The organism is uncultured Microbacterium sp., from assembly GCF_937927635.1.
GTDB lineage: Bacteria > Actinomycetota > Actinomycetes > Actinomycetales > Microbacteriaceae > Microbacterium.
In genome coordinates, this window is the sequence record NZ_CALBRW010000019.1 from 1 (window position 1) to 42,955 (window position 42,955).

General features: G+C 67.1%; 46 protein-coding genes and 1 pseudogene. 24 read left to right on the forward strand and 23 right to left on the reverse strand.

Annotation, left to right across the window (positions count from 1 at the left end; all coding sequences use genetic code 11):
* The 5 genes from Q0568_RS10215 to Q0568_RS10235 form a co-directional block, all read left to right on the forward strand.
* On the forward strand, nucleotides 1-408 hold a 408-nt coding region (locus Q0568_RS10215; protein ID WP_298866049.1), incomplete at its 5' end, for a winged helix-turn-helix domain-containing protein.
* Between the two features lie 281 nt (nucleotides 409-689).
* Nucleotides 690-1,637, forward strand: coding sequence for a DNA-3-methyladenine glycosylase 2 family protein (locus Q0568_RS10220; protein ID WP_366941394.1), 948 nt, complete (start codon nucleotides 690-692; stop codon nucleotides 1,635-1,637).
* Between the two features lie 41 nt (nucleotides 1,638-1,678).
* A complete protein-coding gene (locus Q0568_RS10225; protein ID WP_298866051.1) occupies nucleotides 1,679-2,095 on the forward strand; it encodes a VOC family protein in 417 nt (138 codons plus the stop codon).
* Between the two features lie 81 nt (nucleotides 2,096-2,176).
* Complete coding sequence (locus Q0568_RS10230; RefSeq protein ID WP_298866054.1) at nucleotides 2,177-2,590, forward strand: VOC family protein; 414 nt, start codon at nucleotides 2,177-2,179, stop codon at nucleotides 2,588-2,590.
* A gap of 156 nt (nucleotides 2,591-2,746) precedes the next feature.
* Nucleotides 2,747-3,079 carry a hypothetical protein gene (locus tag Q0568_RS10235; protein WP_298866056.1) on the forward strand — a complete coding sequence of 111 codons (333 nt, stop codon included), beginning with the start codon at nucleotides 2,747-2,749 and terminating at the stop codon, nucleotides 3,077-3,079.
* A 3-nt stretch (nucleotides 3,080-3,082) separates the two neighbouring features.
* Here Q0568_RS10235 and Q0568_RS10240 read toward each other — a convergent pair whose 3' ends face one another.
* Nucleotides 3,083-3,304 (reverse strand): hypothetical protein, encoded by a 222-nt coding sequence (locus Q0568_RS10240; RefSeq protein WP_298866058.1) that lies wholly within the window; start codon nucleotides 3,302-3,304, stop codon nucleotides 3,083-3,085.
* Between the two features lie 32 nt (nucleotides 3,305-3,336).
* Between Q0568_RS10240 and Q0568_RS10245 the strand changes: the two genes are divergently transcribed.
* A complete protein-coding gene (locus Q0568_RS10245; RefSeq protein WP_298866060.1) occupies nucleotides 3,337-3,498 on the forward strand; it encodes a hypothetical protein in 162 nt (53 codons plus the stop codon).
* Between the two features lie 165 nt (nucleotides 3,499-3,663).
* On the opposite strand, the gene Q0568_RS10250 is transcribed toward Q0568_RS10245, so the two are convergent.
* From Q0568_RS10250 to thrC, 4 genes are all read right to left on the reverse strand, one after another.
* Nucleotides 3,664-5,106 (reverse strand): MFS transporter, encoded by a 1,443-nt coding sequence (locus Q0568_RS10250; RefSeq protein WP_298866062.1) that lies wholly within the window; start codon nucleotides 5,104-5,106, stop codon nucleotides 3,664-3,666.
* Between the two features lie 39 nt (nucleotides 5,107-5,145).
* Nucleotides 5,146-6,495, reverse strand: coding sequence for a M20/M25/M40 family metallo-hydrolase (locus Q0568_RS10255; protein ID WP_298866065.1), 1,350 nt, complete (start codon nucleotides 6,493-6,495; stop codon nucleotides 5,146-5,148).
* Entirely contained in the window at nucleotides 6,492-6,929 is a 438-nt protein-coding gene (locus tag Q0568_RS10260) for a hypothetical protein (protein WP_298866067.1), read from the reverse strand. Before Q0568_RS10260 ends, Q0568_RS10255 begins: the two co-directional genes overlap by 4 nt.
* Nucleotides 6,930-7,021: 92 nt before the next feature.
* The gene (thrC, locus tag Q0568_RS10265; RefSeq protein WP_298866141.1) at nucleotides 7,022-8,440 is read right to left on the reverse strand and encodes a threonine synthase; all 1,419 of its coding nucleotides are present in this window, start codon (nucleotides 8,438-8,440) and stop codon (nucleotides 7,022-7,024) included.
* 191 nt (nucleotides 8,441-8,631) lie between these two features.
* Here thrC and Q0568_RS10270 point away from each other — a divergent pair, with 191 nt between their 5' ends.
* Nucleotides 8,632-9,090: a carboxymuconolactone decarboxylase family protein gene (locus Q0568_RS10270; protein WP_298866069.1), complete on the forward strand. Its 459-nt coding sequence runs from the start codon at nucleotides 8,632-8,634 to the stop codon at nucleotides 9,088-9,090.
* 48 nt (nucleotides 9,091-9,138) lie between these two features.
* Complete coding sequence (locus Q0568_RS10275) at nucleotides 9,139-10,023, forward strand: sigma-70 family RNA polymerase sigma factor (RefSeq protein ID WP_298866071.1); 885 nt, start codon at nucleotides 9,139-9,141, stop codon at nucleotides 10,021-10,023.
* A gap of 32 nt (nucleotides 10,024-10,055) precedes the next feature.
* On the opposite strand, the gene Q0568_RS10280 is transcribed toward Q0568_RS10275, so the two are convergent.
* From Q0568_RS10280 to Q0568_RS10320, 9 genes are all read right to left on the reverse strand, one after another.
* Nucleotides 10,056-10,550: a methylated-DNA--[protein]-cysteine S-methyltransferase gene (locus Q0568_RS10280; protein ID WP_298866073.1), complete on the reverse strand. Its 495-nt coding sequence runs from the start codon at nucleotides 10,548-10,550 to the stop codon at nucleotides 10,056-10,058.
* Between the two features lie 125 nt (nucleotides 10,551-10,675).
* Nucleotides 10,676-11,425 carry a pyrimidine reductase family protein gene (locus tag Q0568_RS10285; protein WP_298866075.1) on the reverse strand — a complete coding sequence of 250 codons (750 nt, stop codon included), beginning with the start codon at nucleotides 11,423-11,425 and terminating at the stop codon, nucleotides 10,676-10,678.
* Between the two features lie 12 nt (nucleotides 11,426-11,437).
* Nucleotides 11,438-12,361, reverse strand: a complete 924-nt coding sequence (gene folP, locus Q0568_RS10290) for a dihydropteroate synthase (protein WP_298866077.1) — start codon at nucleotides 12,359-12,361, stop codon at nucleotides 11,438-11,440.
* Nucleotides 12,358-13,497, reverse strand: a complete 1,140-nt coding sequence (locus Q0568_RS10295) for an FAD-dependent oxidoreductase (RefSeq protein ID WP_298866079.1) — start codon at nucleotides 13,495-13,497, stop codon at nucleotides 12,358-12,360. The genes folP and Q0568_RS10295 overlap by 4 nt, the downstream gene beginning before the upstream one ends.
* A gap of 40 nt (nucleotides 13,498-13,537) precedes the next feature.
* Entirely contained in the window at nucleotides 13,538-14,191 is a 654-nt protein-coding gene (gene folE / locus Q0568_RS10300; RefSeq protein ID WP_298866081.1) for a GTP cyclohydrolase I FolE, read from the reverse strand.
* A gap of 81 nt (nucleotides 14,192-14,272) precedes the next feature.
* On the reverse strand, nucleotides 14,273-14,551 hold the full coding sequence (locus Q0568_RS10305) for a hypothetical protein (protein ID WP_298866082.1): 279 nt from the start codon (nucleotides 14,549-14,551) through the stop codon (nucleotides 14,273-14,275).
* Between the two features lie 58 nt (nucleotides 14,552-14,609).
* On the reverse strand, nucleotides 14,610-14,915 hold the full coding sequence (locus tag Q0568_RS10310) for a YciI family protein (protein ID WP_298866084.1): 306 nt from the start codon (nucleotides 14,913-14,915) through the stop codon (nucleotides 14,610-14,612).
* Between the two features lie 9 nt (nucleotides 14,916-14,924).
* A complete protein-coding gene (locus Q0568_RS10315; protein WP_298866087.1) occupies nucleotides 14,925-15,941 on the reverse strand; it encodes a cation diffusion facilitator family transporter in 1,017 nt (338 codons plus the stop codon).
* Nucleotides 15,938-16,303, reverse strand: coding sequence for a metalloregulator ArsR/SmtB family transcription factor (locus Q0568_RS10320; protein WP_298866088.1), 366 nt, complete (start codon nucleotides 16,301-16,303; stop codon nucleotides 15,938-15,940). The genes Q0568_RS10315 and Q0568_RS10320 overlap by 4 nt, the downstream gene beginning before the upstream one ends.
* A gap of 135 nt (nucleotides 16,304-16,438) precedes the next feature.
* On the opposite strand from Q0568_RS10320, the gene Q0568_RS10325 reads away from it, so the two are divergent.
* Nucleotides 16,439-18,319 (forward strand): 5'-nucleotidase C-terminal domain-containing protein, encoded by a 1,881-nt coding sequence (locus tag Q0568_RS10325; protein WP_298866090.1) that lies wholly within the window; start codon nucleotides 16,439-16,441, stop codon nucleotides 18,317-18,319.
* Nucleotides 18,320-18,429: 110 nt separating this feature from the next.
* Here Q0568_RS10325 and Q0568_RS10330 read toward each other — a convergent pair whose 3' ends face one another.
* Nucleotides 18,430-19,464, reverse strand: coding sequence for a tocopherol cyclase family protein (locus tag Q0568_RS10330; protein WP_298866092.1), 1,035 nt, complete (start codon nucleotides 19,462-19,464; stop codon nucleotides 18,430-18,432).
* 156 nt (nucleotides 19,465-19,620) lie between these two features.
* On the opposite strand from Q0568_RS10330, the gene Q0568_RS10335 reads away from it, so the two are divergent.
* On the forward strand, nucleotides 19,621-21,243 hold the full coding sequence (locus Q0568_RS10335; protein ID WP_366941396.1) for an acyl-CoA dehydrogenase family protein: 1,623 nt from the start codon (nucleotides 19,621-19,623) through the stop codon (nucleotides 21,241-21,243).
* 70 nt (nucleotides 21,244-21,313) lie between these two features.
* Here Q0568_RS10335 and Q0568_RS10340 read toward each other — a convergent pair whose 3' ends face one another.
* The gene (locus Q0568_RS10340; protein WP_298866096.1) at nucleotides 21,314-22,207 is read right to left on the reverse strand and encodes an aldo/keto reductase; all 894 of its coding nucleotides are present in this window, start codon (nucleotides 22,205-22,207) and stop codon (nucleotides 21,314-21,316) included.
* On the reverse strand, nucleotides 22,204-23,304 hold the full coding sequence (locus Q0568_RS10345) for an MFS transporter (RefSeq protein WP_298866098.1): 1,101 nt from the start codon (nucleotides 23,302-23,304) through the stop codon (nucleotides 22,204-22,206). The genes Q0568_RS10340 and Q0568_RS10345 overlap by 4 nt, the downstream gene beginning before the upstream one ends.
* A 124-nt stretch (nucleotides 23,305-23,428) precedes the next feature.
* Here Q0568_RS10345 and Q0568_RS10350 point away from each other — a divergent pair, with 124 nt between their 5' ends.
* The 5 genes from Q0568_RS10350 (at nucleotide 23,429) to Q0568_RS10370 (ending at nucleotide 29,295) form a co-directional block, all read left to right on the forward strand.
* The gene (locus tag Q0568_RS10350) at nucleotides 23,429-24,313 is read left to right on the forward strand and encodes a helix-turn-helix transcriptional regulator (RefSeq protein ID WP_298866100.1); all 885 of its coding nucleotides are present in this window, start codon (nucleotides 23,429-23,431) and stop codon (nucleotides 24,311-24,313) included.
* A gap of 311 nt (nucleotides 24,314-24,624) precedes the next feature.
* Entirely contained in the window at nucleotides 24,625-26,472 is a 1,848-nt protein-coding gene (locus Q0568_RS10355; RefSeq protein WP_298866102.1) for a P-loop NTPase fold protein, read from the forward strand.
* A 377-nt stretch (nucleotides 26,473-26,849) separates the two neighbouring features.
* A complete protein-coding gene (locus tag Q0568_RS10360; protein WP_298866105.1) occupies nucleotides 26,850-27,260 on the forward strand; it encodes a hypothetical protein in 411 nt (136 codons plus the stop codon).
* Entirely contained in the window at nucleotides 27,260-28,537 is a 1,278-nt protein-coding gene (locus Q0568_RS10365) for a hypothetical protein (protein ID WP_298866107.1), read from the forward strand. The genes Q0568_RS10360 and Q0568_RS10365 overlap by 1 nt, the downstream gene beginning before the upstream one ends.
* The gene (locus tag Q0568_RS10370) at nucleotides 28,534-29,295 is read left to right on the forward strand and encodes a TatD family hydrolase (RefSeq protein WP_298866110.1); all 762 of its coding nucleotides are present in this window, start codon (nucleotides 28,534-28,536) and stop codon (nucleotides 29,293-29,295) included. The genes Q0568_RS10365 and Q0568_RS10370 overlap by 4 nt, the downstream gene beginning before the upstream one ends.
* 208 nt (nucleotides 29,296-29,503) lie before the next feature.
* Here Q0568_RS10370 and Q0568_RS10375 read toward each other — a convergent pair whose 3' ends face one another.
* From Q0568_RS10375 to Q0568_RS10385, 3 genes are read right to left on the reverse strand one after another with little or no spacing between them, the layout of a single operon-like run.
* Nucleotides 29,504-30,697, reverse strand: a complete 1,194-nt coding sequence (locus Q0568_RS10375) for a hypothetical protein (RefSeq protein ID WP_298866112.1) — start codon at nucleotides 30,695-30,697, stop codon at nucleotides 29,504-29,506.
* A 44-nt stretch (nucleotides 30,698-30,741) separates the two neighbouring features.
* Nucleotides 30,742-31,692 (reverse strand): HAD domain-containing protein, encoded by a 951-nt coding sequence (locus Q0568_RS10380; RefSeq protein ID WP_298866115.1) that lies wholly within the window; start codon nucleotides 31,690-31,692, stop codon nucleotides 30,742-30,744.
* Nucleotides 31,693-31,714: 22 nt separating this feature from the next.
* Nucleotides 31,715-32,356, reverse strand: a complete 642-nt coding sequence (locus Q0568_RS10385) for a hypothetical protein (RefSeq protein ID WP_298866116.1) — start codon at nucleotides 32,354-32,356, stop codon at nucleotides 31,715-31,717.
* A gap of 589 nt (nucleotides 32,357-32,945) precedes the next feature.
* Here Q0568_RS10385 and Q0568_RS10390 point away from each other — a divergent pair.
* Both Q0568_RS10390 and nhaA read left to right on the forward strand, forming a co-directional pair.
* The gene (locus Q0568_RS10390; RefSeq protein ID WP_298866118.1) at nucleotides 32,946-33,344 is read left to right on the forward strand and encodes a hypothetical protein; all 399 of its coding nucleotides are present in this window, start codon (nucleotides 32,946-32,948) and stop codon (nucleotides 33,342-33,344) included.
* Nucleotides 33,345-33,418: 74 nt separating this feature from the next.
* On the forward strand, nucleotides 33,419-34,774 hold the full coding sequence (nhaA, locus tag Q0568_RS10395; protein ID WP_298866120.1) for a Na+/H+ antiporter NhaA: 1,356 nt from the start codon (nucleotides 33,419-33,421) through the stop codon (nucleotides 34,772-34,774).
* On the opposite strand, the gene Q0568_RS10400 is transcribed toward nhaA, so the two are convergent.
* Nucleotides 34,771-35,139 carry a MerR family transcriptional regulator gene (locus Q0568_RS10400; RefSeq protein WP_298866121.1) on the reverse strand — a complete coding sequence of 123 codons (369 nt, stop codon included), beginning with the start codon at nucleotides 35,137-35,139 and terminating at the stop codon, nucleotides 34,771-34,773. The genes nhaA and Q0568_RS10400 overlap by 4 nt on opposite strands.
* 179 nt (nucleotides 35,140-35,318) lie before the next feature.
* Here Q0568_RS10400 and Q0568_RS10405 point away from each other — a divergent pair, with 179 nt between their 5' ends.
* From Q0568_RS10405 to Q0568_RS10435, 7 genes are all read left to right on the forward strand, one after another.
* On the forward strand, nucleotides 35,319-36,836 hold the full coding sequence (locus tag Q0568_RS10405; RefSeq protein ID WP_298866123.1) for a SulP family inorganic anion transporter: 1,518 nt from the start codon (nucleotides 35,319-35,321) through the stop codon (nucleotides 36,834-36,836).
* A 94-nt stretch (nucleotides 36,837-36,930) separates the two neighbouring features.
* On the forward strand, nucleotides 36,931-37,842 hold the full coding sequence (gene lgt / locus Q0568_RS10410; RefSeq protein ID WP_298866125.1) for a prolipoprotein diacylglyceryl transferase: 912 nt from the start codon (nucleotides 36,931-36,933) through the stop codon (nucleotides 37,840-37,842).
* A gap of 414 nt (nucleotides 37,843-38,256) precedes the next feature.
* Complete coding sequence (locus Q0568_RS10415) at nucleotides 38,257-38,970, forward strand: VIT family protein (RefSeq protein ID WP_298866143.1); 714 nt, start codon at nucleotides 38,257-38,259, stop codon at nucleotides 38,968-38,970.
* Between the two features lie 237 nt (nucleotides 38,971-39,207).
* On the forward strand, nucleotides 39,208-40,467 hold the full coding sequence (locus tag Q0568_RS10420) for a ferredoxin reductase family protein (RefSeq protein ID WP_298866127.1): 1,260 nt from the start codon (nucleotides 39,208-39,210) through the stop codon (nucleotides 40,465-40,467).
* A 14-nt stretch (nucleotides 40,468-40,481) separates the two neighbouring features.
* The gene (locus tag Q0568_RS10425) at nucleotides 40,482-40,961 is read left to right on the forward strand and encodes an FMN-binding protein (RefSeq protein WP_298866130.1); all 480 of its coding nucleotides are present in this window, start codon (nucleotides 40,482-40,484) and stop codon (nucleotides 40,959-40,961) included.
* Nucleotides 40,961-41,416: an FAD:protein FMN transferase gene (locus tag Q0568_RS10430; RefSeq protein ID WP_298866132.1), complete on the forward strand. Its 456-nt coding sequence runs from the start codon at nucleotides 40,961-40,963 to the stop codon at nucleotides 41,414-41,416. Before Q0568_RS10425 ends, Q0568_RS10430 begins: the two co-directional genes overlap by 1 nt.
* A 9-nt stretch (nucleotides 41,417-41,425) precedes the next feature.
* Nucleotides 41,426-41,797, forward strand: coding sequence for an FAD:protein FMN transferase (locus tag Q0568_RS10435; RefSeq protein WP_298866134.1), 372 nt, complete (start codon nucleotides 41,426-41,428; stop codon nucleotides 41,795-41,797).
* Here the strand turns inward: Q0568_RS10435 and Q0568_RS10440 are convergent.
* Together Q0568_RS10440 and Q0568_RS10445 are read right to left on the reverse strand one after the other, a co-directional pair.
* The gene (locus tag Q0568_RS10440) at nucleotides 41,788-42,765 is read right to left on the reverse strand and encodes a HAMP domain-containing sensor histidine kinase (protein WP_298866136.1); all 978 of its coding nucleotides are present in this window, start codon (nucleotides 42,763-42,765) and stop codon (nucleotides 41,788-41,790) included. The genes Q0568_RS10435 and Q0568_RS10440 overlap by 10 nt on opposite strands.
* Nucleotides 42,762-42,902: pseudogene (locus Q0568_RS10445) on the reverse strand (winged helix-turn-helix domain-containing protein); the annotation flags it as partial. The gene Q0568_RS10440 and the pseudogene Q0568_RS10445, both read right to left, overlap by 4 nt.
* Nucleotides 42,903-42,955: the final 53 nt, after the last annotated feature.

A 42,955-nucleotide genomic window follows, 5' to 3' on the forward strand; every position in this document is an offset into this window, starting at 1 on the left:
CTCGCCCTGCACGAGCCCGGCGCCATCGCCCGCGCGCACGCCGCCGTCGAGGAGGAGAAGGACGAGGATGCCGGCGTCGTCGTCGACATCTCCCGCAAGCGCGTGCTGCTGGACGGCGAGTCCGCCGCCTTCACCTACAAGGAGTTCGAGCTGCTGCAGTACCTGGTGCTGCGCGAGGGCCGCACCATCGAGCGCAGCGAGCTGGTCTCGGCGCTGTGGCAGGCATCCTCCGAGGAGGACGCCCCCGGCGAGCGCACCATCGACGTGCACGTGCGCCGCCTGCGCGCCAAGCTCGGCCGCCACGAGGACATCGTGCGCACCGTGCGCGGCGTCGGCTACCGCTTCGACCGCCACGCCGACGTCACCATCCGCTACGGCCACGGCACCCCCTCGCCCGACCGCTTCTGACCTTCGGATCGGCACTTCCGCCGCCCTCGGTGCAGCTTTTCAGCATCCCGGTCCCGCGCAGCAGTTCTCCGCATCCCAGTCCCGCGCAGCAGTTCTCCGCATCCCAGTCCCGCGCTGCAGTTCTCCGCATCCCAGTCCCGCGCTGCAGTTCTCGACCGGCGCTGCGCAGATATGCGTCGCTGTGAACGAGAACAGCAGCGCGAGCACCGGGAACCGTCGAGAACAGCAGCGCGAGCCACGGTGCGCGAGGGGATGTCAGAAGGCCCGCGTAGGGTTTCGGTATGACCATGACGGATGCCGCAGAGCCCGCCGCCGCGGTGGCTCGCGAGTCCGTATACCGGCCCGAGCATCCGCTGGACCTCGTGGCGACCGTGGGGATGCTGCGCCGCGGTGGAACCGACCCGACGATGGTCGCCGATCGCGGCCGGCTCTGGATGGCGTTCCGAACGGATGCCGGCATCGCGACCCTCTGCCTGCGGCAGGCCTCCGATGGCGTGCATGCCGCGGCGTGGGGCCCTGGCGCCGGCGAGGCCCTCGACCAGGTGCCGGCGCTGTGCGGCGTGGATGACGACCTCTCCGGGTTCGATGTCTCGTCACATCCAGGGCTGGCGGAGATCGCGCGGCGCCATCCCGGCATCCGCATGGCCCGCACCGGGCGCGTGCTGGATGCGCTGATGTGCGCGATCCTCGAGCAGAAGGTCACCGGCATGCAGGCTTTCGGCGCCTGGCGGCATCTCGTCTCCCGCTTCGGGCAGCGGGCACCGGGGCCGACACCGCGGCCGATGTTCGCCGCTCCCCCGGCCGACGTCTGGCGCACGATTCCGTCCTGGGTCCTGCATCGCGCGGGTGTCCAGCCGCCGCAGGCACGCACCATCATCCGCTCGGCGGCGCGGGGCGCCAGCATCCACCGCGCCGTGCTCACCGCTTCCGACGGGAATGCTCGTGACCGCATCCTGACGAGCCTGCCGGGGATCGGACCGTGGACGTCGGCCGAGACCCGCATCCGCGCCCTGGGAGATGCGGATGCCGTCAGCGTCGGAGACTTCCATCTCGCGCACGAGGTGGGGTACGCGCTCACCGGCAGCCGCACCGACGACGTCGGCATGCTGGCGCTGCTGGAGCCGTGGGCCGGGCACCGTCAGCGCATCATCCGGCTGATCTTCGCCGAGGGCATCCCGGAGCCGCGTCGCGGGCCGCGGCTGGCGCCGGAGGATCACCGGAACCGCTGATCCGAATCGCCGATCCGCCGGCCGTGCGGCAGGATGGGCGGATGGCTCTTCTGGACCACCTCGGCATCTCCGTCCTGGACCTCGAGCAGGGCAGGCGACAGTTCCACCCGGTGCTCACCGCGCTCGGCTACACGCTCGGCATCGAGGCGCCCCACGGCATCTCGTGGGACAACGGCGACGAGACCGAGATCATCATCTTCCCCATCCGCGACGATGCGGATGCGTCTCCGCACCGGCACGGCGAAGCGGGCTGGCAGCATCTGGCGTTCAGCGTCGGCTCCCGCGAGGAGGTCGACCGGCTGCATCGCGTGGCGATGGATTCCGGATGGACGGCGGCGCGCGACCCCAAGCTCTACCCGCGGTTCAGCGCCCGCTACTACGCGTCATTCGTGGAGGATTCCAGCGGCATCCGGCTGGAGTTCGTGCACAACCCGCCGAGAGAATCCTCCGACTCCTGAGAATCTCTTGCCGATGTCGGTGGCCGGACGCAGACTGTACCGAGTCGGGAGAAACCCGGCATCCGATCGGAAGGCGAACCGATGGCGACTCTGACCCCCTATCTCTCGTTCCGCGACAACGCGCGCGAGGCGATGACGTTCTACCAGTCGGTGCTCGGCGGCACCCTCGACCTCGTCGAATTCTCGATGTTCCCCGACATGCCGCAGGATCCTGCCGACGCCGGCAAGATCATGCACTCCTGGCTCTCGACCGACGACGGCATGGTGCTCGCCGGCTCCGACACCCCGACCGGCATGGAGTACCAGGCGCCGCAGGGCGTCTCCGTCTCGATCAGCACCGATGACGCCGACCGCGCCCAGGAGATCTGGGACGGGCTGGCATCGGGCGGCACCCCGATGATGCCGTTCGAGGACGCATCCTGGGGCGACCGCTTCGGGATGCTGGTCGACCGCTTCGGCGTGAGCTGGATGATCTCCGCGAACCGCCCGCAGTAACCGGCGACGGATGCCTGTGCCGGATATCGGCAGCATCCGGCACACTACTCTCCACAATCGGCGCCTTCGAGGGAGTTATCCACAATCCCTGGGCATCAGGGCATGTGGTGTCCGCACACGGGGGCATCCTCGATGCAACGGTGCGACGATGAGGAGATGCTGTTCATGAACGAGGCGCAGACGTGGGCGATGATCGGATCGTTCGTCACGCTCATGGGCGGCATGCTCACGATCGTCTCGACGCTGTTCCTGCGCGTCGTCCGCGCCGAGATCGGCGGTCTGCGTGGCGAGATGCGAGGTGAGATCGGCGGCCTGCGCGGCGAGATGAACGCGCGGTTCGAGGCGATGAATGCCAGATTCGACGCCGTCGATGTCAGATTCGACGCCGTCGACAGACGCATCGACGGGATCGACAAGCGCATCGACGGAATCGACCGAGACGTGCGCGCCCTGGTGAAGAACACCTTTGGTCTGGACCGGGATCAGTAGCAGTCAAGCGAGTCCGCGCGCGAGCTCGAGGATCCCCTCCGGGTAGAACGGCAACTTTCCTTCGCCGAGTTCATCCAGTCGCCACCATCCCGCGGTCGAACGGCTGTCGATGTTCTTACGGCGCTCATCCAACGGCATCCGTTCGAGCTCCTCACTGCGTATCGCGAACACGTGCACGATCTCGTGCCCTCGACGGCCGTCGAGGGCGAACATGTTGTCGGTCACGGCCAGCAGCCGGACCCACGATCGCGGAACGGATGCAGGTCTCAGGGGATGTGCGTGCGCACGGCCGTCATGAAGCCGGCGGTCTGTTCGCCACCGCCGAGGGCCTCGGCCTCAAGGTCAGCAGTGCTGCACTCTCCCCCACCGATGCCCTGGCAGCGCGCGACGCGCAGCTGAGCCTCAACGGCATCGGCTGATTCCGCACAGCCATTCCGTCGAGAGCACGGGACCTCGTCGAGTGCACGGGAACTTCACCAGAACAAGCCGTGCGCTCGGCAGCATCCGGTGCACTCGCCGACACAGTGCGCGCCAGTAACAGCGGATGCCGGTGCCCAGACCCGCGGTGCCCAGACCCGCGGTGCTCAGACCCTGGTGTCGGTGAACGCCTGCTTGGGCACGAAGACCAGCAGCACGGCGGCGATCAGCGCGGTCACGCCGCACACGATCCACACGGTCATGTAGCCGGAGAACGATCCGGCCGTGCCTGAGGCGCCACCGGCGACCACACCGTTGAGCAGCGCGATGCCGAACACGCACGACGCGATCGCACCTCCCACGGTCTTGACCGAGTTGGTCAGGCCCGTCGCCACGCTGGTCTGCGTGGAGGGGGCTGCGGATGCCGCGGCCGCCGGCAAAGCGGCCACCAGCGCCCCCGATCCGAGGCCGACGATGACCATATTGACGATCACCTGCAGGTACGTGCCATGCAGCGGCAGGAACAGCAGGAACCCGATGCCGACCAGCACGGAGGCGCCGATCAGGGTCACCCGCGGCGTCAGCAGGCGTGCCACGACGGGGAACAGCAGTGCACCGGTGATCATGGCGATCAGGTAGATGCCGATGATCAGCGAGGTGGCGAAGCCCGTGGTGCCCAGGCCGTAGCCGTACACACCCGGATCCGTGCGGGCGAAGGTCGACAGCGGCGCCTGCGCGCCCAGCACGCTCACACCGAACAGGCCCGCGGTGAGGAAGACCGGCCCCAGCGCCGGCGAGCGGAACATGCGCACGTCGATCACCGGGTCGTCATGGCGCAGCTCCCAGCGCACGAACGGGATCACCAGCAGGATGCCGATCACCACCATGCCCCACGACCAGAAGCTCGTCACGCCTCCCGGCAGACGCAGCAGGCTGAGCCCGCCGGTGAACGCGATCAGCGCCAGGGAGATGAGCACGATGCCGGTGGTGTCCAGGCGCCCGCCGGTCAGTTCAGGCGATTCCTCGACCCCGAACAGCACCACGAAGAAGCACACGACGATCAGCACCGCCGGCACCAGCAGTACGATCCACAGCGGCAGCATGTCGATGAGCGCACCGCCGGCCAGCGCACCGAGGATGGCGCCGGTCTCCAGCGCCGCCACCAGCATCCCCGCGGCGCGCGCGGTGATGACCGACCGCCCCTCCATCGCGCGCGAGCGCGACCAGATCAGCGCGATCTCCAGCGGCAGCCACACGACGTAGAAGCCCATCAGCGCCCAGCCGACCAGGAACACCACGAAGGATGCCGTGAACGGCAGCACGAACGCGGCGGCCGCGGTCAGCGCCGTCGAGATCAACAGCATCCGCTTGTGCCCGACCATGTCGCCGAGCTTGGCGAACGCCGGCACGACCAGCGCCGAGAGCATGAGCTGCGAACCCTCCAGCCAGTTCACGTCGGCGTCGTGGATGCCCAGGTGCCGGGCGATGTCGCTGAGCATGGGAGTGTAGTAGCCCTGCAGCACGCCGCTGGTGAACTCGACGAACGCGAGGAAGCCGACCACGCCGGCGAGCGCGCCGAGGGTCACGCGGGTGGGTACGGTGCGCGTCATCGCGCCTCTCCTTCAGGGCCGGTCGGGTACCGGGTGAGTTCACCCTAGTCGCTCGATGAGCGCGCGGTGGAACCGCTCCCCCCGTGCCAGCGCGTCGATCTCGACGTATTCGTCCACGCCGTGGATGGCCGCGCGCTGCGCGGCGGTCATCTCCAGCGGTGCGAAGCGGTACACGGCCGGTGAGAAGCGGTGGAAGTGCCGCGAGTCGGTCGCGGCCATCATCACGTACGGCGTGGCCGGGATGCCGGGATGCGAGACGCTCAGCGCCTGTTCGAGCAGTTCCCACTGAGCCCCGCCCGTCGGGGATTCCGGCGAAGGTCCCGAACCGTCGACGACCTCGATGGCCACCAGCGGATCGTGGATGCGGTCGCGCACGCGCAGTACAGTGCCGTCGACGTTCTCACCCAGCGCCAGGCGCAGGTTGATCGTGGCGGACGCCTGCGACGGGATGACGTTGGCGGCCGTGCCGCCGGACTGCATGGTGGCGGCGACCGTGGTGCGGACCAGCGCGGCGGGCTCGCCGCCGAGCCGGGAGAACACGGCGGCGGTGATCGCCGGCATCCGGCTGAGGAGCTTCAGTCCGAACCCGGCAAGGCCGGGCGTGCGGGAGGCGAACTGCGCCAGCATCCGGCTGACGGCTTTCGGCGTGCGAGCGCGGAACGTCGACGGGTCGAGCCGGTTCACGGCGCGGGCGATGCGGCGCACGGCGGTGAGCGTCGGCGGCGTGGACGCGTGGCCACCATCACCCCGTGCCGACAGTCGCAGCGTGACGATGCCCTTCTCGCCCACGCCGATCATCGCGGCTCCGCCCGGCACGAACGGCAGCGGCGAGTCGACCACGGCGCCGCCCTCGTCGACCACCAGCCACGGGGTGATGCCGCGATCGCGGAAGGCGTTCGAGATGGCCAGCGCCGCGGTGCCGAAGCTCTCCTCGTTGCCGCCGAACGACAGGTACACGTCGCGCTCGGGAGTGAAGCCTGCAGCAAGCAGGTTCTCCACGGCCTCGATCACGACGATCAGCGGGCCCTTGTCGTCCAGCGCACCACGGCCGTAGACGCGCCCGTCTGCGATGCGCCCCTCGAAGGGCGGGTACGTCCACGGGTCGGACTCGTCCACCGGCACGACGTCGTAGTGCGCCATCAGCACGACCGGATCGGATGCCGCATCCCTGCCCTTCCAATGGAACAGCAGCCCGTAATCGGTGTGCTTCTCCAGCGACAGGTGCTCGTGCACGAGCGGGTACAGCTCGGCCAGCAGCGCCTCGAACGCGGCGAACGGCTCATGCCCGCGCTGCTCCAGCTCGGCCGAGACCGTCGGCAGCTGGATCATCCGGGACAGTCGGTCGGCGATGCCGGGGCGAACACGACCGTCGGGCTGCTGGGTGCTCATCCGCTCAGCCTATTCGGCGCGCACGCGCCGTCGGCGCCGTTACGAATCGGGGGCCGACACGCCACCTGTCGGACGGATTCGCGGGAAACGTCCGCCATCTGGCGCGTCGGCCCCCGAAGTGCAACAGGTGGATGCCGTGCGGAAGCGCGAAAGAATGGCAGCGTGAGCCTGTTCGCCTTCGCACCCTCGCGCGGTCCGCGCTGGCAGATCGGCGTGCAGGCGGGGCTCAGCATCGCGGTCCCGATCGCCGTGATGACGCTGGTCGGCCAGCCCGCACTCGGGTACACCGCGGCATCCGGTGCTTTCACGGTGCTGTTCGCGTCGTCGTCGCCCGTGGCCGAGCGCGCCCGCGTGCTGCCGCTGATCGGCGTCGGGCTGATCGTCAGCGCCGCGCTCGGCGTCGCCGCCTCCCACAGCCCAGTGCTCACCGACATCGGACTCGTCCTGGTCGCCATCGTCAGTTCGCGCCGCGCGGGTCAGGCAGGGCGCGCCGCGCGGGTCAAGCAGGGCACGGGCCCTGTGCGGATCAGTGCAGGGCGTGCTCGGCCACGAAGGCGCGCAGCGCCTGCTCGTCGTCGGCCATCTCGGTCACGTGCTGCGGGGCGTCCAGCATCCGCTGCAGTTCGGGCGAATACTCCAGGTCCACGCCGATGGCCTCGGTGATGGTCTCGGCGAACTTCTGCGGCTTGGCGGTCTCGAGCACCAGCATCGGCACGTCCTGCTCGACGTACTGCCGTGCGACGGTCACGCCGTCGGCGGTGTGCGGGTCGATGATCTCGCCGGACTCCTCGTTCACGGAGCGGATCGTGGCCAGCCGGTCGGCGTGCGTGGAGGTGCCGCTGACGATGCCGAACTCGGCCTCGAACCGCGGCTGCTCGGCGGAGAAGTCGAAGAACCCGTCGCGGTCCAGCGCGGCCCAGGCATCCACGACGTCAGATGCGGAGTGCCCGACGAGCGCGTGGATGAAGCGCTCCAGGTTGGACGCCTTGGAGATGTCCATCGACGGGCTCGAGGTGGCGAAGGTGTTCGCGGCCGAGCGCGGCCGGTAGATGCCGGTGCGGAAGAACTCGTCCAGCACGTTGTTCTCGTTGGCGGCCAGCACCAGGCGGCGGATCGGCAGGCCCATGCTCCTGGCGAAGAAGCCGGAGAGGATGTTGCCGAAGTTGCCGGATGGCACGGCGAACGACACCTCGAAGCCCTCCCGATGCTCCGGCTCCACGGCATCCGTCACCCGCAGCCAGGCCCAGAAGTAATACACGACCTGGGCGGCGATGCGCCCGAGGTTGATGGAGTTCACGGCTCCCAGATGCTGCGCGTGCTTGAAGTCCAGGTCGCCGGAGAGGCGCTTGACCAGGTTCTGGCAGTCGTCGAACACGCCCTCGACGGCGATGTTGTGCACGTTGGCGTCGTCGAGCGAGTACATCTGCGCGCGCTGGAACGTGCTCATCCGGCCCTGTGGCGACAGCATGAACACCGACACGCGATCCTTGCCGCGCAGCGCATGCTCGGCGGCGGAGCCGGTGTCGCCCGAGGTGGCGCCGACGATGTTGAGCACCTGGTCCTTGCGCTCCAGCACGTAGGAGAGCACCTGACCCAGGAACTGCATGGCCATGTCCTTGAAAGCCAGCGTCGGCCCCTCGGAGAGCCCCACCAGCGTGATGCCGCCGCCGATCGAGCGCAGCGGCACGACCTCGTCGGGGAAGTCGGCATACGCGTTCACCGTCATCCGGGCCAGGTCCTCGCGCGGGATGTCGGTGGCGAACAGCCCCAGCACCTCGGCTGCCAGTTGCGGGTAGGTCAGCGCGCGCCAGCGCTCCAGCGTCTCGGCGTCGACCTGCGGCATCTCCTCGGGCACGGCCAGACCGCCGTCGGGGGCGAGCCCCTCGAGCAGGGTCTCGCTGAACGGCTGCGGCGTCATGCCGCCGCGGGTGGAGACGTACCGCATATCGCTGCTGGACAAGAGTGCTCCTCGGTCGCTCGGGGTCTTCCATTGTCGCAGGGTCGGCCCGCCGCCCGGGCCGGATGACGGACGGATGCTGAAGACGGGCCCGCACCGGATGCCGATGTCACACCTGTGCGGGATGATCCGACAGTACTGATGAAGGCGTCGAACGGATGCCCGGAGGAAGGAACATCATGACCAGGATCGACATGGCACGCACCAACAAGCTCGGCTACGCCGCGGTGCTCGGGATGGAGGCGTACTCCAGCAAGGCCGTGGACAAGCGACTGTACGAGCTCATCAAGCTGCGCGCATCGATCCTCAACGGGTGCGGGTTCTGCGTGGACATGCACTCCACCGACGGCGCCAAGCACGGCATCCCGCAGCGCGTGCTGCACGCGGTGGGCGCCTGGCAGCATGCCAAGAACCTGTTCGAGCCGAAGGAGCTGGCCGCCCTCGCCCTGACCGACGCGGTCACCAAGCTGGGCCCCGACACCGTCACCGACGAGATCTGGAACAAGGCCGCCGAGTACTTCGACGAGGGCGAGCTGGGCGGCATCATCATGGCCATCGCCACCATCAACGTGTGGAACCGCATCGCCATCGCCACCGAGATGGAGCCGCCGCTGGATGACAAGCACCCCATCGCCTGACGCCGCTCAGGCAGGGCCGGGCCCCGGCATCCGAGGTAGCGTGAAGACATGACCCCACCCACTCCTGCCACCCTCGCGTGGGAGGCGGAGCGGGGTCGGCTGGTCGGCATCGCCTACCGGATGCTGGGCGACTTCGGCCACGCCGAGGATGTCGTCTCGGAGGTGGCCATCGACGCCCTTCGGGCTGAGAGGGCGGATGCCGAGCTCGTCCGCTCGTGGCCGGCCTGGCTCACCACGACCTGCGTGCGCCGGTCCATCGACCGGGTGCGCTCGCTGTCGGGCATCCGGGAGGACTACACCGGGCACTGGCTGCCCGAGCCGGTCGCCACCTCGCGCCTGCCGGAGGATGCCGTGGCCGACCGCGAGATGCTCTCGCTGGCTCTGCTGCACCTGGCCGAGCAGCTCACGCCCGAGGCCCGTGCTGCGGTCGTGCTGCATCGGGCGTACGGCATGCCCGCCACCGAGATCGGCGAGATCCTGGAGAAGTCGCCGGCCGCGGTGCGGCAGCTGATATCGCGCGGCGAGCGGCGGCTGCGGCTGGACGCGGATGCCGCGCATCCACGCACCGTCGACCCGCAGGCGCTGTCTGCACTGGTCGCGGCCGTGCAGACCGGGGATCTGGATGCCCTGCTGACGCTGCTGACCGACGACGCCATCCTGTGGACCGATGGCGGAGGCGTCGTCTCGGCCACCCGCAACCCGATCTTCGGCGCCGAGAAGGTGCACCGGTTCTACGCCGGCGTGCTGGGCAAGGCGAAGGCGTACGGCAGCACGGTCTCCATCGCGCCGCTGGACGTCAACGGCGAGCCGGGCTTCGCGCTCACGCACTCGGGCCGCACCGATGTGCTGGCCCTCGAGCTCGACGAGGACGGCCGGATCCGCGGCATCCGCCAGGTGTGCAACCCGCACAAGCTCACGCGGGCCTTCGGCTGAGCCGGGCGAGTCCTGAGCCCGCCGTCTCGGCTTCAGAACAGCGCTGCGGGCAGGGTGCCCTCGTGTTCGAGCAGCCAGCGCTTGGTCAGCAGTCCCTCGCCCTCGCGTCCGCCGGAGTAGCCGCCGAGGCCGTCGCCGGCCACCACGCGATGGCACGGCACGATGATCGGGATGGGATTGGCGCCCATGATGGAGCCGATGCCGCGGGCCGGCACCGTGGTGCCGCTGCGCGCGGCCAGTTCGCCGTAGGTGACGGTCTCGCCGTGTCCGACGGTGTCGTACAGCGTCATGAGCACGGCGCGGGTGGCCTCGGTCTGGCGGCCCAGGTCGAAGGGCACGTCGAAGGCCGTCAGCCGCCCGGCGAAGTACGCCTCCAACTGCGCCAGCGCCTCGCGCACGAGGTCGTCGGGCTCGCCGGCATCCGCTTCCTCAGCGTCCTTCATCCAGAACACGCGCGTGATGGCGGTGCCGTCGCTCTCCACTCCGACGGCTCGCACCGGCGTCTGGAGACTGCCGCGGAAAGTCATGCTCCGAGGCTACTCGGGGATCTTCTGCTCGCGGAGTTCTCGAACCCGATTCTCGCGGGACCCGAATGGCGGGCTCCTCCGCCATGAGGCAGCAATATGGGCCCCGCGAAACTCCCGGACACCCCTTACAGCAGGTAGTGCAGCAGCAGCTCGTCGCCGGCGCGCAGCACCGATGCCAGGTGCGCGGCGGTCGGAGTGAACGGGCCGCGGGTGATCCGCCCGGCCGACCCGGAGTCCACAGCCGGGGCGAGGGTCAGGTGCAGGGCATCCACGGCCCCGGCGGCCAGCAGCGCACCGAACAGCGACGGTCCGCCCTCGGAGTGGATCCTGCGCAGGCCGCGAGCGGCCAGATCCGCGCGCACCAGCGCGAAGTCCACGGCGTTCTCCCCCGCGGAGACCACGTCGGCGACAGCTTCCAGCGCCTCACGTCTGTCAGCAGGAGCGGATGCCGTCGTCGTCGTGTACACGATCGGGCGCACCGGCGCGTCCGTGAACAGCTCCGATGCGGGATCGAGCGCCAGCCTCCGGCTGACCGTCGCCAGCACGGGGTGCGCCGGCATCCCGGCATCCACCCGCCACGCGGCCGACGCGTCGTCGAGGCGAAAGCCGCCGTAGCCCTCGTCGCGCAGAGTTCCTGCGCCCACCAGCACCACGTCGGCCTCGCGCCGCAGCAGCTCGAACATCCGCCGGTCGGCGGCGTCGCCGAGCGACCCCGACCGCCCCTCGCGCGTGGCCGCCCCGTCGGCACTGGCGATGAAGTTCACGCGCAGCCAGGTGCCCGAATCGGGGAACGCCGTCTGCGCCAGCAGCGCCTCATCATCCAGAGCGGATGCCGGATTCGGCCAGATCCGGTCGATCACACCGTCGTCAACCATGCCTCCAGCCTGTCAGACGTTGTGCGTGGGGTGCGTGTTGTGCTCGAGCCTGACCGGCTGCCGCCAGCCCTGGATGGCCTCGATCATGCGCACGGCGTCGACGGTCTGGGGGATGTCGTGCATGCGCACGATCCGCGCCCCGCTGAGGATGCACGCGGTCATGGCGGCCAGCGATCCGGACAGGCGCTCGCCCTGCGGACGGTCGATGGACTCGCCGATGAAGTCCTTGTTGGACACGGCCACCAGCAGCGGCGCGTCGATCGTGGCGATCTCGGCCAGCCGCCGGGTGATCTCCAGCGTGTGCAGCGTGTTCTTGTCGAGGTCGTGACCGGGATCGATGATCAGCCGCTCGTGCGGCACGCCGGCGGCCTCGGCACGCGCCATCCGCTCCACCAGGAACGCCCGCACCTCGCCGACCACGTCGTCGAAGTGCGCGGCGGGCTTCTCGGCCCGCGGCGGACCCACGCTGTGCGTGATGACGATGTGCGCCTGGCTCTTCGCGATGACATCCGCCATGCGGGGGTCGCCCAGGCCGCTGGTGTCGTTGATCACGGCGGCACCCGCCTCGATGGCGGCCTCCGCCACCTCGGCGTTGTTGGTGTCGACCGAGATGACCAGCTCGGGGCGGGCGGCCGTGATGGCCGCCACCACGGGCACCACGCGGTCGATCTCCTCCGCGGTGGTGACCACGGGGCCGCGCCCGAACGGCACGCCCCCGATGTCCACCCAGTCGGCGCCCTGGTCGCCCGCACGCAGCGCGCTCTCCACCGCGCGATCCAGCGCGAACGTGGCGCCCTTGTCGTAGAACGAGTCGGGTGTGCGGTTGATGACCGCCATCACCGCGACCTGGCGTGAGAAGTCGAAGTCACGGATGCCGATGCGGCGCAGCATCCGATCGCCGGTCTTACCGGCATCCGTTCCTTCGGCCGATGTCATCGAGACGTGCCGATGCTGTCGCGGACAGCGTCGGACGCGTCCCAGTCGTTCGTGTGCATGGCCGCGCGGACGGTGCCGTCCTTGACCCAGTAGGCGCGGAACGCGCCGCCGTTCGCGACGTCGGTGTTGCCCTCGATGTCGACGCGGTCGTAGCCGTCGGGGCCGACGCTGCCGAAGTACTCCATGCCCAGGTCGTACTGGTCGGTGAAGAAGTACGGCAGGTGCGAGTACTGCTCACTGGCTCCGGCGAGGTTGTGCGCGGCGACCTTGCCCTGCTCGATTGCAGTGTCCCAGTGCTCCACGCGGATGCGACGGCCCAGCACGGGGTGCTGCTGCAGGGCGATGTCGCCGATGGCGTAGATGTCGGGGTCGGAGGTGCGCAGGGTCTCGTCGACCAGCACGCCGCGGTCCACGTCCAGGCCCGCCTGCTCGGCCAGCTCGATGTTGGGGATGGCGCCGATGCCGACCACGACGAGGTCGGCCTCGGCCATGGCCTCCTCCGTGACCGGGGTGCCCAGACGCAGGTCCACGCCGTGGGCGCGGTGCAGGTCGGCGAACAGCGTCGCGACCTCCGGGCCCAGGACGGCCACCAGCGGCAGGTCGGCGACCTCGTAGACGGTCACCGCGGCATCCTTCTGACGAGCAGCGGAGGCGACCTCCAGGCCGATCCAGCCGGCGCCGACGATGACGACCTTGGCGCCGGGCTTGAGCGCCTCGACGAGCCGCGCGTTGTCCTCGATGGTGCGCAGGTAGACGGGGTCCGAGACCTTGTCGGCGACGGGGAAGTGCCGGGGCGACGCCCCGGTGGCCAGCAGCAGCTTGTCGTAGGAGTGCTCGGTGCTCTCGCCGCCGGCGACGGGCTCGGCGCGCAGGGTGTGCGCGGCCGGGTCGATGGAGACGACCTTCACGCCGCGCTCCAGCTGCACGTTGTTCTCGGTGTACCAGGCGGCGTCGTGCACCTGCGCCTCTTCGACCTGCTTGCTGCCCAGCAGCACCTCCTTGGAGAGCGGCGGACGCTCGTAGGGAAGGTGGTCCTCCGCGGAGTAGATGACGACGTCCCCGTCGTACCCCTTCTCACGAAGCTCCGTTGCTGCTGTGGCGGCTGCGAGTCCTCCGCCGACGATCGCGATGGTCATCTTGTGTCCTTCCTTCGGTGCTCTGTTGTGCGTCTGGGGCTCAGCGCGTGCGATCCGCGGCGAGCGAGAGGAACTCGGCGCGCGAGCGCTGGTCGTCGCGCAGGATGCCGCGCAGCGCCGACGTCGAGGTCTTGGACCCGGTGGCGCGCGCGCCGCGCAGGGTCATGCAGGTGTGCGTGGCCTCGATGACCACGCCGATGCCGCGGGGCTGCAGGCGTGCGGCCAGCGCGTCGGCGATCTGCACGGTCAGGCGCTCCTGGGTCTGCGGGCGACGGGCGTAGTAGTCCACCATGCGCGGCAGCTTCGACAGCCCCACGACCCGGTCCGCAGGCAGGTAGGCCACGTGCGCGACGCCGGTGAACGGCAGCAGGTGGTGCTCGCACAGCGAGTGCACGGGGATGTCCCGCACCAGGACCAGCTCGTCGTAGCCCTCGGTGTTGGCGAAGGTGGTGAAGTCGAACGGCTCCGGCGACATCAGCTCGGCATAGGCCTCGGCGAAGCGGCGAGGCGTGCGGGCCATGTCAGGCGCGGCGGGGTCGTCGGGATCGATGCCCAGCGCCTTCAGGAACATCCGGCCGGCCTGCTCGGCGGCGGCCAGGTCGACGACTCGGGGAATCGCCTCGATGCGCGTCCGCTGGGGCGCGTCATCGCGCACCTCCAGTGCGCTGCCGTCGTGAATCGCTGTCATCGTCATGGCCACCCTCCGTGCCTCTGTACTTCTATAAGACACCGAACAGCTTCTAAATGCAAGTCTTATATTTTTTAGAAGGACGACTCACGCATCTGCCACGAGTTCGAGGCGCCTCTCGATGTGCGCGAGATCGGCGCGGATGCGGGCGATGGATGCCGGGGAGAACCTGCGCACCTGCAGCGACAGGATGACCTCGGCATCGATGGGGCTGATGTCCAGCTCCGCGCACAGCGCCCGATTCAGCGCCGCGTCATCGCCCTCGGTCGTGGCGCACACCTCGAGGATCCTCGGCGCCTGCTCCGCCGCCATCAGCGTGATGCCGAGCAGCCACCGTCGGCCCTGCAGGTTCTGCTTCTCGCTCATGATCAGACCCTAGCCCGCGCGGCGTGCGGCATCCAGAGGCGAGAGCGGATGCCTGTGATCAGACCGCCGGGCGGAAGAACTTCACCGGCTGGATGGTGATGTCTTTCCAGACTCCGCCGGTGATGTACGGCTCCGCGTCGTACCAGGCGCGGAAGGCGTCCTCGTCGGGGAACTCGACATGCAGCGACGAGCCGATCATGGCCCCGCCGTCATCGACCAGCGCGGCGGCGCTGCGCAGCACGCCGGCATCCGCCAGGCGCTGCGCCCCGGCCAGGTGCTCGGCGCGCACGGCCAGACGCCGGCCGGGTGCGCCCTCGTCGGTGCCATCCAGACCGGTGACGATGTATTCGACTGCTTCGCTCATGGAATCAGGTTAGGACCTCGCACGCACGCGCACGAGGAAGTCATCGACGTTGTGCAGATGATCGCGCACGCTGCGCTCGGCGGCATCCGCTGCATCCGGATGCTGTGGATCGGCCACCACGATGGCATCGCCCTGCAGGCGGTGGCCCACCCAGCGCAGGCGGATGCGCTCGACGCCGACAAGGCCGTCGACGTGACCGAGCGCGTGCTCGACACGCTCGACGAGCTCCGGCTCGACGCCGTCCAGCAGGCGCCGTCCGACGCTGCGGATCGTGCCGAGCAGCAGCACGAAGATCGCCGCGGAGATGACCAGGCCGACGATCGGGTCGGCCAGCGGGAAGCCTGCCAGCACGCCGATGCCACCGACCACGACAGCCAGCGACGTGAAGCCATCCGTGCGGGCGTGCACGCCGTCGGCGACCAATGCCGCGGAGCCGATGCGCCGGCCGACCCGGATGCGGTAGACGGCGACGGACTCGTTGCCGAGGAACCCGATGATGCCGGCTGCGATCACCCAGCCCAGGTTCTCCAAGGGCTGCGGGTGGATGATCCGATCGACGGACTGCCAGGCCGCGACGATCGCAGACAGGGCGACGACGAACACGATGAAGAGCCCCGCGAGATCCTCGGCACGGCCGAGACCGAACGTGTAACGGCGGGATGCCGCCCGGCGGCCCAGCACGAACGCGATCCACAGCGGCACGGCCGTGAGGGCGTCGGAGAAGTTGTGGATGGTGTCAGCCAGGAGCGCCACCGAGCCGCTGAATGCGACGACGGCGCCCTGCAGCACCGTGGTGATCAGCAGCAGCACCAGGCTGATCTTCAGGGCCCGGATGCCTGCGGCATTCGCTTCCATAGCGTCGTCGATGGCGTCAGCCGCGTCGTGCGTGTGCGGCACGAACAGGCCGTACAGGAATCCCTTGAAGCCGGTCGGATGCTCGTGGTGGTGGTCACCGTGGCCGTGGCCGTGGCCGTGGCCGTGGGCATGCTCGTGCTCGCGGTCGTGGTGCGTGTGCTCTGCGGTCATTCCGCTGCTCGATCCTGCTGGTGGTGACGGGGGACTCCGCCCAGCGCGTGCTCGGCCTGGAAGATGGCGGAGGCGACCAGTTCGGAGGTGTGCTCGTTCTCGAGCCGGTAGAAGACGCGCTGACCGTCCTGCCTGGTGGCGACGATGCGCGCGAGCCGCAGCTTGGCGAGGTGCTGCGACACGGCTGCGGGCGACTTGTCCACGATGTCGGCGAGCAGGTTGACGGACAGCTCCCCGGCATCCCGCAGCGCGAGCACGATGCGCACGCGCGTGGCATCCGCCAGCATCCGGAACACCTCGACGGCCAGCTCGACGAATGCGGTGTCCGAGACTTCGACCTTCACCTGCGTATCTGCATGCATACGCCGATACTAATACAGGTGGGAGCACCGAACTCATGCCCACGACTAACGGCACGCGGACTCAGGCCATCCGTCATCCGACGTTCACCACACGTCACTTGTCGGGCGTCTCCCGCAGTGGTTGCATCAGGACTCATGACAGTCGAGAACGACCTCCCCTCCCACACCCACTCCGTCGAGCCGCGCTGGTGCTCGTGCCGCGTACCATCGGATGCCGACGAGCAGCGCGGCTCCGGGCTCAGCAGGCGCGGATTCCTCACCGGCGTCACCGCGGCGAGCGCACTCGCGGCGGCGGGCTGGGTGGCGCAGCCGCAGGCGGCATCGGCGGCCCAGGGCGGCGTGGGCAAGTCCGTGACCATCACGATCATGGGTACGTCCGACATCCACTCGCACGCGGTGAACTGGGACTACTACAAGGACGCCGCCTTCGACGACGGCAAGGGCAACGCCGTGGGCCTGGCGCGCGTCTCCAGCGTGGTGAAGCAGATCCGCGCCGACCGCGGGCGCGAGAACACGCTGCTGTTCGACGCCGGCGACACCATCCAAGGCACTCCGCTGGGCTTCTACTACGCCACCGTCGAGCCCATCACGAAGACCGGCGCCGTCCACCCGATGGCCGCGCAGATGAACGCCCTCGAGTACGACGCCGTGGCGCTGGGCAACCACGAGTTCAACTACGGCCTGGAGTTCCTCGACACCTGGATCTCGCAGATGGACGCCCCGGTGCTCGGCGCCAATGCCGTGCGAGCGGGCACGAGCGTCCCGGCGTACACGCCGTACACGATCAAGACCATGAAGGTGAAGGGCGCCAAGCCCATCCGCGTGGGCGTGCTGGGCATGACCAACCCCGGCGTCGTGATCTGGGACAAGGCCAACGTGAGCGGCAGGCTCGAGGTGCGCGACATCATCGCGACCGCGAAGTACTGGGTGCCCATCATCCGCGCCCAGGGCGTGGACGTCGTGGTCGTGAGCGTGCACTCCGTAGACAGCGGCACGTCGTCCTACGGCGACGAACTGCCCAACGAGAACGCCGCCGGGCTGCTGGCCGAGCAGGTGCCCGGCATCGACGCGATCCTGTTCGGCCACGCGCACAAGGACATCCCGCAGCGATTCATCACCGGGCCCGACGGCCGCGAGGTCGTGCTCAGCGAGCCGATGTGCTGGGGCCAGCGACTGAGCGTGTTCGACCTCGAGCTGCAGCAGGTGAAGGGCCAGTGGCAGGTCGTGTCGAGGAAGTCCACCAACCTCAACACCAACACCGTCGAGGACGACCCCGCGATGGTCGCGCTGATCCAGAAGCAGCACGACGCCGTGGTGGCTTACGTGAACAAGCCGGTCGCGACCTCGACCGAGGAGCTGTCGGCGGCGGAGTCGTGCTGGAAGGACACCGCCATCCTCGACTACGTGAACAAGGTGCAGGTCGACACGGTGACCGCCGCCATCGCCGGCACGCCCGAGGCGTCGCTGCCGGTGCTGTCGATCGCCGCGCCGTTCAACCGCGAGGCCACCTTCCCGGCCGGCGAGGTGACGATCCGCGACGTGGCGGGACTGTACATCTACGACAACACGCTGATGGCCTCGGTGCTCACCGGCGCGCAGATCAAGGACTACCTGGAGTACTCGGCGAAGTACTTCCAGCAGGTGCCGGCGTCGGCTCCGGTGGACCCGGCCTCCTGGACCAACGCCCAGAGCACTCCGGACTACAACTACGACCAGTTCTCCGGCGTGACCTACGACGTGGACATCGCGCAGCCGGTCGGGTCGCGCATCCTGAACCTGTCGTGGGACGGCGCACCGGTGGATCCGGACGCGAAGTTCGTCGTCGCGATCAACAACTACCGCCAGTCCGGCGGCGGCGGCTTCCCGCACGTCACCACGGCGCCCGTGGTCTACAACGCGCAGGTCGCGATCCGCGAGGCCATCGTCGCATACGCGACGGCCGCCGGGACCATCGATCCCGCCGACTTCCACGTGGAGAACTGGAAGCTCGTGCGCGACGGGGTGTCGGTGTTCTGACGCCTTCGCGTTCATAACTCCGGAGATCCGGTGGCGAAGCGCCTCCGCAGCACCCGAATCGGGTTCTGCGGAGGCGTTTCTCCGGAGTTGTGGACGGGATCGCCCCTCGATCAGCCGGAGGCCGGCGGGGCATGGGTCGCCGACGGGTCCAGCCCGCGGCTCACCAGTTCCGCCCGTGCGCGCTCGAGTCCGCCGTGCTCCAACCCGGCGAGCGCGGATCTCCCCGACCAGACGACGCGACCACGTCGCCGCACCGTGACTTCGAGCGCGCCTGCCAAGTGCTCGAGCGCGCCCGCGGTATTGCGCTCCTGAGACGGCAGCGGCACGGGCAGGATGTGGGATGCCGCGCGCGGCGCGGTTCCGGTGACGTCGATGGTCCACCCGAAGCCCCGGCCACGCAGCATCCAGCGCTCATCGTCGACGACCGCGTGCACCGGGCTGACGCCGGGGTTCCCGAGCCGGATGACGCGCCCGCCTGGCAGACGAACGACCAGCCCCGTCACCTCGGTGCGGAACGGCCCCGCGTGGATCAGCCCGCCTGCGAACGCCACGCACGCGTCGCGTTCGGCGAAGCCCTGCGCCTGCCCCCACCACCACGAATCAGGGAAGCCCTCCCGGCCCCAGTTCTTCTCGGCGTAGATCTGGGCGTCGCGCTGCTGCCAGGTCTCGTCGCCCAGCGTCGCCGTGCCGTTCACCCGCCCGCCGAGCAGCCACGGATGCCAGTACTGGTTCAGGGCCGGCACGGCCTGGAAGATGCTCGATCCCCCGAACGCGCGGTGCGGCCAGGGCAGCGAGTCGCTGATCGTCACGTCGAGGCGGGCGTCGGGTCCGAGATCGACGTGCAGCCTCCGGTCGTCGCCGTGGAAGGCATCGCCGGCGTGGGCGCCGACACGGGTCGGGTCGGCGGATGCCGTCGGATGCGCCGCCACGCACAGGAACCCGCCCGGGTGCGCGGCGAACCCGAGCGTCGCCCACGGGCCGCGCGGGCCGCGGTTGACGCCGTTGAGCGCGATGATCACCCGGCCGCTCCCGGGGTCGGTGATGCGCCAGAAGTAGCCCTCCATCGCGACTCCCGGATGCGCGGGCAGCGGGCTCCGGAACGGCAGATCCGCCCCCGTCGATCGGTACCACGTTCGCAGGCCCATGGGCGTTGTCTAGCACTTCCGGTCCCGCACGGGAAGGCGGTCGCACCGCACCGGCGTCGGTGCGGGTCCCTTGTCTCGGCGGGCGGTCGGTGATTGCATCGAGATCGACGGCCGATGAGACGCACTGCCGCGCTGTTGCGCCGTCGAGGAGGAATCGTGAGCACGCACACCGTCGCCAATCAGGCGCCGCCCCGGGTCGGACTGGACGAGTACGCGGTCAACCCGGCGCTGGTCGAGGGCGTGGCGCGCTACGACGCCGGCGGGGCGGACGAGCAGCTGAGCGGGATCGGCAGGCTGGTGGGCGGCGAGGAGTTCCAGGCGGATGCCCGCCGGGCCAACCGCCATGAGCCGGTGCTGCACACGCACGACAGGTGGGGCTTCCGCATCGACGAGGTCGAGTACGACCCGTCGTATCACCGCATCATCGGCGCGGCCGTCGCAGCCGGAGCGCACACCAGCGCCTTCGCTCGACCCCGTCCGGGCGCCGGTGTCGCCCGCGCCGCGGCGTTCATGCTGTTCGCGCAGGTGGAGCCGGGGCACGCCTGCCCCGTCTCCATGACGCACTCCGCCGTGCCGGTGATCGCCGCGGACGATGATCTCGCCGGGGAATGGATGCCGCGGATGCTGTCGACCGACTACGACGGCGCACTCCGCGCGGGCAAGAGCAGTGCGCTGTTCGGCATGGCGATGACCGAGAAGCAGGGCGGCTCGGATGTGCGCGCCAACACCACGGCGGCAGTGCCGCTGGGCGATGGACGGTATGCGCTGACCGGCCACAAATGGTTCTGCTCGGCCCCGATGTCCGACGCGTTCCTCGTGCTCGCGCAGGCGCCCGGCGGGCTCTCGTGCTTCCTGCTGCCGAGGATGCTGGAGGACGGCACCCGCAACGGCATCCGGATCATGCGGCTGAAGGACAAGCTGGGCAACCGGTCGAACGCATCCAGCGAGGTGGAGTACGAGGGCGCGACCGCGCGGCTGATCGGGGAGGAGGGCCGGGGCGTGCGGACGATCATCGAGATGGTCGCGAACACGCGACTGGACTGCATCCTCGGCTCCGCCGCGGGCATGCGGCAGGCGACGGCCGAGGCGGCCTGGCACGTGCGGCACCGTGCCGCTTTCGGGCGGACGCTGATCGATCAGCCTGCGATGACGGCCGTCGTGGCCGATCTGCAGCTGGAGACCGAGGCGGCGACGGTCGCCGCGCTGCGCCTGGCGCGGGCGTACGACGTGGACGCCGATGACCAGGAGACGGCGTTCCGACGGCTGGGAACCGCGGTGATGAAGTACTGGGTGTGCAAGCGCGGCCCTGCGCATGCCGCCGAGGCGCTGGAGTGCCTGGGCGGCAACGGCATCACCGAGGATTTCCCCCTCGCACTGCGCTACCGCGAGCAGCCCGTCATGGCCGTCTGGGAGGGCTCGGGCAACGTGATCGCCCTGGACGTGCTGCGCGCCCTGGCCCGCGAGCCCGAGTCGTTCGAGGCGTTCGACGCGGAGGTCGCTCTGGCCTCGGGGACGGATGCCCGGTTCGACGCGCACCTCGAGCGGATGCGCGGGCTTGCCCGCGGCATCCTCTCCTCCCCCGCCCCGGAGACGCAGGCCAGGCGGCTGGTCGCCGACATGGCGCTGGCATTGCAGGCGTCCCTGCTGCTGCGCACCGCCCCGGCCGCGGTCGCGGACGGGTTCGTCGCCGCGCGACTCGGCGACGGCGCGACGTACGGGCACCTCTTCGGCGCGCTGCCGGCGGGGACGGATGCCGCCGGAATCGCGGCCCGGGCCTGACCCTCCTCCGAAGTCCCGCAGTGCGAGGTCCATCCACCGTCCGCTCGATCCGCAGCCGCTCAGGCCGCGGTCAGGCCTCGTCGATCACGCGATCGAAGAACGAATCGCGTGGCACGTCGGGGTCGGGGCCGCCGCGCACGCCCGTGTCGAGCGCGTCGATGCGGGCGAGCTCCTCTGCCGAGAGGGAGAAGTCGAACACGTCGAAGTTCTGCGCGATGCGCTCCGGATTGGTGGACTTGGGGATGACGGATCGACCCTGCTGGATGCCCCAGCGCAGCATCACCTGGGCCGGTGATCTGCCGTGCTGCCCGGCGATCTCGACGATCTCGACGATCGTCGGATCCTGCATCACGCTGACCCGCTCGTCGCCCCAGCCGGGGTAGAACGTGATGCCGCCGATGGGCGACCACGCCTGCGTGAGGATGCCGTGCTGCGCGTTCGCGGCCTGCACCGCAGGCTGTGTGAAGTACGGGTGCAGCTCGACCTGGTTCACTGCCGGCACCACCGAGGCGGAGGCGAGCAGCTTCTCGAGGTGGTGCGGCATGAAGTTGCTCACACCGATCGCCCGCACCCGCCCGTCCGCGTACAGCTGCTCGAGGGCCCGGTACGCGTCGACGACGAGCTCGAACCGGTCGGGAACCGGCTGATGCAGGATCAGCAGATCGAGCGTGTCGACGCCGAGCTTTCCCGTGGCCTTCTCGAACGCGTGCAGGGTCTTCTCGTACCCGTAGTCGCTGGGCCAGACCTTGGTCTCGAGGAACACGTCGTCGCGGTCGACGCCCGAGGCGCGCAGCCCCTCACCGACCTGCCGCTCATTGCCGTACGCGGCGGCCGTGTCGATGTGCCGGTAGCCGAGACGCAGCGCCGTCTCGACGGCCGCGGCGGTGTCCTCGGGCGAGCTCTGGAACACCCCCAGCCCGAGCGCGGGAAGCGTGACGCCGTTGTTGAGAGTGAGATCGATCATACGAGGTTCTCCTTTTCGGTGAGTTCATTCTTGTCGCCCTGTGGACAGGCCGCACGTGCACCTGGCACGACGACCGCGACGGCGATGACGACGGCGCAGAGCAGGAAGAGACTGCCCGCGGTGAGCGCGGCGGACGCCTCGGAGGCCGCCCTGCCTGCGGCGGAGGGAGAGGCGGATGCCGCGGCAGAGACGGTGACGAGGATGCCGAGCCCGAGCGAGGACCCGACCTGATGGAAGGTGTTCACCGCGCCGGATGCCGCGCCGGCCTCTGCCGCTGTGACACCGGCGATGCCGAACGTGGTCAGCGGTGCGAACGCCAGTCCCTGGCCGGCGCCGATCAGCAGCATAGGCAGCGCGACAGCCGTCAGGTAGTCGCTGTGCACGGTGATGAGGCTGAGCCACAGCATCCCGCCGAAGGTGATGGCGATGCCCGCGACGAGGGGGATGCTGTCACCGAACCTCACGGTGATCCGCGGGATCGCGGCGGCGACCGCGAAGTTCACCAGCGTCATGGGCAGGAACGCCAGGCCCGCCTGCAGCGGAGTGAAGCCGAGGCTCTCCTGCAGGTACTGGCTGACGAAGAAGAAGAATCCGATCATGGCGCCCAGGTACAGCATCCGGGCGAGGAAGGCGCCCGTGCACATCCGGCTGGCGAACAGCATCAACGGCATGATCGGCTGGGATGCCCTGGCCTCGGCCAGGATGAACACCGCCAGCAGCACGACCGCGGCCCCGATCCCCTGGATCGCGCGAGCGGCGATCAGCCACCATCCGGCCGGGGACAGCGCGATCAGCAGCGACGCGACCGAGAAGACGGCCAGCCCGAACACGAACACGGGCTTGCGCCCGAGCAGGTCTCCGGCTCGGGCACCCAGCAGCAGCAGGCCGCCGAACACGAGCGTGTACGCGTCCTGCACCCAGGCGAGCGCCGCGGCAGAGAGGCCGAGGTCCTGCTGCAGGCTGGGCAGGCCCGTGAAGATCACGGAGTTGTCCAGCAGGATCATGAAGTAGCTGACGAGGACGATCGTGAGGATCGCGCCCTTGTTGAGCTCCCGGGTGCTCGCCGCTGCGGCATCCGGTGTGAGAGTTCCAGGCATTTCGCTCCTCGGATCATCGGTACGAATCAAGACAACCGCGCCGCAGCCCGGCGCGGGAGTGGCCGGTGTGACCGGTACTGGCAGAACCTCCCTCGCGGCATCCGCAGCGCGTACCGTCGAGTCCATGGATCACCGCACCGAGGTCCGAGAGTTCCTCACCACCAGGCGCGCCCGCATCTCGCCCGATCGGGCGAGCCTCCCCGCCTATGGCGGCAACCGGCGTGTTCCGGGTCTGCGGCGCGAGGAGGTCGCACTGCTGGCCGGCGTCAGCGTGGACTACTACACCCGGCTCGAGCGCGGCGATCTGTCCGGGGCGTCGCACAGCGTGCTCGACGCGCTGGCCCGTGCGCTCCAGCTGGATGACGCGGAGACCGCGCACCTGTTCGATCTCGCGCATACCGCCAACGCCTCCCCCACGGCGAAGAGAGCGCGTCAGAAAGCGGGGACGGTGCGTCCCAGCATCCAGCGACTGATCGATGCGATCACCGAAGCGCCGGCGCTCCTGCGCAACGAGTACTTCGACTACGTCTCCGCGAACGCTCTCGGCCGGGCGCTCTACGCGCCGCTGTTCGCCGACCCCGCCCCCCCCAACAGCGCCCGATTCGCCTTCCTGAACCCGGCCGCGCAGGACTTCTACGTCGAGTGGGACAAGAACACCCAGGAGCTCGTCGCCACCATGCGCGGCGTGGCCGGCCGCAACCCGTACGATCGCCGACTCACCGACCTGGTCGGTGAGCTCTCGACCAGGTCGGAGCGGTTCCGGATGCTGTGGGCCGCGCACAACGTGCGGTACCACCGCTCCGGGATGAAGAAGCTGCACCATCCCGTCGTCGGCGACCTGGAGCTCACGTACGAGGCGTTCGAGCTGCCCGCCGACCCGGGGATGACGCTGTCCACCTACACCGCAGAGCCGGGATCGCCGTCCGCCGATGCGCTCACGCTGCTGGCCAGCTGGGCGGTCACTGGGCCTGTTGAGAGCGAATGCGCTGTCCGATCTCACAAAAGTTGACAGTGGGTGAGACACGGAAACCGCGTGATTCCGGCAAAGTCGGCAGGATCGTGGCAAGGCCGTTGTCCCACGAAAGTTGTCAGTAAATGACCTCTACGGGCGCGATGGCCATCGTTGCCTCCACTCCGGCCGCAACGGAGCTGCAGCGGAGCAGCAGCCAGCTGTCGCGGATCTTCACAGAATGTGATGGCAGCAGTTGGCCGGGTCGCTCTAATGTAGGAGTTCGGCGGCTCCTATGAACTTATTCATTTGAATCTTTCGCCGCAACGAGCCTCAGCGGTCGACGTTGGGCCGACCGACGGAGGTCCAGCATGAGCGAATCTCGCGAAGAAGTAGCCGAGGTGCGATCTGTGCCCCCCAGCCTCCGGCTGCTCCCGGACGACCCCGCAAAGATCGACCTGCTCTCATTCGATGCAATCGCCCAAACAATCGCAGACGCACTCCTCGATGAGCACCTGGATCCCGTAGCGCTTGGCCTCTCGGGGAACTGGGGTAGCGGGAAGACGACTGTGCTCAATCTGGTGGAAGAAGAGATCCGCTCGCGGGCAGGGCGAGACACCAGGATCGTTGTCGTGCAGACGGCACCTTGGCGCTACGATCCGGCCGTCGGAGCAAAGGAGACCCTGATCGGGGAAGTGCTCTCCGCCGTCCAGACCGAGCTTTCGCAGGTTGAGGCACCCTCGAAGAAGGCGAAAGATCTACTGAGCTCGCTCGTGGCGCGCGTGGATTGGGCGAAAGCCCTGAAGATGGCCGCAAGTGCGGCAGTGACCCTGCAGTTGCCGGACCCGGCGCAGCTCATCGACCTTGTGAAGGCAAAGTCTGACTCACCAGATGCGGCCCGAGGTCTGGAGGAGTTCCGCACAGAGTTCAGAGATCTGCTCCACTCCAAAGACTTGGCGCACGTCAAGGCCGTGGTCGTGCTGGTGGACGATTTGGATCGATGCCTGCCAACGACAGTGGTCGACTCGCTAGAGGCGATGCGCTTGTTTCTCGACGTTCCCAAGATGTCCTTCGTTATCGCCGCCGACGAAGATCGAGTCGCCGACGCCATCCGCACGCGGTTCAACACCACTGAGGTGTCGCCGGAAGAGTCGGAAGACGCGGAGGACCCCGCCCGGCTTTACCTCCACAAGATCGTGCAGACGGCCTTTCCTTTGCCGGCACTGAGCAACTTTGACACGCTCGCATTTCTGATGCTGCTATTGCTTCAAACGCGGACAAGAGACGTGGGACAGCTCAAGGATCTGATTCGCCAGTGCGCGGACATCCGGCGCTCGGGAGGTGACGCCGACGATCTGAAGGACATCGACGGCATCAAGTTCCGCGAGGAGCTGGCGGTCGCGTCACGGCTTACACCAATGCTTCACGAGAAGATGCATGGAAACCCCCGACGTATCAAGCGCTTTCTCAATGACCTCGCTGTCCGACAAGTCGTCGCTCAGCGTCGTGGAATCGATTTGGATGCGGCGGTTGTCGCGAAGTTGATGGTGCTCGAGGTGGTGCTCCCCGCTGAGTTCAAAAGACTGCTCGGATGGTTCGCGGCAGGTGAGCTTCGCGATCGCCTGGAGAGGTTGGAGGCAGCCGCCAACGTTGGACATTCTCAGCGCGCGCAGGGCAGTCCCGATGACGGCTCCGAAGAAGGGGAGTTCTCGGACGCGCTCATCCGCTGGGCGAAGTTGATGCCGACAGTCGGCGAACTGGATCTGTCTCCATACCTGACGTTGGCAGCGTCGTTTGCCGGTGTCGTCCTCGTAGACACGAAACTTCCAGAGCGTCTCAGGGACCTTGCGGCCAACCTCTTGTCTGACGGACGTATCGAACAGTCTTCCGTGACTGACGCGGACCTAGATTCGCTCGGAGAGGGAGACCTGATCAACCTGATCGAGCACATTGGCCGCACGCTGCGCGATCAACCCCACCGACAGAAGCCCGCAGTCAATGCCCTCCTCCGGATCGCCCGACGCACTCCGAGCGTGACCCAGCACGCTACTGGAGCACTGCGCATGCTCTCTGGTCGCGACGTGCGAATCGGAACTCCGATGCAGTTCCGATCAGACGATGACAAGGCCGTGCGCGGCGTGCTCGCTGTTTGGCGCGATGGAGCCTCGGAGATGCCGCTACGGGCGATCGAGAATGCAATCAAGCAGGGCGAGCGCTGATGGGTACGAGCGGAGCGTGGGGCGGTAGTGGAAGCGCAGCAGCCAAGGCGCTGCGCGACACTATCGCGCAACAAGGAAGTCAAGGATCTGGTAGCGGCGTTGATGGGTCGACCGCAGGCACAAGTCCGCTGAACCCCGACGTCCTCCGCGACGCGATTCGTCTCCTCGACAAACGGACTTCCTCCTCCTCCGGCTCAACCAGAAGCGGAGCCGGTGGAACGGGAGGTGCTACCCGGCGTCCCCGCGGCGGCGGAGGCCGCTCCGGCGGCGGCGGCGCGCAGCGTTCCAGCGCCCGCACAGCCCGATCAGCAGGTCGCGCTATTGCCGGAGCCATCGCGTACCGCGTTGGAGACCGCGCCACGCTCAACCGCCTAGGTTTGGACCTCGATGAGCTTGCCCGACTCGGCGACCCTTTCGAGGTCGTCCGCCGCATTGTTGACATGGCTTGCGGTAGCGCGGAAAGCACGATTGAGGATCATGAGCGCCGGTTGATGGCGGCTGACGTCGGTGAACAGTTGATCCTCGATCTGGACCTCAACGCCGGCATCCCCACGCAGGAGATAGCCGCATTCGCGGTGTCTGCCATCGTGTCAGAACTAATCCTGAGCGAGTGCGCGGACGTGCTGTCGAATTCTGCCGCAGGGGTCACGGAGCAAGATATACGCGATGCGGCGTCCGCGATCGCCCAGCAGGGAGAGTTCTCGCCAACCGGTCTCACAGAGTCAGACTTCGCCACGGCGATCGAATCTGGTCTCGACACGCTCCGCGAGATATTGGGGATCAGCTAATGCCTCACTTCAATCTGCGACTCGATACATCGGCCCCGGATGACGGCGAATCCTTCTACTGGACCCGAGATGCGAACTCGACATTCCTTGGCGCTCTCGGCCCTTCGCTGGGCTCGTTGGGCCCCGTGCCCACGCTGAACATCGATCTGGTGCGAATCGCAGTGGGCGTCTACGCCGCTGATCGGAGCGTGCCCCGCAAGTTTGGCGGCTCCGATTGGAACCAACGTGAGATCTCTCTTACGCTGCCCGTTGCGAACGCAGCGCACTGGGCGTCCAGGGAACGCGAACTCGCCGGGATGCTCGATTTCCTGAGCGGTGATTCATGGTCGATGACGTTCGTGGACGCACCCCCGGCGGAGGAAGATGTAGCGCTGACGCCGGTGGCCGCATCAAGAGTCGTCCTCTTTAGCGGTGGGGCTGACTCCGCGATTGGCGCTTTGAAGTCCAGATTCAATCTGTATGAGCAAGAGCATCATATTCTGGTTTCGCACTACAGCGCGAGTCATATCGCTCCCATCCAGAAGGCCTTGGAAGCGCGACTCGCAACCTTCGAGCCTCACCGCTCCCAGTCTCACGAAGTCTTCCATCTGGCGCGCCGCGCGGTACGTCTCGACGGCACTGAGTTCGATTCGGAACCGAGTTCGCGTTCTCGATCGTTCCTGTTCCTCGCCTTGGGCCTGGCGAACGCGGCGATCCATGGTGTCGATCTGTGGATTCCGGAGAACGGGTTCGCGTCGATCAACCCGCCACTCGATCCCGGTCGACGAGGCAGCCTCTCTACAAGGACCACGCATCCAGCGTTCTTGACCGCGTTCAACGCCCTCCTGTCGGGAAGCGGGATGGTCGGGCAGATTCGGAACCCCTTCGAGAGTTGGACGAAAGGCGAGATGGTTGCGTGGGCAATGCAACAGCTCGGTCAAGACCAAGCGTCCTCGTACCTCAGTGCATCCAACTCCTGTTCCTCGACCGGACAGCGGTCGTTCGGCGTACCGTTGCGGGTGCATTGTGGCGTGTGCTTCGGATGTGTACTGCGACGTTCGTCCTTTGCTGCGGCTGGCCTGCACGATAGGACGGAGTACGCAAGCCCGCGCGCCAGCGTGGAACTCGCGCGGTGGCTGGAACGAGTCTCAGTGATGAGTGCGGTTCGCGATTTTGTCGCCACTGGAGTGCGCCCAAGAGATCTCATGGCGCTGTCCCTTCCCCACGACTACAAGCTCGCAGATGCCCTCGATCTCACCTCGCGAGGAATCGCAGAGCTGGGAGAATACGTGAGATGAAATCTCTGCCTTCAGTTGACGCCCATGCCCACATCCGTCACGATCTCGAGCGCAGGGACGTTGCCACACTGGACGGCATGATCTTCGCCGCAACGCGATCACTCGAGGAAGCAACCTTCGCTGTCCAACGCGACGATGAGCGGGTTGTGTGGGGCGTGGGTGCCCATCCCGGCTTAGCCGGAGCTCAGCGCGGTTTCACGCCCGAGCGATTTGAAGAGCTTCTGCAACGGACTCCTCTCGTGAGCGAGGTGGGACTCGATGGAAGCTCTCGCGTGTCTTCGTCACTGCAGCACGAAACATTCCGTTCTGTGCTGAGCGTCGTGGCTGATCTGCCTCGGATCGTCAGTGTCCATAGCTACGGTGCGACAGATCAGGTGCTCGATGTTCTCGAGGAGTACCGCATTCCGGGCGTCGTCCTGCACTGGTGGCTTGGTGACCTTGAATCTACAAAGAGGGCCATCGACTTGGGCTGCTGGTTCTCGGTGAACTCGTCAGCACGATCGCTCGCGATCGTGAAGGAGTTGCCCAAAGACCGGATACTCCCCGAAACGGATCATCCTTACGGAGATCGGAAGGGTCGCGCCAACGCTCGGCCGGGGAACGTGCGAGACGTCGAAGAACGAATCGCCCGAGAAGAAGGGGGGACGCTCACCCCCGTTCGCCTACGCATGTGGCGGAATCTTTTCGCATTAGCTGAAGCTACTGAAACGGTAGACATGTTCCCGCGGTTCGCTCAGCGTCAATTCGCCGCTCTCTAAGGTCAGGGGCAGACTGCTGGCCGTTTGCGACTGACGAACGTTCCGCCAGTGCGCAGCCATCGAAACTTCGAGCGAACGGCAATGCTTACAACGCGTCAGTTCTCGACGTGTGTCGCAACTATCGGGGCTGGTATATACGCACATCACGGCCAGCACCTCAGGCGCCCTAGGACCCGTCTCAGCGACTGCAGGCCTCGAAGACGATCAATCAGACGCGGTTCCCACGTTCCAGGAATCGCACGACCGAGGCAAGCTTCGTATGGAGATGTACAGGGTGCAACAGCCGCCGTACCGACTGTTGCAGTAGGCCTATTGTCCGGCGTTCGCCAACCACGTGGTCGGCGTAGCCGGCAGCTGTACAGAGGTACATGAGATCGGTGAGGTCGTTCTCTTCCCAGCGAGCTCCAGCGAGCATCTTGTCGACCATCACCGAGCGAAAGAGAGTGATGGCGGGGGCGCCGAGACTCATCTGGTCCCACGCACCTGCGAACCACTTCGTCGCCTGCGCTGGCGTCGAACCGATCTCGGCGGCAGCGGCTGCGATCTCCTTGGTCGCGTCTGCGGCAGCGAACAGCCGTGCGGCCTTGCGGCGATCGCTCTTGCTGCGTTGTCGTTCCCCATCAAGCCAGGAGGAGAACCCTTGCACGCGAGCCAGCCATCCGGCGAGCGAGCCGCGCGGCGTCGGCTCGCGATCCAGGAGGCAGGCCACGTAGACCGTGTTCGAAAGGGTCGACAGATAGCCGAACCTCCAAGCCTCGGGAAGGTCGGCGGGCAGGGAAACTTCGTCGCCTTCCCCACGGACGCTCGAGTCGAGCGCAGCGTACGGCTCAAGCGTCATCACCGGGGCCGGAGGCGCTACATCGATGCCCGTAAGCGTAGCGAGACAGTGCCGGAATTCCTCCGCGCGAACTTCCAGCACATCCCGCATCTGCCACCCGCGACTCCCCGCGAGTATGGTTCGTGCAAGCTCTGAGCGCCCGGCATCATTCGACCAGGCGCCTGTCTCCGACAGGTGCGCCGACGATAGCGGCAAGATGATGTCACCTGCTTCAGCCATCTTGAGCAGTCGCACCGCAGCGATACGTTCGGTGTCGGAAACTCGCTCGGGCGCGAAGAGTGACTTACTCAGGGTGCTCCACTGGTTTTGGTCCAGGTACACGACCGGGCGACCGCGAACAGGCGAGGGGTCCTTCACAGTTCCAAGCTCGCACTCGAATCCGTATTCATCACGAAACTTGAAGATCAAGCGGCGGTGCCAAGGCTGATACTCAACCACCGAGAACTGCTCGAGCATGCCTGCCAACTCGGTTGGATCGGCCTCGGCGACGACCCGACCGTCAGCGAACTTGACTGCGACTAACCCGTCGTCGCGCCACTGGATCGCGTGGATACGTCTGGACACGTCACCATCCGGTCGCCCTAGCGGGACAGAACCTTCACCGACTCCTAGCCGCTCCACGAGTCATCGACGAGAGCTTGAGCGGCCGCACTCACCTCAGCGAACCTTCCTTCTCTGATCGCCATGATCGCCGTATCGTCTTTCAGCCAGGGATTGCCCCCAACAAACCAGGCCCGAGCGACATCGTCCCCTTCAGCGGCGGAAACACGTTGCCATGCATCGCGGGCGAACAGCAGCCGTTCGGCTACCTCGCCGCTTGGCACATCCCCGTCTGAGCTCATCCAGCTTCGGGCGACCGAGCGATCAACCCCGCTAAGGGTGGCAACGAGCGTCGGGCCGAGAACGCTGATGAGATTTCGAGCATCTTCGGTAGGCCCATTCAGCGAAGAACTCTTCGTCTCGTCGCCCGTACGGGTGTCGACCTCTGAATCTCTGAGCCACTCTTCGAGGGCGTCAAGTTGCGGCACGGTGAGTCCAGTTCGGGCGTCGGGCGCAAACAGGAAGCGGGAGCGGCTCACACCCGGGCGCCACCAGATATCACCCTGCGGTCGACCAGCGCGGCTCAAGTCATCGTCTAGCCAGGCGAATCGCGACGGCTTCACCAGGTCGATCAGAAGTTCGGCAGATCGGATCTTCCACCACTGCTGGGACGCGGACGAGAATGACACGTCTGCGTCGAAGCGTCCGTCAAACGCCGTGCCTCCAGTCCGCGTTCGCGCGCTCGGATGAGGAGCACGATGAGGAACAAGCCCCGTCAGCCCGAGTTCCTCCTCGAACTGGTCCAGCAGCCAGGGCATCTCGAGCCAAGTGGTGAGCCACGCGCCCTCTACGCCTGGCAGGGCCAACAGACGCTGGAGTCGATCGATCACCGGCTGATGCCGCTGAACCATCCACTCGCCGATCATCGATGCCACGCCCGTCGTGGCTGAGGTCCGCTCGAGTGGGTTGAGCACACCGTCAATGTCTAAAGCGATCAGCGTCAAGGATGGCGTCCGCATCAGGCCAGTCTCCGCCCATTTGTCAGCGCCATTGCTCTCCTTCGAGGATGACGTCGATACGGCGCGGACTCGCACCACGAAGCAACCACTGAATCGGCGTCTGCCATTCGCCGCGATAGCTGAGATCGTCCTTCGGGACGGTCATGAATCCTTGTACGCTCGCTGGGTCCCAGTCGTCAATGAGCGAGGTCAGCACGTGCGCAAGGTGAGGCAGCAATCCATCGCCTGTCTGCTCGGTGAACTGCCACCTCGGATACACGGTGACGCCGGCTGCGTCGAACGCGTAAAGCTTGCCGGCCCGCTTGCGGTCCCGAACCTCGCCGAGATCCAGGCCGAGTCGCTCAGCGACCTCGGATTCGCCGTAGGACGCGGCGATCGTTTCAAGGCTGGTGCGGTGTTCAGCTTCGCGCAGCTCGCCACGAGCCACGCGCTCCTCGGTCTCCGCGAATTCTTCCGGCGTGAAGTCGCCAGATTCAATGAGGAAGGCGCGAACTGCAGGGGGCAGGCCTGATGAGCGGGACTGGGGATGTACTTGCCTCGATAGGTGCCGGGCCTTAAGCCGAAGTGCTCGCAGGACTTCCGGGCCGCAGTCGGATCGATCTATCGGCGCGAGCAGTTCGTCGACCGCGTCATCGAGCGTCAGTGGTCGAACGATGTCTAGCATCGAGACCTCCTTGCGAGCGATGACAGCCGTTGGATGGTAAGCCGACTGTATCGCGTGTGCTTCCGCACGTGTGCACATCGTTCAGAGCGTTCAGACGAACGGGTCGAAGCGCTGCCGAATAGGCAGCATCGTTTACCGAGTCAGCCTTTGCGGACCGTCTTCACCTGAATCCCCGTCGACGATGATCTCGGCCGCCGCCGAACGCCGCAGTTCGATCAGCCGGAAAGGGTACACCACCCGTTTCGGCGCCCATGGGTTCCGGCAGGGGGTTACGGCAGGCTGGGCTCCGGCGTGTCGCACCTCTTGCCGATTTTGCCGAGCGGCCTAGCGGCCTAGTGGAAACGATCGATTTTGGCAGGCCTGTCGGCGGCGGGCGTCGTGACTGCTGGTTTCGCACGATGGCGATCTGAGTATGATGTGTCTTCGTGTAATGGTGAGCCGGGAAGTCTGGTCGGCAGCAGTCCTTTGCGACTGCGTGGATCGACCCGGAGTCTGAGCAATGACCGCTGCAATACGTGTGATGGGTGACGTTCTGCCCCCGCTCTTCCCGTTGCTACTCGGCCTTGATCATTCCGATCACCCTCGGTGTGTGATCATCGCGGTCAACCTCGGACAGCTTGCGTCGCGGAGGGATGCGAAACGCCGCTTGCAACAGTCTGTCGAGGCTGCGGTTGAGGTGGCGCGCAAGCAGCCTGCAGTGCGGCACGTGCTGATAGTGAGCGCGCATGAGGGCCAACCCGGACTCCATGTGGAGGGACTCATGTCGTCGATGCTGACGCGGGCTCACGCAGCCCTAGAGCGAAGGAACGCGCGGGATGTCGAGTTCACGTCGCTGGATGTCAGCGAATGCAATGACCCGGAACTGTTAGCCGATCGAATTGTCGAACGGGGTGCGAGCTTGTCCCAGACTCACGGGGTGGTGGTGTTGGATTGGGCGGACATCGCCGGTCAATCGATCGCGGCTGCGGCTCGGGAAATTTACTCCTGACGGTACGATGGGAGAGGCGCGTCGGGAAGTCTGGTCGACACCTCATCAGTCGACCACTTTCCAGGAAGTTGCCCATGACCCGCGATACCTCGCCGTCCACCGCGTCCCGTTTCCCTCGCTGGCCAGGAGCATCAGAGGCCGGACGCATCAGCTCACTGTTACGCAAAGAAGCCGTGGGCGGGATCCTTCTCGTCGTCGCTGCTGCGATCGCGATTGTCTGGGCAAACTCTCCCGCAGCCGACAGCTATTTCGCGCTCCGCGAATTCACCTTCGGCTACGAGCCGTGGCACCTGAACCTCTCCCTCGGCGCGTGGGCCGCTGACGGGCTGCTGGCAGTCTTCTTCTTCCTCGTCGGTCTTGAGCTCAAGAGGGAGGTTGTTGCGGGCGACTTGCGCCGCTTCGGAACGGCCATCGTGCCCATCACCGCAGCCATCGGCGGAGTCGTCGTTCCCGCTCTCATCTACACCGCGGTCGTGTGGCAGCAGCCGTCGCTACGAGAGGGTTGGGCGATCCCCACCGCCACAGACATCGCTTTCGCTGTCGCAGTGCTCGCGTTGGTCGGCTCCCACCTGCCCAGCCCGTTGCGGGTGTTCCTACTGACGCTTGCTGTCGTCGATGACCTCATCGCCATTCTCATCATCGCCGTGTTCTATACGAGTGAGATCGATGTGCTCATGTTGGTAATCGCGGTCACGGTGATCGCCATGTATGGCTTCCTCGCCCAGCGGTACCGGGCGTTCTTCCGCGAGAAGGCATTCGCTGCCTGGCTCATCTTGCTTCCTCTTGGCTTCACCGCCTGGGCCTTCCTGCACGCCTCAGGCATCCACGCAACTATCGCTGGCGTCGCCTTGGCCTTCACGATCCCGGTCCGCGCGAACCGGCGCGACAAGATCCCATCGTCCGGCACGGGTCTCGCTGAGGAGTTCGAGCACCGTTTCCGTCCGCTCTCCGCGGGCGTCGCCGTGCCGATCTTCGCGTTCTTCGCCGCGGGCGTATCCGTCGGTGGGGTCGACGGCATCCTGCGCGCCGCCACGGACCCCGTCACCATCGGCGTGGTCGCTGGCCTCGTCCTGGGTAAGCCCATCGGCATCGTCCTCTCCGTGCGCCTGCTGACATGGGTGACCAGAGTTCGTCTTGATCCCGCGTTGCGGTGGATCGACCTCATCGGTGTCGGTTTGCTCGCAGGGATCGGATTTACCGTGTCGCTCCTGATCGCAGAACTCAGCTTCGGCGCGGAGAGCCTGCACGGAGACGACGCGAAGATCGCGATCATGATTGCCTCACTCCTCGCCTCACTCCTCGCCTCGAGCATCCTGGTCGCCCGCAACCGCAGCTACCGCGCGATCGCACACGCGGAAACCATTGACGAAGACGGCGATGGAACCCCCGATATCTACCAGGACACACCCCCGACGGGCCCCGCCGGTTAGAGGCGGCCGAGTAGCTGTACGAACTCGTCGGCCATGGCGAGTTGCTCGGTGAGTTTCTGACGGCGCTGGTCGGCGCCTTCACGGATGTCGTCGATTCGAGCACGCAACGCGATGTCGCTCGGGTCGATAGTGAGGGCGTCGACGACGTCGAGAAGTTCCCGCATCTCGTCGAGGGTGTACCCCAACGGTTTCATCCTGCGAATGAGGAGGATGCGGTCGACGTCTTTCTCGGTGTACAGCCGGAACCCGCCCTCGGTGCGCGCGGATGGCTGCACGAGACCCACGTCATCCCAGTGTCGAAGCGAGCGGAACGAGAGCGCCGTGCGCTCGGCCACTTTACCGATCCGCATCGACTCATCTGTCACGCGCTCGTCTTTCACAGATTCCCCCACAACACTCACGTTACGTTAGAGTCTAGAACGGCGCGGCTCTCGCGCCCGCTCCCATATCTTCCCGTGTCGGACGGACCGACGCCTGCGCACTGCTGCGCTCCCATTCGTTTCCCGCGCTCTCACGAGAGAGCCCCACACCCTGGAGGGCACACATGACCGCCGTCACCCCCACCCGCGACTCATCGTCGCGCTATCGCATCGAGCCCACCGTCATGCAGGCGCTGCGCAGCCCACATCTGCTCACCCGTGAAGTGCTCGCGGGCCTCGTCGTCGCCCTCGCGCTGATCCCGGAGGCGATCGCGTTCTCGATCATCGCGGGTGTCGACCCTCGGCTGGGACTGTTCTCGTCGTTCATCATGGCGGTCGCGATCGCGTTCCTCGGCGGCCGCCCCGCGATGATCACCGCAGCCACCGGCGCGATCGCGCTCGTCATCGCGCCGGTGGCCCGCGAGTACGGCATGGACTACTTCATCGCCACTGTTCTTCTCGGCGGACTCATCCAGATCGTCCTCGCCCTCCTCGGCGTCGCCAAGCTGATGCGCTTCATCCCGCGCTCGGTGATGGTCGGGTTCGTGAACGCCCTGGCGATCCTGATCTTCACCTCCCAGCTCCCCCAACTCTTCGACGTGCCCTGGCTGGTCTACCCGCTCGTCGCCGTCGGACTCCTGGTGATGTTCCTCATGCCGCGCATCACGAAGGTCGTCCCGGCGCCGCTCGTCGCCATCGTGCTGCTCACCGCCGCCGTCGTCGTCTTCGCCTGGAACGTCCCGAACGTGGGCGACCAGGGCGAACTCCCCCAGAGACTTCCGGAGCTGTTCATTCCGAACGTGCCTCTGAACCTGGAGACGCTGCAGACCATCGCCCCCTACGCTCTCGCCATGGCCGTCGTCGGCCTTCTCGAGTCGCTCATGACTGCGAAGCTCGTCGACGACATCACCGACACCCACTCGCGCAAGACCCGAGAGGCACTCGGCCAGGGGGCGGCGAACATCCTCTCGGGTGCGTTCGGCGGCATGGGCGGTTGCGCGATGATCGGCCAGACCATGATAAACGTCAAGGCCTCCGGCGCGCGCACCCGCATCTCGACCTTCCTGGCCGGCGTCTTCCTGCTCGTGCTGGTGCTCGCGCTCGGTGACGTGGTGGCGATCATCCCGATGGCCGCTCTCGTCGCCGTCATGATCCTCGTCTCGATCGCTACCTTCGACTGGCACAGCATCCGCCCGAGCACTCTCAAGCGGATGCCGAAGAGCGAGACCGCCGTCATGCTCATCACCGTGGTTGCGACCGTCTGGACGCACAACCTCGCCGTCGGGGTCATCCTCGGAGTCATCGCCGCGATGCTCATGTTCGCCCGCCGCGTCGCCCACTTTGTCAGCGTCACCCGAACCCTCAGCGACACCGGCGACACAGCGCACTACGCCGTCGACGGAGAACTGTTCTTCGCGTCCAGCAACGACCTCACCACCCAGTTCGAGTACGCCGACGACCCCGACACCGTGATCATCGACATGAGCCAGTCCCACGTCTGGGATGCATCCACCGTCGCAGCCCTCGACGCGATCGTCACCAAGTACGAAAACCACGGAACGAACGTCACCATCGAAGGACTCAACGACACCGCAGCAGCCTTCCACGGCCGTCTCACCGGTAACCTCGGCGCCGGCCACTGAGCCAGCCACGACCACGTAAGAGGAGATCCCTTCCGGTAGGCGCGATCCAGGCAAGCCTGGACCTAGACGATGATGTATGAAGGAATTCGAACCGATGCCAGATGAGGAGCGGTACGCAGTGCTTCCGACCAATCTTCCCAGCCCGCCTTCATCCTGGGCCCAGTTCGCTCTCGGGCCCCTGACGATCCACACCTACGCGCTATGCATCATCGCCGGGATCATCGCCGCCGTCATCATCACTCAACGACGCCTCTCCGCGCGCGGCGCGGAGGACGGCGTGGTTATCGACATCGTCATCTGGGCGGTCCCGATCGGTATCATCGGAGCCCGGTTTTACCACGTGTTCACCCACGTCGGGGACTACTTCTATCCCGGGGCGAACCTCGGGAACATCTTCGCCATCTGGGACGGCGGCAACGCCCTCTACGGGTCCCTCCTGGGCGGCGCTGTCGGCGCGTACATCGGCTGCCGACGAACCGGTATCCGGCTTTGGTCCTTCGCCGATGCTCTCGCGCCCGCGATGCTCATCGCGCAGTCCATGGGCCGGGTGGGCAATTACTTCAATCACGAACTCTTCGGGCTGCCCACCACTCTTCCGTGGGGGCTCGAGATCCTGCCGACGGACACCATGTTCCCGGACGGCCTCCCGGCCGGAACGCTGTTCCACCCGCTGTTCCTGTACGAGATCATCTGGAACTTGATCGGCGTCGCGATCATCCTCCTCCTCGAGCGCAGATACCGGTTCCGGTGGGGACGCGCCTTCGCCCTCTACCTCATCTGGTACGGCCTCGGACGCAGCTGGCTCGAGGCCATCAGAATCGACCCCACCAGTGACGCCCTGTTCGGCATCCCCGCGAACGTTTGGGCATCCTTCGTCGTCGTCGCCCTCGGCATCGTGCTATTCGTCGTCCAGGGGCGACGACACCCCGAACCCGAACCCTCCGTGTACCAAGAACGACGCGCGCCAGCGGTGGAACATCAGCCCAGCAGTGCAGACGAGAGCTGAACGCCACCCACACCTCCAGCTGCAACTAGTTCTGTCTGAGCGATCACCGACACAACGCCTCTTGACGTGGTGCGCCGAAAATCCCTGCCGAAAGGGGTTTCCGGAGATCGTTTGTGGCGCCTTATAAGGAGCCACCGGGCCAGTAACGCCAAAGACGATCGTTTCCGGCGCGGTATCACTTGGTTGCCGGGGCGGTCGCCGCTAATGGGAGCCGGAACCCCGTTCTGGCAGGGACCTTCGGCTGGTGCCGCGACCGGACTTGCTAGCGGTCGAGCTGCGGAGGGCGCGTTTGTGGCGGGCGTACTCTTGTCCGATGACTCGACCTCTCACGAAGTGGCATTCCGCGCACGTAGAGCTCGACCTCCGTCGGGATGTGCCTTCCATAGCCGCGCCGGGAGAAGGAACGGGGCGATGATGTCCGCGACGCATCCGGGTGAGCCTCACCGCGGCGATCTCGCCGGGCGCCTCAACTGGCTCAGGGCCGGCGTGCTCGGCGCGAATGACGGCATCGTGTCGGTCGCATCGCTCGTCGTCGGTGTCGCGGGGGCGACGACCGATTCCGCGACGCTGCTCGCCGCGGGTGTCGCCGGTCTCGTCGGTGGGGCGATCTCGATGGCGCTCGGGGAGTACGTGTCGGTGAGCAGCCAGCGAGACAGCCAGCGGGCTCTGATCGAGAAGGAACGGGGTGAGCTGGCCGATGATCCGGCGACCGAGCTCGAGGAGCTGGTGGGCATCTACCAGGCGAAAGGCCTGCGCCCCGCGACCGCACGCCTCGTGGCGGAGGAGCTCACCGCGCAGGATCCGCTGACCGCGCATCTCGAAGCGGAGCTCGGCATCTCCGAGAACCAGGTGCTCAGCCCGTGGGCGGCGGCGGGGGCCTCAGCGCTCGCCTTCGCGCTCGGCGCGATGCTTCCGCTGTTGGCGATCCTGCTCCCGCCTCCGGAGATCCGCGTGCAGGTCGCGTTCGCAGTGGTGCTGCTGGCGCTCGCGCTGACCGGATTCATCAGCGCGAGGATCGGCGGGAACCCCGCGCTCAGGCCCACGATCAGGGTGGTGCTCGGTGGCGCGATCGCGCTGGTGGTCACATTCGCGATCGGGACGCTCCTCGGGACGACCGGCGTTGCCTGAGAGACAGCCATGAGTCGTCTATCGGGGGCCGTTCCTTAGACCTGTCTCAGAGTCGGGACAGCACGCTTCCCCTATGACCACTCTGACGACAAGACCTCGTGCTTCCGTCCCCGGCGCTTCCCCGATGCCACCGCGGGCGACCCGTCGTGGGCGCGCGCGGGTTTGGCGTGCAGCGGCGATCTCGGTGATCTGGGCGACCAGTCTGTTCGTCGTCGCTCTGTGGGTCGCGGTGGTGGAGTGACCGCAGTCCTGGGTGTCAACGCCGAGACCGTCACGACGCTCGGGCGCCTCACCGGGCTGGTCGCGGCGAATCTGCTGCTCTATCAGGTGCTGCTGATGGCGCGTGTTCCGCTGTTCGAGCGCGGATTCGGTCGTGACGGGATCACGCGGATGCATCGCTTCGTCGGATTCTGGTCGTTTTGGTTGATGGGCGCGCACATCGCGCTGCTCGCGGTGGGTTACGCGATGGCGGCTGGCATCAACCCGTTCGTGCAGCTGTGGGCTTTCGTATGGGACTACCCGGGGATGCTCCTGGCCACGGCGGGCACTCTGCTGATCCTCCTCGTCGTCGTGACCTCGATCCGCCGTGCTCGTCGGCGCCTGCGGTACGAGTCCTGGCACCTCCTGCACCTCTACGCCTATCTCGGTGTCGGACTCGCGCTGCCGCACCAGCTGTGGACGGGCGCCGACTTCCTGTCCTCGCCGGTCGCGACCGTCTATTGGTGGTCGATCTGGGCCCTCGCTGCGGGGTCGGTGCTGGCGTTCCGCATCGGGATGCCGCTGCTGCGGTCCTCCCGTCGGGCGTTGCGGGTGGCGGGGGTTGAGGCGGACGGCGCGCGGGGTGTCACCATCCGAGTCGAGGGTCGCGACATCGCGACCCTCGGGGCCAGGGCCGGTCAGTTCTTCGTCTGGCGCTTCATCGATGGACCCGGCTGGACTCGCGGACACCCGTTCTCGCTCTCCGCTGCGCCGGGAAGCGAGCTGACGCTGACCGCCCGTGTCGTGGGCGACGGCACACGACGCCTCACCACGCTGCTCCCCGGCACCAGGGTCATCGTGGAAGGACCATACGGGGAGATGACCGGCGAGCGCAGGACCGGGACGAAGCTGCTCATGATCGGCGCAGGCGCCGGTGTCGCACCGCTCGTCTCGCTGCTCGAGACGGAACGGTACCGACCGGGAGACGCGATGCTCATCACCCGGGAGTCCGCGGCAGAGGACGCTCTTCGGCAGGAGGCCATCGCTCACCTCATCAACACCCGTGGCCTGAGCTACCTGCCGTTCATCGGCCCGCGATCGTCCGGCGCGTCGAGCTGGATCCCCGCCACGCACGAGGCGTGGTCGGGCGCCGACCTCCTTCACCACCTCGTGCCGGAGCCGAAGGACCATGACGTCTTCATCTGCGGCGCTGAGGCGTGGATGAAAGACCTCAGGCGTGACCTGGTCCACGCCGGTTTCCCCGCCCATCGCATCCATTCCGAATCGTTCACGATCTGAGCAGGGAGACGGCCATGAAGAAGATCCTCTACACACTCCTCGCCACGGTCAGTGGCCTGGTGCTTCTGTTCAGCTACAGAACGTCTCTGCAGGCCGTCACCCCGACCGACGCCAGCGCGGCGACAGCGGGCAGTTCGTCGACGACCACCGACACCGGCGCGAGCGGCTCCGGAACCACGTCGTCGAACTCGGGAACCACGTCTGGCACCGGCCTTGCCGACGGAAACTACACCGGCGCATCGTCGCAGACACGCTACGGGCCGGTGCAGGTGCAGATCACCGTCTCCGGCGGACACATCACGGATGCGCAGGCGGTCGACTACCCGAACAGCAACGGTCGAGATCGGCAGGTCAACGGCACCGCGATCCCGAGGCTCGTCTCGGAGACGATCAAGGCGCAGAGCTCGAAGATCCAGATGGTGTCCGGTGCCACATACACGAGCAGTGGCTACCTCTCGTCGCTGCAGAGCGCGATCGACCAGGCGCACGGCTGATGCAAACCGCGAATGAGGGGACGCGGGTCTGGGTCGAGGAGATCATGGGCATCCCGATGAGCATCCACCTGATCGGTTTGGAAGAGAAGACCGATGCGGGCGCCGATCGGGCAGTGCGTGCGTGCTTCGACGAACTGCGCGAGATCGATCGGGTGTTCTCGACATATCGCACCGATTCCGATATCAGTCGCATCCGTCGCGGCGAGCTCTCCATCGCCGACGCTGAGAGCAGGGTCGCGCTGGTCGCTGATGCCTGCGAACGCGCCGAACAAGTGACCGGAGGCCTGTTCTCTGCCTGGTGGCGGGGGTGGTTCGACCCGACGGGATACGTTAAGGGCTGGGCTGTGGAAGCTGCTGCCCGTCGGCACCTCGAGCCGCTGCTGGGTGCGGCGACCGCGGTCGGGATCAACGCCGGAGGAGACCTGCAGCTGTTCACGGCTGCGGGAGCCGACTGACGATGGCAGGTGGGCATCGCCGACCCGCACGACCGCGGCCAGTTGGTCGCGGTTGTCGGCGTGGCGAACGGTGCGGTGGCGACCTCAGGGCCGGCGGAGCGCGGGCATCACATCCTCGATCCGCGCACCGGCCGGCCCGCGACAGGCACCGCGTCGGCCACGATCGTGACCGACGGTCTCACGCAGGCGGACGTCTGGGCGACCGCTGCCGTGGTGGCCGGCCCGGCGAACCGCTCGTGGATCGCGGCTGCGGGGTCGCGCACCGGCATCATCGTCGACGATGAGCACCACGTCACGCGCTGGCTGGGCACGACGATCGTGGACGTGCAGACGACGGCTGGTTCGCAGCCGATCGGAGGATACGCACTCGTTCAGGCATGAGCCGGGAGTGTGAGCAGGAAGGTCGTGCCGGATGCCGTCGACCGTTCGACCTCGATGGAACCCCCGGCACGGCGAGCGACATCTCGCACGAGTGAGAGTCCGAGACCGAAGCTACGGGGGCGTCCACTCTCGCGCGGACGCGCGAACCGCTCGAAGACCTGCTCGGGCGAGATGCCTTCGATCCCCGATCCCTCGTCGATGACGCGCACCGTCACGTTCCGGGCGTCCCGCCCGATGCGGATCGAGACGGTACCTCGCGCCGGGGAGTGCTGCACGGCGTTGTCGAGCAGCGCGACCAGGATGCGGACGAGCGTGACTTCCGGCAGCTGCGCCTTCACATCCTGATCGACCGTGATCGTGAGCGAGACCTCGGAGTCCTGTGCGCTCGTCGTCATCGCTGCGACGGCTACGGCTGCCGCTGTCGCGACGTCCGCGTTCCCGTCGGCAAGCGATTCCTCCTCCGCAGCGATCAGCAGATCATTGAGCACGTCGGCCATCATGTCCGCATCGTGCCGCAGGTCGGTGAGACCCGCTCCGAGGTCCTCGCCTCGATCATGACGGCGCTGCAGAACCTGGATACGGCTCGTCAGCGTCGTCAGCGGCGTGCGGAGCTCGTGACTCGCATCGGCCACGAAGTTCCGCTGCCGACGCAGCGCCTCGCCGAGCGGACGGACCGATCGGCGAGCGGCGACCGCGGCGACCACCCCGAGCAGCACCACGCCGATCACTCCGAGGACGATCACGGCCGGAACGATCACGTCGAAGTCGACGATGAAGTCGTCCCGCGTTCCGGCGGGACCGCCGAACCAGCCGCCGCCGTGCTCCTCGCCTTCGCGGCGCGACGTCGAGAGCACCACCGCGATCAGCACCCCGATGCCGATCGCGACGATCACACCAGACGAGACTCCGACCCAGAGTCCGATGGATAGCGCGGCACGGCGCACGCCTCGAGTGTCGGCGTCGCTCATGACGGTGTTCCCGCGCGGTAGCCGCGTGCGCGGACGGTCTCGATCATGTCGGGGGAGGTCTTGCGCCGCACATAGTGCACATACGTATCCACCGAACTCGTCGTGTCTCCTTCATGGAACACGGCGCGGAGGATCTCGGGACTGCTGCACGGATAGGTGACAGGTTGTAGTCACGCCGCCAGGGCGACGG

What these genes read in the sequence shown, in the direction of transcription:
- Q0568_RS10220 (WP_366941394.1), top strand. Translation starts at nt 690, where the DNA reads ATGACCATGACGGATGCCGCAGAGCCCGCCGCCGCGGTGGCTCGCGAG.
- Q0568_RS10225 (WP_298866051.1), top strand. Translation starts at nt 1,679, where the DNA reads ATGGCTCTTCTGGACCACCTCGGCATCTCCGTCCTGGACCTCGAGCAG.
- Q0568_RS10230 (WP_298866054.1), top strand. Translation starts at nt 2,177, where the DNA reads ATGGCGACTCTGACCCCCTATCTCTCGTTCCGCGACAACGCGCGCGAG.
- Q0568_RS10235 (WP_298866056.1), top strand. Translation starts at nt 2,747, where the DNA reads ATGCTGTTCATGAACGAGGCGCAGACGTGGGCGATGATCGGATCGTTC.
- Q0568_RS10245 (WP_298866060.1), top strand. Translation starts at nt 3,337, where the DNA reads ATGCAGGTCTCAGGGGATGTGCGTGCGCACGGCCGTCATGAAGCCGGC.
- Q0568_RS10250 (WP_298866062.1), bottom strand. Translation starts at nt 5,106, where the DNA reads ATGACGCGCACCGTACCCACCCGCGTGACCCTCGGCGCGCTCGCCGGC.
- Q0568_RS10255 (WP_298866065.1), bottom strand. Translation starts at nt 6,495, where the DNA reads ATGAGCACCCAGCAGCCCGACGGTCGTGTTCGCCCCGGCATCGCCGAC.
- Q0568_RS10260 (WP_298866067.1), bottom strand. Translation starts at nt 6,929, where the DNA reads ATGTCGGTGAGCACTGGGCTGTGGGAGGCGGCGACGCCGAGCGCGGCG.
- thrC (WP_298866141.1), bottom strand. Translation starts at nt 8,440, where the DNA reads ATGCGGTACGTCTCCACCCGCGGCGGCATGACGCCGCAGCCGTTCAGC.
- Q0568_RS10270 (WP_298866069.1), top strand. Translation starts at nt 8,632, where the DNA reads ATGACCAGGATCGACATGGCACGCACCAACAAGCTCGGCTACGCCGCG.
- Q0568_RS10275 (WP_298866071.1), top strand. Translation starts at nt 9,139, where the DNA reads ATGACCCCACCCACTCCTGCCACCCTCGCGTGGGAGGCGGAGCGGGGT.
- Q0568_RS10280 (WP_298866073.1), bottom strand. Translation starts at nt 10,550, where the DNA reads ATGACTTTCCGCGGCAGTCTCCAGACGCCGGTGCGAGCCGTCGGAGTG.
- Q0568_RS10285 (WP_298866075.1), bottom strand. Translation starts at nt 11,425, where the DNA reads ATGGTTGACGACGGTGTGATCGACCGGATCTGGCCGAATCCGGCATCC.
- folP (WP_298866077.1), bottom strand. Translation starts at nt 12,361, where the DNA reads ATGACATCGGCCGAAGGAACGGATGCCGGTAAGACCGGCGATCGGATG.
- Q0568_RS10295 (WP_298866079.1), bottom strand. Translation starts at nt 13,497, where the DNA reads ATGACCATCGCGATCGTCGGCGGAGGACTCGCAGCCGCCACAGCAGCA.
- folE (WP_298866081.1), bottom strand. Translation starts at nt 14,191, where the DNA reads ATGACGATGACAGCGATTCACGACGGCAGCGCACTGGAGGTGCGCGAT.
- Q0568_RS10305 (WP_298866082.1), bottom strand. Translation starts at nt 14,551, where the DNA reads ATGAGCGAGAAGCAGAACCTGCAGGGCCGACGGTGGCTGCTCGGCATC.
- Q0568_RS10310 (WP_298866084.1), bottom strand. Translation starts at nt 14,915, where the DNA reads ATGAGCGAAGCAGTCGAATACATCGTCACCGGTCTGGATGGCACCGAC.
- Q0568_RS10315 (WP_298866087.1), bottom strand. Translation starts at nt 15,941, where the DNA reads ATGACCGCAGAGCACACGCACCACGACCGCGAGCACGAGCATGCCCAC.
- Q0568_RS10320 (WP_298866088.1), bottom strand. Translation starts at nt 16,303, where the DNA reads ATGCATGCAGATACGCAGGTGAAGGTCGAAGTCTCGGACACCGCATTC.
- Q0568_RS10325 (WP_298866090.1), top strand. Translation starts at nt 16,439, where the DNA reads ATGACAGTCGAGAACGACCTCCCCTCCCACACCCACTCCGTCGAGCCG.
- Q0568_RS10330 (WP_298866092.1), bottom strand. Translation starts at nt 19,464, where the DNA reads ATGGGCCTGCGAACGTGGTACCGATCGACGGGGGCGGATCTGCCGTTC.
- Q0568_RS10340 (WP_298866096.1), bottom strand. Translation starts at nt 22,207, where the DNA reads ATGATCGATCTCACTCTCAACAACGGCGTCACGCTTCCCGCGCTCGGG.
- Q0568_RS10345 (WP_298866098.1), bottom strand. Translation starts at nt 23,304, where the DNA reads ATGCCTGGAACTCTCACACCGGATGCCGCAGCGGCGAGCACCCGGGAG.
- Q0568_RS10350 (WP_298866100.1), top strand. Translation starts at nt 23,429, where the DNA reads ATGGATCACCGCACCGAGGTCCGAGAGTTCCTCACCACCAGGCGCGCC.
- Q0568_RS10355 (WP_298866102.1), top strand. Translation starts at nt 24,625, where the DNA reads ATGAGCGAATCTCGCGAAGAAGTAGCCGAGGTGCGATCTGTGCCCCCC.
- Q0568_RS10365 (WP_298866107.1), top strand. Translation starts at nt 27,260, where the DNA reads ATGCCTCACTTCAATCTGCGACTCGATACATCGGCCCCGGATGACGGC.
- Q0568_RS10370 (WP_298866110.1), top strand. Translation starts at nt 28,534, where the DNA reads ATGAAATCTCTGCCTTCAGTTGACGCCCATGCCCACATCCGTCACGAT.
- Q0568_RS10380 (WP_298866115.1), bottom strand. Translation starts at nt 31,692, where the DNA reads ATGCGGACGCCATCCTTGACGCTGATCGCTTTAGACATTGACGGTGTG.
- Q0568_RS10385 (WP_298866116.1), bottom strand. Translation starts at nt 32,356, where the DNA reads ATGCTAGACATCGTTCGACCACTGACGCTCGATGACGCGGTCGACGAA.
- nhaA (WP_298866120.1), top strand. Translation starts at nt 33,419, where the DNA reads ATGACCCGCGATACCTCGCCGTCCACCGCGTCCCGTTTCCCTCGCTGG.
- Q0568_RS10405 (WP_298866123.1), top strand. Translation starts at nt 35,319, where the DNA reads ATGACCGCCGTCACCCCCACCCGCGACTCATCGTCGCGCTATCGCATC.
- lgt (WP_298866125.1), top strand. Translation starts at nt 36,931, where the DNA reads ATGCCAGATGAGGAGCGGTACGCAGTGCTTCCGACCAATCTTCCCAGC.
- Q0568_RS10415 (WP_298866143.1), top strand. Translation starts at nt 38,257, where the DNA reads ATGTCCGCGACGCATCCGGGTGAGCCTCACCGCGGCGATCTCGCCGGG.
- Q0568_RS10425 (WP_298866130.1), top strand. Translation starts at nt 40,482, where the DNA reads ATGAAGAAGATCCTCTACACACTCCTCGCCACGGTCAGTGGCCTGGTG.
- Q0568_RS10430 (WP_298866132.1), top strand. Translation starts at nt 40,961, where the DNA reads ATGCAAACCGCGAATGAGGGGACGCGGGTCTGGGTCGAGGAGATCATG.
- Q0568_RS10440 (WP_298866136.1), bottom strand. Translation starts at nt 42,765, where the DNA reads ATGAGCGACGCCGACACTCGAGGCGTGCGCCGTGCCGCGCTATCCATC.